The following is a 57,671-nucleotide window of genomic DNA, read 5'->3' on the forward strand; positions in this document are numbered from 1 at the left end:
GCACAGCATCTTTCTTAAACTTTTTGACGGTACGCCGGTTTTGAATGGCACTTCTTACATCATTGACTGTATCAATATTTGTAGATTTGGTCACTGAACTTACCTCCCTATGGAAAATTGCGCTGCTAACGGACTTTTATAATAAATAAAATGCAATACGGTTGGTTACATTCTTGATTATACAACGAACCGTTCTTCAGATTCAAAGAACGCCCATGGAATCAGTATTGGTTATGTTTCACACAAAAAAAGTGTTTCTAAAATTTGAATTCACGAGAGAATCCATTCTTTTAGAAACACCATGTTTAACTGATTCAATTTTATTAATTCAGAACGCATTTTCAACGTGCTCAACAGTTACAATCTGACCTGCCGGATCAAGCATCACAGCAACCACATCAAAACGAATTTGTAATTCTTTCCCTCTTGATTGTTGAAGGTATACGGCTGCCGTGGAACGAACCTGCTGCATCTTACGAAGATCTACCGATTCCTGCGGTGTACCATACTTCCCTGCTCCACTACGGCTTCGTACCTCAACAAAGACAAGCAAATCACCATTTGAAGCGATAATATCAATCTCACCACGGCGGCAACGCCAGTTTTGTTCAATAATATGAAAATCTTGCTCACGCAGCCACCTGCAAGCCGCCTCTTCACCCAACTTGCCTTTTTGCTGACGCGTAAGCTTGGGGGTAGAGTTATGCCCAGGTCCGGTTAAATGGCTCACCATGTATCCTCTCCCTCATGTCCGGAAGCCAGCCGGTCTGCTCGGTAAATATAGGTTAACACTTCAGCGACCAGTTGATAGAGCTCTGCCGGAATTTGCTCGTCCAAGTCAAGCTTGGACAAAACTTCCACCAGTGCAGCATCCTCCTGAACAGGAACCCCGTTTTCCTTTGCTTTGTCCAGAATTGCCTCTGCCACTTTACCGCGGCCTTTGGCCACGACGACCGGTGCTTCACTTTCGCCGGGTACATATTTTAAGGCAACAGCCTTTTTGGAAAGAATATCTGGCTGCGGCTCATCTTTCATACTCGCATATCCACCCCTTTGTAGCGATCAGGGCTATAATCGGATGCACTGATTTTCCGCTCGGCGCCCGGCTCCTGGCCGACTGGCCAAGGCTCAGTCTTGAAGGTCAATAATTGGTATCCCAGCTTATCCAGTGCCTCTTGGATAACTTCCCGTCCACTATCCAAAAGCGGACCCATGCCTTCCCGATCGTTGAGAACCCGAAGGCTGACAATATTGTTGACGACATGCACATCTACCAGTGTTGGTCCGAGACTTTTCATATCCAGATCAAACCACAACCTGCAATTCGATGCATCCAGTTCACCGCGCTGACCACGCCGGGATTGGATCTGTACCGAAGCCGTTTCTTCTCCATTGGGTCCCGTAATCGGGATGAACCAGTGCATCTGGGCAAAGGTAGAACCCCGGTCCGTTGTCAGCAGCAACTGCTGACCCGTCAGATATTGCACAGCCTGCCCGGCAGCTTCCTTCAGGGCCGCCGGGGCACTATCGCTGCTGGCAAGCTGCAGCAGCAAGCCCTTCAGCGAGTCCGCGGTGCCCGGACTCGCCGCTTCACCCACGCGCGCCTGCGCAGCCGCGCCGTGCACTGCCTGCTGCTCGTGCTCTGCACCGAGCAGCTTCAGCACGCGCCCTACCCACGGGTCCCCCTCGTGGGTGACAGGCGCGTGCTGTGCGGCAGCTCCCGCAGGTGCTGCCGCACCAGGCTGTGCCGGTGCGGCAGTGAACGCGCTGCGCAGCGCGTCCAGCAGGGCCAGCAGCTTCGGCGCCAGTTGCGCCGCCGTTGGTGCTGCTGCCCCGGTCTGCGCTGCAGCGGGCGAAGCACTCGCAGCTGCGGGCGTCTCTGTGCGGCCATCTGGTCGCCCAGCCGCGCTTCCTTCCTGCTGGCCGGCAGTCCCTCGTCCAGCTGCCATATCCGCTGCCGCCCCAGGTATACCCGGGCGGCCCGCTTCCGTGGCACGCTGGCTCTCTCCAGGGATTCCCGTCCCTGCCTGAATGCCTTGCCCAGCTTTTCCGGCCGTTTCCGCTTGTCCGTTTCCAGATTTTGTCCCAGCCTCAGGCAGCCCTGGGCCTGAGCTGGTTTGCACACCACCGCGCACATCTGCCGCTGCGCCGCTGTTTGACATTGGAACTGGTCCTGTTCCGGCTCCTACCGGCGTTGTTGTAGCACCCTGAGGCAATGGTGCCGTTTGGCCAGAGGTTCCCGCCTGACGTCCTCCAGCAGGCAACGTTTCGAGAGCATCTGTCTGCTGCCCGCCGACTACCGTTATAGGCAAACCACCCGATGCTGGCAGCTTGGATGCACCTGCCTGTTCACCCGTCAGCGCGTTTTTGCCTGCATTCTGAGTAAGAAACGTTTCCAGCTGCTCTGTTAACCCATTTAGCAGCTGATGAAGGGGTGGACCAAATACCGTCTGATGTAATCCTTTTACCGTTTCCGCCGTAATCGGCAGACCACGCTGAAAAGCAATACCCGTTGCCTGCACCCACTCTTCCACAGGTACCTGAGCGGGTCTAACAGTCATCATACTTTGAACCATGGCCACATTATCCTTCGTAAGCGGTAACCCGCTACGCTGCATGGCAAGCAGTAGTTCCCGATTTCCCTTTGTATCCGGCAAACCTACCTCTTGAAGCAGATTGTTCAAGGATGCTTGCGGCAATTCAGACAGCGTGCCAGCCAGCGGCTTCATAACGGTCACGCCATTCTCTCCAGGCGGCTGCACTTGAAGCAGTGTGGTTTCCCCTGGGCGAAGTGGTGTCTCAAGCTTGGCACGTACCTGTACGCCCTGAATTTGCAGAACAGCCTCTCCACCATCCTCTGAGACACTTACGACAGATCCACGTACAACCTGACCCTCCTTAAGCTCAAGCGGCTTGGCATTCCCCGGCTTGCTGTCTCCCAGGAGACCACGAATCATGGAGCTAATATTCACGGTTCTCTCCCTCCTTCCTTTACGTTTTGGTTAAAATAAAGTATGCTGCTCGCCGAGCAGATTGCCGAGAAAACTCCGCCTGTGCATCGGCGTGGCTCCAAGAGCCATGATCTGTTCGCGATGAAACTTTGTTGCATATCCCTTATGTATCGACAGACCATACTCTGGATATAACGTCTCCCATTCCTCCTTGCAGAGCCGATCGCGGGTTACCTTCGCAATGATGGATGCTGCTGCGATGGACTGGCTGTTGGCATCGCCTTTGATGATGGAGATCTGAGGTACATTTACGTCCACTTTTTCGGCATCAACCAATAGATAGTCAGGTACACCATCCAGGGCCTCCACGGCACGCTTCATTGCAAGTCTGGTGGCCTGTTTAATATTGAGACGATCAATTGTTTCTGCATCCGCAAAACCAACACCTACGGACAAAGCCTTTTCCATAATAACGTCATACAGAGCTTCACGCTTCTTCTCTGTTAGTTTTTTGGAATCATTAACACCTTCCAGTATCAGATCACGAGGCAATATGACAGCAGCAGCCACTACATCTCCGAATAGACATCCCCTGCCCACCTCATCAATTCCTGCAATTCGCTCAAAACCACTCTCCCAATACTCCCTCTCATGAATCAGCAGATCACGAGGTTCAATCTCTGCTTTTTTCTTCTTAGATTCAGAAGGTTCCATTGGTATCAGTTCATTCATTTCATTATGTTCAGTCATTGCTTTCATCTCCTCTACCCACGCAAGCTTTAACATGTTTCTCTCTATAAGTCATCAATGTCTCTATTCCCTGAGCACGGTTGGGGAAGCCCTACATTTTTTTCACACCCTAATATGTTAGTCCAAGTAAATCACTTACTCTCTTGATCACACCCTGAACTTGGTACTCTGTTATAGACGCAGATCCTAGCTCTTTGTTTTTCAGATTAGCAAAAAATTACTTCGTCTTCATTAGCACCCTGATATGCACATATGATAATAAGAGTTGGTTTCTTCATTTATCGGTATCTGAAGATTTAAATTGAAGATATCCTGTGGTCAACCAGGCCAATTGCCTGAACTCTCATCATAGCACGATTTTTATACCTCAGATATATACACAAGACAATCTCATCCTTTCCTATTTGTGGTCATCTTTCATTCCTGTTTTATATTCGCTGCTCTATCATAAGCTCCTTATTTTTTTCTAAAATGAAAAAGCGACCGCTCCCGGTAATCCGGTAACGGCCGCTTCTTTCGGCTCACTATTGCAATATGCAAATCCGTTTTAATATGGAGCTTCCATAGAGAAGCGTCCCATCTTGCCTGCACGCAATTCACGCAGAAAAGCACGCGATGCTTTTTCCAGGTCCACACGTCCACCACTAACAATACAGCCCCGTTTACGGCCAACCTGTTCCATGATGGCTATAACGCTATCCGAATCATCTGCATCCTTGGAGAACTCCTGAAGCTCATAGCGTTCCTCCAGAGCATCCCAGTAGTAGCGCATCAGGTAGCTAATTGCAAAGAAGGCGATATCCTCTGCATTGAGGATCTCTTCCTTGATGGCTCCTGTGACCGCAAGCCGATAACCTACATTCTGGTCCTCGAATTTGGGCCACAAAATACCTGGCGTATCGAGCAGTTCCATCTCTTTGCCTACTTTAATCCATTGTTGACCCTTCGTTACACCAGGTCGATCTCCCGTCGCAGCAATATTTCGCCCAGCAAGCCGGTTAATCAATGTGGATTTCCCAACGTTGGGAATACCAACAATAAGTGCACGAACGGCACGCGGGTTAATACCCTTTGCCAGCTGACGGTCAATTTTCTCTTTGAGCAGCAACCGGGCCTGTGCCGGAATATCTTTTACGTTAGTACCTGTGGATGCATCCACAGGAAACGCAGTAATTCCTTCATTTTTGAAATGGGCAATCCATTCCTGTGTCACCTTGGCATCCGCAAGATCAGACTTGTTTAACAAAATCATGCGAGGCTTACCCTGTAAAATTTCATCAATCATCGGATTTCGGCTGGAGACAGGCAGACGGGCATCCAGCAGTTCGATGACCACGTCAATCAGCTTTAACTTATCCTGAATCTGGCGTCTGGCCCGGGTCATGTGACCTGGAAACCATTGTATCGTCACCTTGTCTTCACCTCATTATTTAATGATATATAAGCTAAAGCTACAATTCACTTGGTCCCTTCATTGGCAAAACACGTTTCCGGTCACGGGTATCCCCGTTCTTATTTTGCCCTCTCTGGTATGGAGTAAACGATATATTTAGCTTATATATCCTGAACTTGATTAGTGGTTAATCCACTTGATATCACCGATCGGCCAGAAAATAACATCTGCACGTCCTACGATATCTTCTAGAGACACGTATCCAATCATTCGGCTATCCGTACTGTTCGGACGATTGTCGCCCATTACAAACACATGGCCTTCCGGTACCTTGCCATCCGGGAATTGCTCATTCGGGAAGTCCTTCACATTATAGGTTCCGCCATTCGCTTCGGCTGCGTCAATCGCTCCCTGAATGTAGGTCTCATTCACTTTCTCCCCGTTTACCATAACCGTATCCCCACTCACCTGCACAGTATCACCCGCTACAGCAATGACACGTTTGATGAAATCACGTCCCTCAGAAGGAACATGGAATACGATAACCTCTCCGCGCTGTGGTTCCCGGATATCGTACAGGATTTCATTCACGATGACACGTTCACCTGTATGGAAATTCGGCTGCATGGAAGGTCCGTCCACGACAAACGGTTTGAATAATAACCATCGAATTAAAATAACGAGCACCAATGCAATCACAATCGCTTTGAGCCATTCGACAATCTCATTTTTGGCTTTTTTGGATCGACTGCCCTTGTCTTCGGCAGAATTGTCCTGGTGTTGAACTTCCTGTTCCATTATTGATCTTCCTCTCTTCACGGTACATGTTATAGCAGTTTACACATCCAGCTTTTCACATCATTCATTTCATTGAATTCATGCAAAATTCTCATATCAGTTATGTACTTCTACACGAGCATTTCATTTTAGTACAAATGATCCGCATATTACATATGCTCTAACTGATTACACAAGCCTCCCGGACTCTCACGCGTGTGCCGCCATACCATTTTACTCGGAAGTGTACCTCCGGTTCAACTTTTCCCGGACAAAAACGAAAAGGGCTTGTCTCCAAGCCCTCTCCGGTATCCGTTATATTAACGAATTTCTTTAATTCTCGCTGCTTTACCGCGTAGTTCACGAAGATAATAAAGCTTCGCACGACGCACTTTACCACGGCGAGCCACATCGATTTTATCGATTTTAGGGGAATGAAGCGGGAAAGTTCTTTCCACACCTACACCGTAAGAAATTTTACGAACTGTAAAAGTCTCACTGATTCCACCACCACGGCGCTTGATCACAACACCTTCGAACAATTGGATACGCTCACGAGTTCCCTCGATAACCTTAACGTGCACTTTCAAAGTGTCACCAGGACGAAAACTCGGAATATCTTTGCGAAGTTGTTCTTGAGTAATCGCTTGAACGATATTCATCTATGACTCCCTCCTTCCGTACAGGCGTTCATACTTCTTCCGGAGAACACCCTGTCTCCTTCATTATCCATAGAGGACCGCCGTATTCCACACAACAGAATTATTGTACCATGCCATATATCAAAACACAAGGAGAAATAAACATAATATCACAAACAAATCTTCCAACCGAAGTCAACCACATTACGGAAAAAATAATGTAACTTTCTGTCAAGAATGTTCGTCTATATATAGCTTGGTAGATTACTGAATACCTGTCTGAATTGCACTAAGAAATGAAATTATATAAGGAGAAACAACCGAACTATGAAACATTGGAAAAGATTTACCCTTGCCTCACTAGCTGTAGTCACTTGCATCATTACGCTATATGCCTATGCTGTTAATCATCCGACAAATGCACTATCACACAAAGCATGCACTTCCTGGGACATGGTCAAGCGTAAAGCGTTCCTGATGTCACACACGGACTACTCTAGCAAGACCGGTCTGAATCTGGCTACCTTTCAAGTTGCGCCTGGTACAGCTACGGAAGTTCCTGTACTCATGTATCATTACATACAGCCCAAAGTGAATAATCACGAAACAGGAAACAAGTCCATTATTAATCTTGAGGATTTCGAAGATAATATGAAGTACTTGCATGACGAAGGGTACCATACGATTACATTGGAGCAGCTGGAAGACTATGTGAATGGTCTGATCTCACTACCCAAGAAGTCTATTGTCATCACTTTTGATGACGGATATCAGAACAATTATACACTTGCCTATCCCGTGCTCAAAAAATATAATTTTCATGCTTCTCTCTTTGTCATCGGCAGCAAGATTCAGGATCAGCCAGCTGATTTTGATCCCGCCAAAAAAACGTTTATCTCCGAACCGGAGATGAAGGCTGCAGCAGATGTATTTGAGTTTAACAGCCACACCTATAACTTGCATCACAAGGGGTTTATGCGCTGCGGTGAGAGCGTGCCTGTAGGACTTGATACAAGCCTGCTGAGCGATGATATCAGGATGATGAAGGAAAAGGGAATCGACACGCCATATTTGGCATATCCTTTCGGTTACACCAGCACGCAGATGATTTATCAGCTGCAGCAAAATGGGTATCGCATGGCGTTCTCGGTTCGCTCGGGTTTTGTTCGTCCGGGAGATAACCCGATGAAGCTCCCAAGACTAACGGTGACGACCGGAACGGATTTAGCCAAATTGCTTAACCCAGAGGCAGATCAGCCGGATATACTCCCTTTGGTCGACATTAGTCAGTAGAAGTTAAATCAACACTTCTCCGCCAGGATATAGAGTCGAGCTGTACAGTCTTTTGGACTGCGGCTCGGCTTTTTTGGATGTCCATGGGGTCAGTTCAATCTTGGAGCTGGAATACAGGACAGCTTCAGTCGTGTCGTAGATGATGATCTGTTCCTTCCCGGTCTGACAGAGATCCGCATGTACGGCATATCCTTCTTTTCCGAATACTGCAATCGTTTGCATCTGTCCATCGACCAAAGAAGGCAGTACCCCTCCGCCTCTGCGATAAGCCAATATATAATCCAGTCCACTGTCATCCCAGTCCCCTACAGGTTCTATAATCGTTAGCCAGCCACGTGTAGTGCGATCTTCTTTCCAGAGTTCTTTACCCTCGCAATCCAGCAAAAACATTCCGTCTTTACCATGCTCATCACCGCGGATGATACGATCAAGACCAGCGATCTGCAAACCGGGCAGCCCGTCGCAAAACTCCCCTAAGGCGATGTGCTGCGATTCAATAGAATCGGCATAGCGCCATATCTCATGGCCGTAACGGTCCATCATTACCGTTACACTGCCGCCGATAACTATTTCAATCTGACCATCTCCGTTCACATCTCCAAACCAGATACAATCGGCATGATCGTCCAGATCAGTGCAAGACCATAGCAAGGTCCCGTCATGATCAAGCATGTCATAGCCTGCCATAACCTCATCCTTCCCATCTTCATCGATATCGTATACCCATGGGAAATGTCCTACATTGCCTTCGTGCTTCCATAGAAGATTGAAATCATGATCAAGGGCCCATAAGGTTTTATACCGATCTTTGAGTAGGACATCCAGCTTCTGTTCATCTCCGGTCAGATTTGCAAGAATAATGCAGTCATGTGCCTCGTCACCTGGTAAAGAATGTGTGCTTTTAATATCTCCGGTTTTCCCGTCCAAAATCAAAAACTGCTTACCCATAATACAAATAACTTCTTTGTTCCCGTCTCCATCCCAATCCGCAATTTGAGCGGGGTAATCCGATCCAGGACCACCAGCATCCGGATCAGGTTTTCCCACTTGCCAGAGGAGCTCTCCATCCAGATCATATGCCGTCAGACAGGATACCTGATGCGGAACATAACGGTCATCGATTCCGCCGTCAGCTTGAACCAGCAGCATCTCTAATCGTCCATCTCCATTCAGATCCCCAAGAAGCATTTTGCATCGTTCCCCGGCTTTACTTATATCTATTCTGCCGATCTCGTAAGGCTGATGATACATCATCTTCCTCCTCCGTTTAATCGTTATAGATTGCTCACCCTAAATTTAACACAAAGATCTCATCTATTTTTGATAGCTCTTGTTCTGAATTCCTAAAAAATAAACATTCACATTATATAACCGTGCTGTTATGAACGCTGCCTGTTCTTATTTAATCCATTCCAAAAACTCGAGCCTATTGCCAAAAGGATCGTGAACATAGAAGCGTTTTACTCCTTCATCCGTTCTCGCTTCATCATCTATGATATGAACCTGTTTGCCGCTTAAATGTTCCTTAAGTAAGTCTAGGTTCTGAACGTGAAATGCTGGATGAGCTTTGGTAGCGGGCACAAAATCTTTTTGTACTCCAATATGAACCTGATGAGTTCCACATAGAAACCATACGCCACCACGTTTTTTTAAAGCTTCAGGTTTCGGAATTTCGTTCCATCCCATAAGGTTATGAAAAAATCTCCGTGCTTCCGCTTCGCATCCTTCTGGTGCCGCAAGTTGGACATGATCAAGACCATAAAAGTTATAATTCATTTCAGTACCCCCTCTTCGTTTCATTTAATGAAACAACGTTTCATAATTACATTTTATAATAGTTTGCTTATTTAATCCATCTTTTTACATTTTCAATCATTAAAAAGTTCCAGCATACCTTTCCACAACAACAAAAAAAGACCAACCTCGTTACCTAAAGGGTGGCCTGTATGTTTTGTAATCATCACTTCGCTACTTACCATGCAATCATAAAATATTTGCCGCTACTCGGAAGTCCGTTCCATCTCAGATCGAAGTTTATCGAGCCATATCCGTTCTTTTTCGGTCAATTCAGCAGTATCCAGCATATCCGGTCTGCGCTCCAACGTACGAATCAGAGATTGTTCTCTGCGCCATGCATCAATATTCAGATGATGTCCAGATAACAGCACGTCTGGTACCTTCATGCCTCTGAATTCAGGCGGTCGTGTATAATGCGGATATTCGAGGAGCCCTGTGCTGAACGAATCCGTCACAGCACTCGTCTCGTTTCCGAGTACACCCGGGATCAAACGAGCAACACTGTCAATGGCAACCATTGCAGGCAGCTCACCTCCGGTTAATACATAATCCCCAATGGATAATTCATCGGTGACGAGAAATTCGCGAATACGCTCATCATATCCTTCATAATGTCCACAGATAAAAATCAGATGATCTTCTTGTACCAGTTCTTCTGCTTTTTTCTGTGTAAACGTCTCACCTTGCGGACACATTAGAATGATGCGAGGAGGTTTGCTCGATGCTGCTGCTGACTCTTTACTGCGTTTATCAAGGACATCCTCCACAGCAGCAAAGATCGGATCAGGCTTTAATACCATCCCTCCGCCTCCACCATAAGGTGTATCATCAACCGTATTATGTTTATTCGTAGCATAGTTACGGAAGTTTACTGCATTCAGTGACACGAGCCCCTTCGTCTGAGCTTTGCCAAGGATGCTTGTCCCGAATACACCTTCGAACATTTCTGGAAATAACGTTAGTACATCTACTCTCATATTAGAGCAATCCTTCCATCAGATGAACCTTAACCATTTTCTCATTCACATCGACATCAAGCACAACATCATCAATAACGGGTAACAGAATTTCCTTGCCTGCCGCCGTTTTAACAACCCATACATCGTTGGCTCCAGGCGTCAGAATCTCGGAGATTGTTCCAAGGTTCTCACCTTCTTCTGTCACAACAGTACATCCAACGATTTGGTGGAAGTAATACTCATTTTCCTCCAGCTCAGCCAAGTTCTCTTTGGAGACTTTGGCTATGCCGCCTTTGAACTTTTCCACTTCATTAATATTTCCGTATTCCTTCAATCGAACGATATACATATTTTTATGCAATCGTGCCGATTCAACATGAACCAGCACAGGGTGGTTATCGGGTGTAAACAAATACAGCTCCGCATTTTTCGCAAAACGCACTTCCGGGAAATCGGTTAAAGGCATGATTTTCAACTCACCACGAATTCCGTGTGTATTGACGATTTTACCTACATTCATAAACTCTGCCATACGTTCCTCCTGCATTTCATTCAATATTGTTCATAGTCATGATTTTCTTACGATCGTTCCGGTTATAGATCGTTATTCGATCGCTGTTATCCTCTAAATATAAATTTCATTATTCAAAGGTCAAAATTCAGTGATTAAGGCAAGCGCGAGCGCTATTGATATTTGACGAGCTAGTCAATCATAGTATTTAAGTTTCAGCATGCACGAAAAGGGGCTAGGACATGCATCCTAACCCCCTTTCGTATATCTTTAAGATATGATATCGACGGTAACCCGTTTATCCATCTTAACTGCTGCTGATGTGACGACCGTACGAAGAGATTTTGCGATTCGCCCTTGCTTACCAATAACCTTCCCGACATCGTCAGGATGAACAGTTAACTCGTAAACGACAAGCCGGTCTTTCTCAACCGTCCGAACCGCCACATCTTCCGGATGATCGACCAAAGCCTTAGCAATTATGCTTACTAATTCTTCCATAGATGACCCTCCGAATCAGCACCTTATTTTGCTTGTTTAGACTCGTGGAACTTCTTCATCACGCCCGCTTTGCTCAGCAAGTTGCGGACAGTGTCGGATGCTTGCGCACCGTTTTGAAGCCATTGCAATGCTTTATCTTCATCGATCTTAACAACAGCCGGTTGTTCAACCGGGTTGTAGTAACCGATCTCCTCGATAAAACGACCGTCACGTGGGGAACGGGAATCCGATACCACTACGCGGTAGAAAGGAGCTTTGTGAGCACCCATACGTTTCAGACGAATACGAACTGCCATTTGAAAATTCACCTCCTTCAATGAAATCTGTATATTCCTCAGCAACCCTTGCAATCAACGGAAAGGAAACTTCATTCCTTTGCCAAGACCCTTCAGCTGCTTCATTGCCTTGTTTTTGCCGCCTTTAGGTCCCATCATATCCGAGAACTGTTTCATCATGCGACGCATTTCATCAAACTGCTTGATAAGACGGTTAACCTCAGCCAGAGATGTACCGCTACCTGTAGCAATCCGTTTCCGACGGCTATGGTTGATCATATCCGGGTTGCGCTTCTCCTCTGTGGTCATGGAGTACACAATCGCCTCGATCCGGCCCATCTGCTTGTCATCCACTTTCAAGTCCTTGGCTTGCTTCATCTTGCCCATGCCGGGAATCATATCCATAATCTGATCGATTGGGCCCAGCTTCTTCACCTGATCCATTTGCTCCAGGAAATCCTCAAACGTAAATTCTGCATTACGCATTTTACGTTCCATTTCCTTGGCTTTTTCGGTATCAATGTTGGATTGTGCCTTCTCAATCAGGGAAAGCATATCCCCCATGCCGAGGATCCGTGAAGCCATTCGTTCCGGATGGAAAGGCTCAAGAGCATCAAGCTTCTCGCCAAGTGACGCAAACTTGATTGGGCAGCCGGTCACTGCTTTTACCGAAAGGGCAGCACCACCGCGTGTATCCCCATCCAGTTTGGTCAAAACAACTCCGGTCAAGTCAAGCTGCTGGTTAAAGTGTTCTGCCACATTAACGGCATCCTGACCGGTCATGCTGTCGACCACAAGCAGGACTTCGTCCGGATTCACTACGCTGTGAATCTGGCGTAGCTCTTCCATCAGTTCCTCATCTACATGCAAACGTCCCGCGGTATCGATAATGACATAGTCATTGCCGTTATCCTTAGCATGCTGCAGACCCTGACGTGCGATCTCCACCGGGCTTGTCTGATCTCCCAATGTAAACACTGGAGCTTTGATCTGCTCACCCAGTACTTGCAATTGCTTAATGGCTGCCGGACGATAAATATCACCCGCGACCAGCAATGGTCGGCTGTTTTGCTTCTGCAGCATTTTAGCCAGCTTACCGGATGTCGTGGTTTTACCAGCACCCTGCAAACCTACCATCATCAGCACCGTAGGCGGCTTGTTTGCTTTAGCCAGTTTCGACTGGCTTCCACCCATCAAGTCCGTCAGTTCCTTGTTAACGATGTCGATGATTACCATGCCTGGCGTGAAGCTTTCCATAACTTCCTTGCCGACAGCTTTCTCTTTCACCTTGGCGATGAATTCCTTGACCACTTTGAAGTTTACATCCGCTTCGAGCAATGCCAGACGTACCTCACGCATAGCTTCGGCAACATCTTCATCCGATACCTTGCCTTTGCCGCGCAGCTTGCTGAACACATTCTGCAATCGGGTCGTTAATCCTTCAAATGCCATGATCCCACCTCCTTAAGCTGTAATACTGTTTTTAGAACCGATACGTTCCGTCCCATTTCCTCATTCCCGGAGCTGGTGAACAATATCGTTTATTTGTTTGTTGTTATGAATGGAGACGCCTGCGCGTTCCAGTGCATTTTGCAATTCTTCAAGATTGCGGCTGCGTCGTTCGTGCTTCTCCAGCAAGCCAAGCTTGCTTTCGTAATTTTCCAGCACCTGCTCAGCACGCTTGATATGCTCATATACCGCCTGGCGGCTGATCTCAAACTCGGCTGCAATTTCACCAAGCGAGAAATCATCATGAAAGTAATATTTCAGAAATGTTTGCTGTTTCTCAGTAAGCAAACGCTCATAGAAAGCAAACAGCAAGTTAATCCGGTTTGTCTTCTCAAGCCGGTTTTCTTGACTCATATCGGGGCACTCCCTTCGTCAAGGAAAAACACTTTACACTCTTGCAACGTTCCTAATAATACCGAAAACAAATCAGGATGTCAAGCAAAAATACTTGTCACGAAAAAAACATGTAGTTGAAGCATCCAAAACATTAATTTGCGGCTGTTTTTCTTCCAATCAAGCACCCCCAAAACTAACAAAAAACGAATACGTCTTCGTTAAGAAGTCGATTCGTTTTTACGTTCCTATCTAAGAGGCGTAAGGTACAACAGAACGGCAAAGAAATGAAGAACACTGCCTGCGAGCACAAATACATGCCAGATCGCATGATGGTATGGAAAGCCGCGCCATACATAAAATAGTGTCCCAAGTGTATACATCAGACCACCTGCAACCAAGAGGACTATTCCTCCTGAAGGGATTGCCGCAACGAGCGGCTGCCAGGCAATGACGATAAGCCAGCCCATGGCAATGTAGAAGATCGTGGACATAAACAGGAACTTTTTCGTAAAGAAGGCTTTGAAAATCACTCCTGCGATTGCAATGCCCCAGATAACTCCGAACAGACTCCATCCGAGCGTGCCGCGAACAGCTACAAACAAGAACGGGGTGTACGTACCTGCAATAAACAAATAGATCGAGGAATGGTCAAAAAACTCGAACAGATCCTTGACCTTGCCTTCTTTCAATGCATGGACCATTGTCGAATTCGTATAAAGAAGCAGCATCGTGATCCCATAGATCGTGAAACTGACGACATGCCAGACTGTACCTTTCATACTCGAAAAAACAATCAACAGCACCAGTGCAGCTACACTGAGCACAGCGCCGATTCCATGAGTCACTGCATTAGCGACTTCTTCACGGCGGGAATAGGTATAGGTATTGGCCATATCAACCGTCCTTTCTAACCCTATTAAGATATCTACATTCTTCCATTATACATCTATTGCCGGTGACTTAACATGTATGTACACGCTCATCAACGGCAATAGGGCTTATCATTTTATCAATTTTTAGGTATTCGCTTCTTCTTCCTCTGTCCCTTGAGCTGGCTGCTCCTGAATTAATCCAGCAAACAAGGCATGTACAAATTGCTCGGAATCGAATGGCTGCAGATCGTCAATTTTCTCACCAAGACCTACCATCTTCACTGGCAGATCCAGTTCCTGACGAATGGCAACGACAATACCACCTTTCGCCGTACCATCCAGCTTCGTCAGTACGAGTCCAGTCACGCCGCTTTTCTCCCCAAACAGTTTGGCCTGATTCAATGCATTTTGTCCAGTTGTCGCGTCGAGAACCATCAATACTTCATGTGGAGCTTCCGGGATTTCACGCTGAATAACACGATAGATCTTGTTAAGCTCCTCCATGAGATTGGATTTGTTCTGCAGACGACCTGCCGTATCGCAAAGCAAAACATCTGCTCCACGCTGTTTCGCTGCTTGCACAGCATCATACATAACCGCAGCGGGATCTGATCCCGCCTGCTGCTTGATGACTTCAACGCCGGCACGCTGTCCCCATACCTCAAGCTGCTCAATTGCACCGGCACGGAAGGTATCACCAGCAGCCATAATGACTTTTTTGCCCTGCTGTTTGAAACGATGTGCCAGCTTGCCGATCGTTGTTGTTTTACCTACGCCGTTGACACCGACAAACAGAATAACGGTAATGCCATCCGGGTTCATCTTCAATTCGTTATTTTGTTCACCGCGCAGGAGATCTGTCAATTTCTCAGACAATACAGGCTGCAATTCAGCCGCGTCTTCGATTTTGCGTTTTTTGACCTCAACACGCAGGTCTTCAATCAGGTTCATGACGGTATTGACCCCAACGTCCGCTCCAATCAGGATCTCTTCCAGTTCCTCATAGAATTCCTCATCGATCTTTTTTCGGCGAATAACGAGATCGGATACTTTCTCCACAAGCCCTTTACGAGTCTTCTCCAGTCCATCCTTGAACTGTTTTGTTACCGACTCCGTTTTGCTTGCAATGCTGTCTCTCAGCTTCTTAAAGAAACTCATAAAGCCCCTCCATCGTGTACATAATCTTAGTGCTGTTTATTTAATTAACAAGTTCCTGATGCATGATTGAATTCTTTAAGCACTGGCTATTTCGGCTTCCTCATCTTCCAGTCTAACCGAAACGAGCTTCGATACTCCGCCCTCTTCCATGGTGACACCGTATAATACATCTGCTTCTTCCATTGTGCCCTTCCGGTGAGTAACAACGATAAACTGTGTCTGTTCGGAGAATTCCCGCAAATACTGGGCGAAACGTACCACGTTGGCCTCATCCAGCGCTGCTTCGACTTCATCCAGCACACAGAACGGTACTGGCTTCACGTGCAGGATGGCGAATAGCAGCGCCATTGCCGTTAATGCGCGTTCTCCGCCAGATAAGAGCTGCAGGTTTTGCAGTTTCTTGCCTGGTGGCTGGGCAACGATATCAATTCCGGTTTCCAGAAGCCGTTCCGGGTCCATTAGAACCAGATCCGCACGCCCACCGCCAAATAACTTGGTAAATACCGTACCGAACTCACGGCGGATTGCATCAAACGTTGTCTTGAAACGTTTAGCCATCTCATCTTCCATCTCACGGATGACTTGATACAACGTCGTTTTAGCTTCCACCAGATCATTTTTCTGCTCATTCAGGAACTCGTAACGTTCATTAACCCGCTGGAATTCCTCAATCGCCCCAAGATTGACTTCTCCCAGAGCTGAGATGCTGCGCTTAAGCTTCTGCACTTCAGCCTGAGTGCTCTCTACATCTTCAGGTACTGGGTATCGCTCTTTCGCAAGCTCATAACCAAGTTCATAGTCGTCCATCAGTTTACGCAGTATGTTTTCGAGTTCAACATCAAGTCTGTTTACGGAAATTTCCGTCTGACGCATCTGTTCTTCTACCGCTTTTAACTGTGTACGCTGTTCCTTCGTTTCACTCTCAGCAAGTTCAAGCTTCTTCGACAGCTCACTTCGTGCAGCACGCTTAAAATCCAGCTGCTCAGAAGCTTCCGTTTTCTTCAGCTTGAACTGGTTCAGATCTTCAATTTGTTTAACGCTCTCCACCTGCGTTTTCTTCAGGTCTGCTTCCATCGAAGCCAGCAGTGTCCGGTTTTGACGTAAATCTTTGACCAGCGACTCCACTTCACGCTCCAATCGGCGCAGCTGCTCCTCATTCGAGAACCGTTCCTGATCCAGCTTACCCTCTCTGACTTTCAGTTCCGTCAACTGGCTCTGCAGCTCTTCCTTCGCCGACTCATTCGCTTTGCGGGCAAACTCTGCAGCATGAATGGCTCGGTGAGTTGCCTTCTCTTCCTCTTCAAGCTGCTCCAGCTTCTGCACAGCTGCTTCTCGTGCCGTATCCATCTCTTTGATTTCTTCGGTGAATCCGCTTTTCTCCTGGCCGGCTACCGCAACTTGTTCCAATACGTGACGCAGCTCGTGCTCGACCTGTTTCATTTCCATCGATGCCTGCTGTTCGGCATTTCGTGTATCATCACCCGATTGACGCAGCTCATCCAGCTTGTCCTGGCATTGTTCCAACTGGGTTTTCACATCATCAACACTGCGGTGCAGCTTCACAATCTGGTTTTCGGTATCCAAAATATCCTGATCCAGTTGATCCAACTGCCGTTTCCGGCTGAGTAGACTTACATTTTTCTTGTGCTGGCTTCCCCCTGTCATGGAACCGCCCGCATTGACGACATCACCTTCAAGGGTCACGACGCGGAAACGGTACTGACAGCGTGCCGCAATTTTATTGGCGTATTCCAGCGTTTCAGCAATGATGACATTGCCGAGCAGGCTTCCAATGATATTCGCATAACGGGAATCGAAATGCACGAGATCAGCACCAATCCCCACGAAACCATCCATGCCTTCAATCATGGAACGCTCACTGGAACCAACCGTACGTGGACGAATGACATCAAGCGGCAGGAATGTAGCCCTACCGAGCTGACGCTGCTTCAGGAATGCAATGGCCTGTCTGGAGACCGACTCGTTTTCCATAACGACATGCTGAAGTGCAGCACCCATTGCCGTTTCCACAGCCAATTCGATTTTTTCAGGAACTTTAACGAGTTCCGCCACGGCTCCATGTACACCACTAAGAGTACCTTTGCGAGAAGCTTTGAGGACTTCTTTGACCCCAAGCATAAATCCGTCAAAATCATCCTGCATCTCTTTCATCGTATCCCGGCGGGATACCTGTGCTTCGCGCTTCTGTTCCCATTTTCGAACCGTGCTGCGGCTCTCTTCCAGCAGCTTTTGCAAAGATTGCAGTCGTTCACTTTCAGTTATATATCCGCCTCGCAAATCACTGATCTCTTTACCCAAGCGGACTACTTTTTTCTCAATCTCGGCTTTTCGCGCTTCGAGCATTTCCTTCTGCTCTTCCCACTTGCCGGATTCCTCGGATGCACGGTTCATACGACGTTCAAGCGACTCTTTCTGCTGATCGGCGTACCGGATCTCGTTGCGCGTCTGAGCCATCTGGTTCATCAGTTCCAGCAAATTACCCTTAAGGCTTTCTTCCTGCTGCTGACTGATTCCGCCTGTAACGCCAATGAGCTTCGCCTCTTCTTCAGACAAACGGTTTCGCACATCACCCAGTTCCTGCTCCAGCTTGCCAAACTTCTCGCGTAATGCAAGGAGCTCGGCCTCACGTTCCCGATGTCGATCTTCACTCGCAGCAAGTGTAACCGTGAGCTGCTCATGATTGGTTTGCAGATGACGAGAACGTTCTTTGAGCAATTCTCCAAGACCTTCACTTTTCTCCGTCGCTTCACTGAACTGCAGCAAGGCAGATTGCAGCTCTTCCGTCTCCGATTCCAGAATTCGCAGTGCATTCCGGTCGCTCTCCAGCTTGGCATCATGGGTGGAAACAATGGCGGCAAGACCAACTTCTTCTTCTTTTAGCGACTGTAACCGTTCATTCGCCTTGCTCCAGGACGCATGAATCTGTTCGATCTGGTAGACATACATGGAGATTTCCTTTGATTTGAGCTGTCCACGCAATTCCTTGTAGTGAATCGCTTTTTCCGACTGCTCTCTCAGCGGGCCAATCTGGTCCTCCAGCTCTGTAACCAAATCGTGAATACGCAGCAAGTTCTGCTCCGTCTCGTCCAGCTTGCGTGTGGCATCCCGTTTACGGGATTTATACTTTACAATACCGGATGCCTCTTCAAAGATACCCCTGCGATCTTCAGAACGAGTACTCAAAATCTCCTCGATACGACCCTGTCCGATAATGGAGTAAGCTTCCTTACCGATCCCGGTATCCATAAACAATTCCGTTATATCTTTTAGCCGACAGGACTGCTTGTTAATAAAATATTCACTGTCCCCGCTGCGATGTACACGACGTGTCACTGTCACTTCACCAAAATCAAGGGCAAGCGCGTGATCTTCGTTATCCAGCGTTAACGACACTTCACCGTAATTGACGGCTTTTCTTGCATCGCTGCCGGCAAAAATGATGTCTTCCATTTTGCCGCCCCGCAGTGATTTGGCACTTTGTTCCCCAAGCACCCAGCGAATCCCGTCTGAAATATTACTCTTGCCACTTCCGTTTGGACCTACTACAGCCGTAATGCCGCGAACGAATTCCATCTCTGTTTTGTCGGCGAATGACTTGAATCCACCCAGTTCAATTCGTTTCAGAAACATAGGGTATCCCGTCACCTCCTCTTGCTTATTTCATGTGCTCCTTCAGCGCTGATCTTGGATTAGGAATGAATCTTTTTTCCCCATCCTCTCTTTACAAAAAAAAGAGCAAAAAGCAGTCCGGCCGATAATTTCCGCCGGGGCGGACCCGAGGGGCTGCTCTTTGCTCTTCGTTTGTCTATGCGCTACCCGGTATAGCTCAGGCTTCCGGAAGCTTCAATCGATCAAGCGCTGCGGATGCAGCCTGCTGCTCGGCTTCCTTTTTGGAACGTCCTGTACCTCTGCCAAGCCGTTCTTGACCCATATGGACCTCCGAGACAAACTCACGTTCATGGGCAGGGCCCCGTTCTTCGACGATCCGATACTCAAGAGCTCCCATATTGTGATGCTGAGTGAGTTCCTGTAGTTCCGTCTTGTAATCGCTCATCTGAAGCTTGCCGCCCAGTACGATCAACGGAAAAACATGCTGGTCCAGAAACGTTCTGACTGGCTCCAGTCCCTGATCCAGATACAATGCACCGATGAAAGATTCAAACACATCAGCCAGCAAAGCCGGCCGTGTTCGTCCTCCCGTCAGTTCCTCACCTTTACCAAGAAGTACATACTGACCAAAACCAAGTGCTTCTGCAAATTTGACGAGGGAAGGCTCGCAGACAATAGATGCCCGCAGCTTCGTTAGTTCACCTTCCGGACGGTTAGGATACAAATGATACAAGTATTCCGATACAGTCAACTCAAGCACGGCATCGCCCAAGAACTCCAGACGTTCGTTATCCTGGTGCTGACTGAATCGGTGTTCGTTTACATAGGAAGCATGGGTAAACGCTTGTTTTAGAAGCTGCCTGTTGTCAAATTTGATTTGAAGTTTGTGTTGTAACTGCTTCAGATCTTCACTCAAACGAACTAGCCCCTTATGCTTCAAATTTTTTGAGGATAATGGTAGCATTGTGACCGCCGAATCCAAACGAGTTGGACATGACTACGTTCACGTTGGTTTCACGCGGAACATTCGGAACATAATCCAGATCACATTCCGGATCCTGATTTTCCAAATTGATCGTAGGTGCGAGTGTCTGATGAGTCAGAGACAATCCGCAGATTACGGCTTCCACGCCACCAGCTGCACCCAGCATGTGACCTGTCATGGATTTAGTTGAACTTACTGCAAGCTTGTACGCGTGATCACCAAACGCCTTTTTGATCGCCAGCGTTTCGGATCGGTCACCCACAGGAGTTGATGTACCGTGTGCGTTGATGTAGTCCACTTCTTCCGGTTCAATTCCGGCATTGCGTAGAGCCATCTTCATGCAGCGTGCTGCTCCATCCGGATCTGGCTCAGTCATATGATGCGCATCGCCAGTCAGACCGTAACCAATCACTTCACCATAGATACGTGCACCACGTTTTTGAGCATGTTCCAAGGATTCCAGAATCAGAATACCTGCTCCTTCACCCATAACGAATCCGTCACGTCCTGTATCGAAAGGACGGCTTGCCTTAGCCGGCTCGTCATTGCGTGTAGACATCGCGCGCATTGCACAGAAACCAGCCAGACCCGTTGGTCTGATTGTCGCTTCCGCACCACCGCAGATCATCGCGTCTGCATCACCATTTGCAATCATCTTGAAAGAGTCCCCGATGGAATGCGTTCCTGTAGCGCAGGCTGTTACTACGTTGGTGTTCGGACCTTTAGCTCCGAGAGAAATCGACATTTGGCCAGAAGCCATGTTAGAGATCATCATAGGGATAAAGAATGGGCTAACCCGTTTTGGACCTTTTTGCAGCAATGCATTATGCTGGTCCTCCCAAGTTCCCAGTCCGCCAATACCTGAACCGATAGATACGCCAAAGCGCTCGGCTTCGATGTTCTCATTAATTTTCAAACCACTGTCTTCAACAGCTTTGAAACCAGCTGCTACAGCAAATTGAACAAAACGGTCCATTTTGCGAGCATCCTTGCGATCCATATATTCATCCGGGTTGAAATCCTTAATTTCGGCAGCAATTTGTGTCGTGTATTCACTCACATCAAAGGCCTCAATCTGAGAGATTCCGGACTTGCCTGCCATTAAACTTCCCCAGAACGTTTCCAAATCTTTTCCGAGCGATGTCATTACGCCCATTCCGGTAATTACTACTCTTTGTTTCAAACCGACTCACCTCTATATCGACTGCTTGCGCAATTATTTTGTGGGAATATCCGCAAGCGGATGCTCACCCATCCCGATCCAAAAATCAAGCTGAATGAGCATCGCTGCGGAATGAGAAAAACCAATGAATGATGAGAAGTCCCGCCTGTTCGAAAACAGGTGCGGGACTGAATTGACTTTAGGTATGAGATTGTATGTAGTTTACAACTTCACCTACGGTCGTGATTTTTTCTGCATCTTCATCAGAGATTTCCAAATCGAATTCATCTTCCAATTCCATGACCAATTCTACTACATCCAAAGAATCAGCACCCAAATCTTCTTTGAAAGATGCTTCAAGTGTAACTTCAGCTTCGTCTGCGCCCAAGCGGTCGACGACGATGCGTTTTACACGCTCCAATACATCGGACATCCGGTTCACCTCCTCCTTGGTATTATACGAGAATCGCAGGCAAAATGCCATAGAAGACATATGCGGCTCCCGGCCGGGGAATCCGGCCTTTTTCCGGCATTTCGGATCGTCCAGCGCCTGTTCCCCGACTATTGATTTAAGTCCGGGAAGTTTTACATGTACATGCCGCCATCGACGTGCAATGTCTGCCCTGTCATATACGATGAAGCTCCCGATGCCAGGAATGTAACAACTCCGGCAATTTCATCCGGCTGACCCAGTCGGGACAGCGGAATGCCACTCAGCATACCATCTACGAGTTCCTGTGACAATTCCTTAGTCATATCCGTCTCAATGAACCCAGGTGCTACACAGTTGACCGTTATACCACGGGAAGCCAATTCACGAGCCGACGCCTTGGTCAGACCGATGACCCCCGCTTTGGCAGCAACATAGTTGGCTTGTCCAGCATTACCCAGAACACCAACCACAGAAGAAATATTGATAATTCTGCCCGAGCGTTGTTTCATCATTGGACGAGTAACGGCTTTAAGGCAGTTAAATACCCCTTTGAGATTGGTCTCAATAACCTGATCAAACTCTTCCTCTTTCATGCGCATGATCAGATTATCACGTGTAATCCCTGCATTGTTAATCAGAATGTCAACATTGCCCCAGGCTTCAAGAGTAGCCTTGACCATTTGTTCAGCTTCATCCATTACTCCAACATTCGCCTGAATGGTAATGGCCTGAACTCCCTTAGCACGAATCTCTTCCGCCACTTCTTCAGCAGCAGCCTGACTGCCTGCATAGTTTACGGCTACATTGGCACCAGCTTCAGCCAGAGCAAGTGCAATGCTGCGGCCAATCCCGCGAGATGCCCCTGTAACCAGTGCGTTTTTACCTTCTAACGGTTTAGACAACCTAATTCCTCCTTTCCCCAAATAACCTGTCATTTAATCACTTTAATGCAGCTGCAGTCGCTTCAAGCGTTTCAAGACTGTTCACATTGTACAATTTTACGGATTTATCTGTTTTTTTAATCAATCCGGTCAATACACTTCCAGAACCAATCTCAATGAAGGTATCTACACCTTGCTCAATAAGCCATGTCACACTGTCTTCCCATAAAACCGGAGAATAGACCTGTTCCGTCAACAATTGTTGAACCTGTCCATTTTCCACAGGTCTTGCTGTCACGTTAGCGACTACAGGAACCTTGGCTGGCGAAAATGTTACAGTCTCCAGTTTCTCTGCCAGTTTCCCAGCAGCTTCCTTCATCAATGAGGAATGAAAAGGACCGCTAACTTCCAATGGAATAGCACGCTTGCCGCCAGCTTCCTTCACCCGTTCCGCTACAGCAGCCACACCTTCCTTAACACCGGAAATAACAATTTGACCCGGACAGTTCATATTAGCCAGTTCAACCGCGTGACCCGTTTCGGATACGTCCCGGCAAAGCACCCCCAGCGCTTCCCGATCCGCACCCAGAACAGCAGCCATTGCTCCCTGCCCGCCTGGTACTGCTTGTTCCATATACTGACCACGTGCCCGTACAATGCTCACAGCGTCAGCAAATGACAGAACGCCCGCTGCAACGAGAGCACTGTATTCACCCAGACTGTGTCCAGCCGTATAGTCGGGCTCAATCCCTTTTTCTTTAAAAGCCTCAAGCAGTGCAATACTCGCAGTGAGTAGAGCCGGTTGCGTATTTGATGTCTGTTTCAACTCGGTCTCTGGTCCTTCAAACACGAGATTGCTCAGCGAGAAGCCCAGCACATCATCGGCTGTACGGAAAATTTCTGCTGCTGCAGGCACAGACTCATACGCGTCCTTGGCCATGCCTACAGCCTGTGATCCCTGTCCGGGAAATACAAATGCAATTTTGCTCATTAGATTTATCTCTCCCAGCTATCTGATTTACCAAACGAGTACAGAGGCACCCCAAGTCAGTCCGCCACCGAAACCAACCATCAAGATGGTGTCGCCGGCTTTCATGCGGCCTTCTTCAGCCGCCTCCACCAATGCAAGCGGAATGGATGCTGCCGAAGTATTGGCGTATTTGTCTACGTTGACAACCACCTTTTCTTCCGGAAGCTCAAGTCGCTGCATGGCGGATTGAATAATACGAATATTAGCCTGATGAGGAACAAACAGATCCACGTCCGTCCGCTCCAAGCTTGCTTTACGCAGAACTTCATCCGTTGCTGTACCCATTACACGCACGGCAAATTTGAACACTTCACGGCCATTCATGTAAATGTAGTGTTTTTTATTCTCAACCGTCTCTGCGGACGCAGGCAGACGGGAACCGCCGCCCTCCAGTTGAAGCAGGCCGCCACCAGCACCTTCCGCTCCAAGATCAAACGATTTGAATCCACGACCTTCAGGAACTTCGCCAATAACCACTGCGCCCGCTCCGTCACCGAACAATACACATGTGTTACGGTCTGTATAGTCCGTGATCCGGGATAGACAATCCGCGCCAATAACAAGCGCATTGTTATACATGCCGCTTTGGATAAAGCTGGTTGCTGTTGCCAGACCATATACAAATCCTGAACATGCAGCGGACAAATCAAACGCCGCAGCGCCTTTGGCACCGAGCTTATCCTGCAAAATGCAAGCCGTAGACGGAAATGCCGAGTCCGGCGTAATTGTGGCTACGATGATCAGATCCAGATCACTGCCTGTCATTCCAGCAGACTCAAGCGCCTTGATCGCTGCTTCGTATGCCAGGTCCGAAGTCGCCTGATCGGGAGCTGCGATATGACGTTCCTTGATTCCAGTGCGGCTAACGATCCACTCGTCATTGGTATCTACCATTTTCTCAAGGTCACTGTTGGTCAAAATTTTCTCCGGTACATATTTACCTGTACCGATAACCCCTACAGGGCGCAAATTATTCATGTCGTCACTCACTTCCCGCTAATTTCCTTAGATATGCTTTCCACCAATTGGTTCTGTACTGCAATTCTAGCTTGGCGAACAGCGTTTTTGATCGCATTGCCATCCGCTGATCCATGGCTTTTCACTACCAGTCTGCTCAACCCGAGAAGCGGCGCACCGCCATGCTCGGTATAATCCAGTTTCCGTTTCAGCCCGCGCAGCTCAGGCATCAGCACCGCTGCAGCCAGTTTGCTTTTGAGCGAAGATGAGAACTGTTCCTTCAGCAATGCAAAGATGGCACCTGCTGTGCCTTCCAGTGATTTCAGCAATATGTTACCAGCAAATCCGTCACAGACAAGCACGTCACATGCACCTGTAAGGACATCGCGAGCTTCCACATTACCGACAAATCGAATCGGAAGCTGCTCCAGTAGCGGATATGCGTGCTTCGTCAGTTCGTTCCCTTTGCCCGGCTCCGTTCCGACATTGAGCAATCCCACTCGGGGTGAGTCGACTCCTTGTACTTTCTGCCGATATAAGCTACCCATAAGACCATATTGTGCCAAATGTTCGGGCTTGGCATCCATGTTGGCACCCAGGTCAAGCGCAAGCACGCCAACATCATCTATTGTTGGAATCATCGGTGCAAGTGCCGGTCGTTCAATACCTTCCATGCGGCCCACCACAAGCAGGCCGGTTGTCATAAGCGCTCCGGTATTACCTGCAGAGATCATGGCATCTGCTTCGCCTTCCTTGAGCATGCGGCCAGCGACCACCATGGAAGCATCCTTTTTGCGACGAACGGCTTTAACAGGTTCGTCATCCGAACCGATCACTTCCGAAGCATGACGGACTGACAGGTTAGCCGGCTTGATCGTTGATTGATTCAAAAGCGGTGCCAGCTTGGCTTCATCGCCAACAAGCACGATCTGTGTATCTGCCCATTCCGTGGCGGCAGCAATTGCACCTTCTACCGTTGCCTGGGGTGCATGATCGCCTCCCATGGCATCTATGACGATTTTCATTCCAGATGACCTCCCTCTAGGCTGTCGTCTCCACCCGAACGGTAGATGACAAAGTTGCCTTGAAACACCATTTCCTCACCTACATAGGTGAACACTTCAACCTTTGCTTTCCCCTTTTGACCCGAGATCGATCTCACATATGCTTTCGCAATACATTTCTCGGCCAGATGAACCGAACGAACAAATCGAATATCGGCCGAAGCCGTCAATGCAATCTCGTCATTAATGACAGCGACTGCCAGGGAGTTAGCCTGGGCAAATACATAGTGACCACGAGCAATTCCCGTCCTCGAAAATACATGCTCTTCCTTGATCTCAAACAAGGAGATCCCACTTTTGTCCAGCTGCAAATCTACAATATCACCGATAATCTCATGCAGAGGCAGCGAGCGTACCTGGTCATACGAACGCTCTGCCATCAGTTTCATTCGTTCACGAAGCTCGGGAATCCCCAGCTCCAGACGGTCGAGGCGAATCGTTTGAATACTCACCTTCAATTGGCGCGTCAGTTCCTGATCTGTCACAAACGGATTGTCTTCGATCATTTTGGTCAATTGCTGCTGCCTCTGTCTCTTCGGTACACGTTCGATGCCTGACACCCCCCGCTGTATCGTATAAGAAAGCGTCCCATGCAGGTCCGTTCTATCATTTCACTTCGTTCTCTATAATTGAGCCTCTGATTTTTAGAGGTTATTCAACACACGAATTTATGGTTCTTCTCTATGTAACCCCAAATCTTAGAACCTGGTACTAAAGCATAGTATATCTCATCCTGTGTCAAAAAGAAAGACTGGGCGGGCAAAAACCACTCTCTGCTAAACAGCCGCTCTCCTGCATTCTACGAATCTTTCTTCTTGAAACAATCAACCGAAGTCAGTCCAGCCCTTAACACGAACATGAATTTAAACATTCAAAAAAAGTAGTACCTCATCGAAATGAAGTACTACTTGATGTCTAACTATTATTGAGAGATGATCTCTCTTGCTTTGTACGTTCCGCACACTTTGCACACGTGGTGAGCAAGCTTCAATTCGCCGCATTGTTCACATTTCACCATGCCCGGTACAGCCAATTTAAAGTGAGTGCGACGTTTGTCGCGACGCGTCTTGGACGTTCTCCGTTGAGGTACTGCCATTATTCCCACCTCCTTATCAAAATCAACCTTTGCAGGTAGTTGTAACACTAGATTTTCATTTGCTCATTTAAAAAAATCCTTGAGCCCTGCAAGCCGCGGGTCGATAACTTCGTTATCGCAACCGCAGTCACCCTCGTTCAGCTCATGGCCACACTTTGGACATAGCCCTTTGCATGTATCGCTGCATAGCGGTATAAACGGTAGGTGCAGCAGAAAAGCTTCCTCGGCATATAGCTTCAGATCGATGTCCTCTCCATCCACATAGACAGTATCATCTTCTTCAGGCAAGTCCTCCGGCTGTTCTCCCTGCTTGAATTGCTCATGAAAATCAATATGAAGATGTTCACTAATCGGCTTGAGACAACGTGAGCACAACATGTCCACTCCTGCTGACACTTTGCCATGAACATCCACCACGCCCCCCGTTGCTTGTTCTGCAGATAAATCCGCAGTCAGCGGGGTAACGGCTGTGATATCTTGTCGGTTAGAAATCAGTTCCTTAATGTCCCACTGTTCATTGAACTGCAGGGGTCGGTCACTGATAGCCACTTTGCGAAATGGCAATAACATTTCCCATCACTCCAAACGAAACCAATTTCATAATTCATGTTAAATGCTTGACGGCAGTTATACAGATCAAGTCTGATCGTTGTGCACTTCATATCTTGACTGTATGTATTCTGACGATTCATCGTTAAAAGTATTATGAAATTGACTTAACAAACAAAAATCATTATACCGATTTTCCAAGACGTTTGTCAACACTTTTAACTTTACACCCTTTTGGAAAAGAAAGATACCCGGACGATAAAAACACTCTTCCGCATTATAAACTTTCTCTCCACCATACTACAAGCTAATCCTTTTACTAGTATGACGGACACATTTCTTTAATTATTCGTGTGATGTAGATCACACGTCCCCCTTTAGACCCTATCTATACTTGCTATATGCCACGCATAATAGATAAATGGCGCAAGGTTATCCATTTAATTTGTCAATCCATTTATAGGAGGAAAAATCCATGTTAAGCGAAAATACAATTCGAGTGATTAAATCCACCGTACCTGTACTTGAAGTTCATGGCGAGGCCATTACCAGCCATTTCTATAAAACAATGTTTGCACATCATCCCGAACTGCTGAATATTTTCAATCACGCTAACCAAAAACAGGGACGACAGCAGGCCGCCCTTGCCAATATGGTATACGCTGCTGCCCTTCATATTGATAATCTCGCCGCAGTCCTGCCAGCCGTACGTCAGGTTGCGCACAAACACCGCAGTCTCGGCATCGCCCCGGAACAATACGAAATCGTGGGCACCTATTTGCTGAAAGCGATCAAGGATGTGCTGGGTGATGCTGCGACCGAGGAGATTATTGCTGCGTGGGCGGACGCCTACAATGTCATTGCGGGTATCTTTATCGATTTAGAAAAGGATCTGTACACAGCCAGCGAAAACCAAAGTGGTGGCTGGGAAGGTTTCAGGTCATTTCGGGTAGCCAAAAAGGTAAAAGAAAGTGACCTGATTACTTCCTTTTATCTAGTGCCAACGGACGGCAATCCAATAGCCACGTACCAACCTGGACAGTATATCAGTATCCGGATGAAACCTGAGGGAAATGCGTATGCCCAAATTAGACAGTACAGCCTTTCGGAAGCTCCAGGAAAACCGTATTATCGCATTTCCGTCAAACGTGAGAGTGCTCGGATGGAACGACCAGATGGTGTAATCTCGACCTATCTGCATGACCATATCACTGAAGGAGACTTGGTCGAATTGTCTGCTCCTGCAGGCGATTTCACACTGAACACGGAGGATTCACGCGATGTCGTATTATTGAGCGGTGGCGTTGGCCTCACTCCGATGATCAGCATGTTGAACACGCTGGTTAACAGTAATGTCCAGCGTTCTATCACTTTTGTCCATGCTGCCCTAAATGGCGAAGTTCATGCTTTCCGGGATCATGTAAATACATTGGCAGAACAGCATGAGAACATACAGGCATTGTATTGTTATGCACAGCCGACAGCAGATGACCGCGAGCAATCGCGTTTTCACAGAGAGGGTTATATTGATGCAGCCTGGCTGTCACAGATGATTCGCGAGCCCCTGGAATCCGATTATTATTTGACCGGTTCTGTCTCCTTTATGCAGACGATGTATGCCGCACTGGGCGAGATTGGCGTTTCACCTGAGAATATTCATTATGAGTTCTTTGGTCCCAAAACAAACCTGATTCCTGCACCGGAAGCCATTTAATTTATCTCCAGAAGTAATAATAAAGGATCATCCATGACTCCCCTGAAAGCACGGGCCGTATTCATCTGAATGCGACAACGTGCTTTTTTTGGCGTTTTCTTAACGCTTTTATTTGAATAACGATGCTCGTATCCCCTATTATTAAGCAAGACGTTTCTGCTCGGCGAAGCAGCAATGGCCTTAATCGACCAATAAGAACAAAATACCAGTCAGGTATTGAAGATATATAACATTGTTATTAAAAGGAGTGCCCACTGATGAAAGCTGTAGGTGTGATTGTGGAATATAATCCGCTGCATAACGGACATGTCTATCACTTAAATGAGGCCAGACGGCTAAGTGGAGCAGATGCCCTTGTGGCCGTCATGAGCGGCCCTTTTCTCCAGCGCGGGGAACCCGCCATTGTGGGCAAAAGGGCTCGTACGGAGATGGCGCTGCACGCAGGAGCCGATCTGGTGATTGAGCTGCCGGTTGCTTATGCGGTACAACCGGCAGAATGGTTTGCCTTCGGTGCGGTCTCGTTGCTGCACCGCACCGGGGTCGTGGACTCGCTATGCTTCGGCAGCGAGTCCGGCGACCTGGACAGCCTGCAGCGCATTGCGCGCGTGCTGGCTGTGGAGCCCGCAGGGCTGCGCGAGGACATCGCGCGCCGCCTGCGGGAAGGCGCCAGCTACCCCGCCGCGTACGCAGGCGCGGCGGCAGCGCTGGCGCCCGGCGGCGTGAGCGAAGCTACCGCCGCCGCACTGCTCGGGCAGCCCAACAATTCGCTTGGGCTGCACTACATGATCGCGCTGGAACGACTCGGCAGCGCGATCCAGCCCTTGACGACGGCCCGCACCGGTGCCGCGTATCATGAGGCGACGCCCGGACCGGGGGCGATCGCCAGTGCAACAGCCGTCCGCCGCCTGCTGATGGCGGACGGGCCCCAGGCCGCCGCGCCGTATGTGCCGGCGGCAACACTTGCCATTCTGCAGCGCGAATGGCAAGCGGGACGCGCTCCCGTGCACTGGGAGCGCTTCGCCCAGCCGCTGCTGCACACCGCGGCGACCCGCCGTGCCTCCGAGCTGGCAAATATCGCCGAAGTCACGGAAGGATTGGAGCACAGGCTGCTCCGCACACTGGCTCAGCTTCCGGAGCCATCGGTCGAATCGCTGCTGGATGCACTCAAAACCAGGCGGTACACGCGCACCAAGCTGCAGCGAATGTTGACCCATATTCTGTTGAATCATGCCAAGGCTGAATTCACCCCGGACAAGCTAGCCGAAGGACCGGGTTATCTTCGTGTCCTTGGATTTAATTCACTGGGCCAAAATCTCTTGAAACAGATGAAAACGGCCTCGTCCCTGCCTGTTGTGCTGAAACCGTCTACCTTCACTCACAACCAGCTGGAGCTTGATGTGCAGGCACAAGCAGCGTATGCCCTCTCTTATGAGCAGACGGACACACGGGCCATGTACAGCGACTATTATGAGCCGCCAGTTCGATGCTAAACGTTATATTACAAATAAATTGTTCATTAATGTTCTTATCAAAAAAATCCCCTATGTCATGTCGTTTATTCAAACGATCGCATAGGGGATTTCCATTTGTCTGCTCTTACTTTTCCTTGATAATGCGCTTGTTCCAAATCACATTATCCATTTCAAGCTTTTATGATTTCGCAGACAGTGTTTTCAGATAAGCCAGGGCATCATCTACCGTATTCACAGGAACCAGCTTCATTTTAGTGCCAATCTGTTCCGCTTTGGCTTCGGCTTCCTGATAATTTTGTTTCGGAACGAAGAAAATCTCCGCCTCTTTTCGATCCGCAGCAACGATTTTATGCACCACGCCACCAATGGGACCGACTACGCCTTCCTTGGTGATCGTTCCCGTGCCGGCAATTCGGTGACCTTGGGTAAGGTCCCCGGGAGTAAGCTGATTATAAATTTCCAGGGTAAACATCAATCCGGCCGAAGGACCCCCAACCTGAGTATCCGTAAACGTAATTTGTTTATTCGAATCCTCGGGTTTTACTTTCTGTACGGTTCCGATCATTACACCCAGCCCAGGCCGGGTAGCACCCGTTTTGCTGTCTTTTACTTCAATCAGCTTCACATCACGGCTAATCGTCTCGCCTTCGCGTTCCAATTGCATTTCTACCGTATCTCCCACTTTTTTATCCTTCAACTGGGCAGATAATACCGTGTTATCCGGTGTAGCTGTGCCATTCACACCCAGGATAATGTCACCAGGAGCAATATCTCCCTGTGGTTTCGGATCCTCCGACAAACCAAACACGAAGATATGTTCAGGAACAATGGAATACTTAACCCCCGCCTGCTCATAAGCCGCTTCCATGGCGGAAGATTGGGAATCGCTCATGAACCATACCTGTTCGGCCGAGTACTCCGCTTCCGTTTTTCCTTGCAGGCGGTCTTCCTTTTTGTCAATTTGCATATTTCGGTTAAACAAAGACGTACCCAGCAAAAACACATTGGCATACGTTGCCGACACCGTCGTCATCATGAATACACCACGTTCTTCCTGGTCCCCATCCTTCACCGTAACCATCGGTTTTACTTCATCCGCGCTGCCAGGCATATAGATGATATATGGCGTTGGCATATACACTGCAACATAGACAACCAGAGCTACCACGATCACAAAGATCGAAGCTCTGAAGCCGCCAGATTTTCGAATCCGATTCATCGCATGAGCCCCCGTTCTTTGCGTTTCTTCCATAATTATAAGTCTAACATCCTCATTCTCACGCATACAATGGTACAGGCCGGATAGGCCGCAGTATTCTGTCGCTTGTCCGGTCAAGGCCGAACCGTCCTCTGGACGTCATTCGGCCGTCCAATCCGATTACTGCAGCCGAATGAATCGGCGCTAATTCATATGAGGTGAAACGATGACAATGCAGACCGAGGTTACAGGATCCAACCCGATCAGGTCGGTACTACTTAGTACCGGCGCTTTGTTACTGGTCGTCGCTGTAGTTGTATCTCCGAAAGATGCCTTCGATGCCTCCATTCAAGGATTGGACATCTGGTGGAAAATTATCTTCCCGGCAATGCTCCCATTTTTGATGCTGTCGCAAATGCTCACTGCATTTGGTTTTACAGACGCTCTCGGCGTCTTGCTGGGACCACTGATGCAGCGTTGGTTTCGCCTCCCCGGCGAAGCTGGACTAGCCCTTGCGGTCGGCATGTGCGGAGGATTTCCTGCTGGGGCGGACACAGCGTCCCGTTTGGTTCGGGATCAACAAATAACCGGCAAACAGGCCATTATTCTGGTCGCTGCAGCTCATTTCACCAATCCGATGATGATCATTTTGGTCATAGGTGCCGCTTTTCTTCACCAGCCTGCTGCCGGATACTTTCTGCTTATAATTCATTGGCTCAGTGGATGGATTGCTGCAATGATTGCCATTCGTTTCAATCGCAGTCATCAAAAACAGTCCACTACAGTCAGTCCCCCCAAGCGAAGCCAGCACCAGGGGCTTTGGTTTCAAATGATGAACGCAGCCCGTGAAGCCCAGGCCCGAGATGGCCGCGGGTTCGGTAAACTGCTAGGTGACACCGTATCTCATGCGGTACAGACGCTAATGATGACTGGTGGTTACATCATCGGTTTTGCCGTGTTCATACGACTTCTGGGCCTATACATCACACCCGGCAGTTCGGCTGCCCTCTGGCCTTCTGTATTGGAAGTGCATTTGGGCACATACCATTTAAGTCAAACGCCATGGGCTCCCTTGCTTACGATTTCCCTAATTGCTGCGGTTCTTGGTTGGGGTGGACTGTGCTCCCATTTACAAGTCTCAGCTGTGATGAAATCCGCCGGAATGGCAGGCAAATGCATGATCTATTTTGCTGCTGTACGTTTGATTCATGCATTGACTGCCTTTTCATTAAGTGTTTTCCTCTGGATACCCTTCAGCCGCTATAGTGCAGAGGTATGGGCTCCGTTCTGGCCTTCTGCAAGCGCGGATGAGACGACTATGCTGCCGATGCAACCCCAGCTTGAAGTCAACAACGCTGCGGCAGAGGTTTTATGGAGCAGCTTCCCCGCAGTCTGTATCGGACTTGCGATCATTCTTGCCGTTATGATCAGCCTGTCGGGCTTGACCCACTGGTTTAACCGCCGTTTTTCTCGCTGATTTTCCGGCGAAGTGCCGTTTCCACTTCCGGGGACACCAGATCGGTTACATCTCCATGGTAATGAGCAATTTCCTTGACGATACTGGAGCTCAAATACGAATATTTCGGATTGGTCATCATAAAGATGGTTTCCGCATCCGGGTTCAGCTTGCTGTTGGTGGAAGCAAGCTGCAGCTCGTATTCAAAATCAGTCACGGATCGTATACCACGTACGATGACCTGAGCTTCCTTTTGCCGAACATAATTGGCTGTCAGATCACGGAAGCTATCCACTTCCACATTGGGCAGATGCCCAGTAACTTCTGTAATGAGCGCTTTACGCTCTTCCACCGTGAACAGTGGATTTTTGCTCATATTATTCAGTACAGCCACGATGACGCGGTCAAATTGCTTGGACGCCCTGGCGATAATGTCCAGATGGCCCATCGTTACAGGATCAAAACTCCCGGGATATACGGCAATCCGTTCCTGCCTGTGTATCATTTCAGTCATGAGGAGCCTCCTCTTCTGCTATGCTGTTTTCTCCATCATTCGATGCCTCAGGTGCATAATCATAGATGGACACAGCTGTCTCCCCATACACAGCCTTGCGCGTTTGTTCAAACGGGCCGAATTGCTCAGGGTAACTATATTTGGATTCATATTCAAGCACGATCGTCGCTTCCGGTTTAAGCAGTTCAAGTTCATGCATCGTAAGCATCAGCTCATCCCCGTTTTTCATCCGGTAAGGTGGATCGAGAAACACCAGATCAAATTTTGTCGTTCGCTTGGCAAGCGCCTTTAACGCACGACCTGCATCATTACGGTATATAGCTGCCTGATCCTCCAGCTTGGTTGCCTTCAGATTGGCTCGGATCACTTCAATACTTTTGGATTCCAAATCAACAAAAACAGCCTTGTCCATGCCGCGGCTCAGCGCCTCAATTCCGAGACCCCCACTACCCGCAAACAAATCCAATGCTGTACCGCCCTCAAAATAAGGGCCAATCATGCTAAACAGCGCTTCCTTCACCTTGTCGGTGGTCGGACGTGTTCCATTGCCAGGAACAGCCTTCAGCGGTCTGCCTTTCGCACTCCCGGATACCACTCTCACTGATGAGTCACCTTTTCTCTCTATGTAAGTTTATTGATACAGCTATCGTACCACACTCGGGTTCAGTTTGAAAAATAGTCTGTCTCCATTCATTTCAAAAAATTGTTGACCCGTTGTTGACGCATATGTATAAAAAGGAAACCTTTCGGCCATTCTATAATTATCGACATCACAAGTGTCGTAGACAACCGCGGAGAAGACTTACGTTTCCCCATAAGCTCTTCGTCCGGTTTCTCCTCTCCCATGAAAAATAGGCCCTCGAAAGAGGGCCTGTTTTTATTTGCTTTCAAATATGTATGGAAATCATTAGTTAAGACGGTATGCCATGATGCTCCGGCTATTCATAGTTCTCTATCTCCCGGTATTTCCGATTGGAGCGCCGCAAGTTAACCATAGAGACCAGCAGAAGAACTACCGGTAAAAATAAATTCCAATACTGCTTGATGATCATCACAATACTGAAGAACACAATCGCGAGCCAAACCAGTATTTCAATAGTCTCAACCTTGGTTAGCGTATGCTTAAATGCTTTTTTGGAGATGAGACGTACGAGGTAATACACAAGCACAGCATAGAACACAGCCATACCCAAGATCGCAACTAGAGCAATTAACATTTCCATGAACATGCCCCTCTCACCTCCAAATATGTTTGCTTCAAGTTTCTTATTTTACCATATAAGCAAAAGTGTGTCTTAACTTTGACTACCAAGAAATATTCTTTCTTCCCATGTTATTTCTCTTCCGTAATAACCGTTGCGTTGTAGATCACAACACGCTTTCCATTCAGATCAAATAGAACTTTATTGCCATATTCCGTATCCTGCACATCGATTTTCCCTTCGTAGGTCTGAATCAACTCACCGGAGTCACTGTACACCTTAACAATCCGCTCCAGACCCCCGGAGTTGTTGGATCTCATCGTTTTCAGCGCCCGTTCACCTGAAGCCGTATTGAAATACCAGATGAAACACCCCACAATGATACCGAGTACAGCCAGGACGGTAACCCACACACCTGCTTTTGCCTTTCTGCTCATAATGAAGCCCCTCCCTTTGTTCCATGTCCCGTATAGTACGAAATAGCTTCGATAGCGGTTTCACGCAATTACTCTTGCGCGAGCATTTCTCCATAGCAAAACAGAGGTCATCCGATACACGGCGACCCCTGTTCTTCGTTTAATTAGGATACGACTCTTACAGTGAACGAATGACAAATTCAAATTCCAGTTCGCCGTCCGAGGCAATGCGATATTCCGGATGAACCGGCGCACCCCAGCTATCATCACCGCCAACACCCATCTGTTTGCCTGCTACCGTAACCACCGTGTAATGTACTGGTGGCAGCTCGTATGCATGCTGTGCGTTCTCCAGTTCGAATGCCGTATAAGGCGATACGTTCAGCTCAACTGGAGCTGCAGAAGCTTCAATTTTGAAGCCACGTCCTGCATCATCGGTCAGTTTTGCCCAGCGTACCCCTGTGCGGTTACCCGATTCCTGTGGTACCAGGTATGGCGCAACCGTATCCGCCACTTTACTGCCATGAATGCCCAAGCGTGCTCCAAATGCACGATCCGCATAGTTTTCTTCCGGACCCATGGCCAGCCATTCCACGTTGTCATATTCCGGTGACGTTTTGAAAGACAAGGCATGAATCGGAAGGTCAGGCAAGCCTGCTGTACCTTTGTAGGCGTTATGAACATGTACGCTTCCATCTGCACGCACAGTATAAGTCACTTTTACCTGCACATCTGCAGAAATGTTGAGCTTGTACGTGAATTCAATGCGATATTGATCCGGTTTCTGTTCTGCCTTCCACTCCACACATCTTGGCAGCAGACTAGCGGCATACCACGCACCAAGTTCGAAGCCCATGGCAGTTCCTTTATCATTATCCGTCGTTGCCCGCCAGAACAATGGCGCAGGAGGCTGAGCGATCGTCTCACGGCCGGACAGTTTGAGGGATACCAAAGTTCCGAAGGCTTTGGAGAACAGCACGTGAGTTTGGCCTACACGGACACCAATGTTCACATCCCCTTCAACCACCTGAATATCATGTGTCAGATTCAGATCCTCTGCAGCTGTTACAGCTAAATCTTGTGTGAAGATAAATTGGCCAAACGCGACTTCGTCCCCTTTGTCCGCCCAGAGGGTAGCCGCTTTGAGAACAAACGCAGCATTAACCGCATATTCGCCACCCGCCAGAGTATCTGTATCCAGCGGAAGACTTACTATTTTCTCGCTTTGTGCAGGTACATTGACCTCCAACGTTCCGCGCAGCACTTCATGTCCCTCACGCTCCAGGCTGTACACCAGTTCCAATGCTGATGTATCTGCGAACAGGTTTCCATTAATGATCTTGACCCCTTCACGATCCGGGAACAACTTGATATTTTGATACAGGAACTTCACTTCCTGCATTTTTGCTGTTACTTTGCGATCCGCATGCACGATGCCGTTCCCACAGAACGAGTAGTCCGAAGGACGATCGCCGAAATCGCCGCCGTATGCGAGGTATTCCTTGCCGTAACGGTCTTTCTTGTAAATGGATTGATCAATGTAATCCCAGATAAATCCACCCTGATACATCGGGTATTTGTCTTCCAATTCCGTATATTTGTGCATGCCACCGATGGAGTTACCCATGGCGTGCATGTACTCACAGCTGATGTAAGGCTTGGTCGGATTCGCATTCAGGAATTCCTCAATGTCTGCTGGCTTGGCATACATGCGACTCTCCATATCACTTGTCTCATCAAATCGACGATCATGGAAAACTCCCTCATAATGCACAAGACGTGTTGGGTCAGCTGATTTGAAGTATTGGGATACTTTATAGATAACTTCACCGCCATGTGACTCGTTTCCACATGACCAGATCAGAATGGACGGGTGGTTTTTGTCACGCTCCACCATGGATACAGCCCGGTCCATGACAATGTCATGCCACTCTGGTTTATCTCCAGGTATGACCCAGGAAGGCTCAACGGCGCCAAGCTTTTGCCAGGAACCATGTGTCTCCAGGTTCATCTCATCAATAACATACAATCCGTATTCGTCACACAATTCGTACCACAGGCTTTGATTCGGATAATGTGATGTACGAACCGCATTCATATTGTTCTGTTTAATGGTACGCACATCCCAGAGCATGTCCTCTTTGGTAATGGCACGGCCACGGCGCGGGTTAAACTCGTGACGGTTAACTCCTTTGAATACAATGCGTTTACCATTGATATGCATCACTTTATCGATCATTTCAAATTTGCGGAAACCAACGGACTGAGGTACCACTTCAACCAGCTGACCTGCAGCATCATATACACGGATGTATAAACGATACAAATACGGTATTTCCGCACTCCACAGGTTTACCTTACCGAACTCTTCTCGAAGACTAACCAGACCATTCGTAACTTCCACACCACCAAATGTTCTCAAAGCGTTCCCTTCAGCATCGTGCAGTTCAGCTTCAACTCGTGCTCCCGCAGCAGCTTTACCTTCCAGCTTCAGATCGAGGTTCAGCGTACCGTTGGTATAAGATTGGTCCAGGTCCGTTACCACACGAAGGTCCCGAATATGTGCTGCCGGTACCGTATAGAGATATACGTCTCTGAAAATGCCGGAGAAGCGCCAGAAATCCTGGTCTTCCAGCCAGCTGCCCGTGCTGCGTTGATATACTTCCACAGCCAGTTTGTTCTCTCCATCCTGAAGGAACGGCGTCAGATCGAAATCCGAAGGGGTGAAGCTATCTTCTCCGTAACCCACGAACTGACCATTAAGCCACACATAGAATGCGGATTCCACTCCCTGAAAGGAAATAAATACCGGATTGTTCTGCCATCCTGATGGCAGGTGGAACGTCCGAATGTAGCTTCCGACTGCATTTTTGTCCTGTGGCAGTGCTGGCGGACGCAGTTCGTTCAATCCATCCCAAGGATATTGCGTATTCACATATTGAATTTGGCCATATCCTTGAAGCTGAATGTGACCAGGCACTTCGATGTCATCCCAGCCTTCACTCGAGTAATTCGATTGGTAGAATAGCTCCGGCCGACAATCCGGACGAATCGCATAATTGAATTTCCAGGTTCCGTTCAGGTCATAACGCATCTTCATGGTTTCTGAAGCCTCTGCTTCCTCCATGGTTCTGTAATAACGATGATCCGAGTAAGCGTTTAGACGGTTGACCTCAAAAACGCTTACATTCCCCAGCCAGTTGATATCTGCTTGTGTTGCTTTCATCGGCTCTCTCTCCCTCTAGTGCGAAATGTATAGTATGAATTATTCAAGATTCAAACCTGTATTTCCTCTTCCAATAACAAAAACAGAAAGAAAGAGGTACACCATTGCTGGTGTCCTCTGCGTTTTTTTCTACATCAGTCTTTTCAGATGACATCCACTATTCCATTATTTCACAGAACCAACCATACCAGCGACAAAGTGTTTCTGCATAATGAAGAACACTAATGCTGTAGGCAGCGTGGCGATTACGATTGCTGTCATGATCACCCCATAATCCGGCGAGTAGCTGGAGCCGAGATTGGAGATCAGCAATGGTATCGTTTGTTGATCAGGTGTCTGCAGCACAACGAGTGGCCACAGGTAGTTATTCCAACTGCTCATGAATGTAATGATCGCAGCTGCCGCATATGTTGTTTTCATTGTAGGCATATAGATCTTCAGGAAGATACCCAGTTCGCTAAGACCGTCAATCCGGCCTGCTTCGAGCATCTCTTTCGGGAACATTTTGGTGTTCTGACGGAAGAAGAAGATCAGGAACGCTGTTGTGATGGTTGGCAGAATCACTGCAGCCATCGTATTAATACCCATAAATGGTGCAATTCCCGAGATGGTTGCAAACATCCGATAGAGTGGTACCATCAAGGCTGCGAACGGAATCATCATGGAAAGCAGCAGGATGTTGAAGACAATGTCACGTGATTTTGTCCGGTACACTTCAAAGCCGTAACCAGCCATGGAACCAATCAACAGCGCAAGCACTGTGGAAATAACGGATACAATGGCCGAGTTGCCCAGTGCCTGTACCAGATTGGTCGTATCCAGCAGCTTCGTAAAGTTATCCAGGAAAGCCGAGCCGGGTAACAATCTGCCTCTGGTGACATCTACCGAAGCATTCGTGGAGCTGACGAGCATCCAGAAAAATGGGAAGATCGATATGAAGGCCACAAGGGACAAGAATACATAGGTGAAAATGCGTTTCACTTTGTTCTTAGCCATTTTTATCACCTGCCACTTTAAACTGGATGATGGACAATACAATAATCATCAGCACGATGGAATACGAAACGGTTGCCGCGTATCCGAAGTCCGGTGAATATTTGAACGAAAGGTTATAGATGTATTGCGAGATGGACATCGTTGCATTACCCGGTCCACCCTTGGTGATGTTCATGATCTCATCAAAGATTTGCAAGGTACCAATCGTTGATGTAATGGACGTGAACAGAATAATCGGTTTGAGCAATGGTACTGTAATTTTGAAAAATTGGGTAAATGCATTTGCACCATCAATCCGTGCTGCTTCATAGATCGATTGATCGATATTTTGCAGGGAAGACAGATAGAAAATCATGTTATATCCGGTCCAACGCCAAGTAACGGCGATTATGATCGTAATTTTAGCCCAGAACGGGTCGGTGATCCATTGAATCGGTTCAGCAATGACATGCAGATTCATCAGGAATTGATTGACCATTCCATCTGCAGAGAACAAATACTTGAATACAACAGAGTAGGCAACCAGTGAGGTTACACAAGGCAAAAAGATTGCAGTACGGAAAAAGCTGCGGAAGCGCAGTGTGCTGTCATTCAACAGAACGGAAATGAACAATCCGAGAATGATCATGACAGGGACTTGAATGATCAGATACAAAAATGTATTCGATACGGCGGTACGGAATGTTGTATCAATAAACAATCTTTTATAGTTATCGAGCCCCGTAAATTCAAGATTGGCACCCACGCCAGACTTGAAAGATAAGAGCAGTGCCTGCAGCATCGGATAGAAGTAGAATGCAACGATCCCGATGACAGCGAGCGAAATAAAAGCCCATCCAGTCAGATTATTTTTCTTTTGGAGACTGTCTCCTGTATTCATGGCTTTCACAGTATGGCTCCTCTCTCTCCATGCAACATGGATAGAACCCATGGAGCCTTCCACCATGTCCGGTCGGCAGTGTGCTTCGCCAGACGGTGGAACGGCTCCGATGCTTCCTTGGGTTCTATAAGTTACCGTGGATCATCTTAGTTTAATTGAGCTTCAGCTTGTTTTTGTGCATCAGCCAGAACGTCGTCGATCGCTTTGCCGTTCAGGAAGTTTTGCATTTCAACAACCAGAATGTCCTCGATTGCATATGTGTTAATACCGTAATTTACGCTAGGGATTTCTTCAGTCCATTTTGCGAAGTCTGCAAAGATTTTTTGTCCACCGAAGAACTCATCTGCTTTATCAAATGCTTCACCTTCAGTGGCCGGTTTGTAAGTTCCGATTGCGCCGATACCGTTAAGCAGGTCTTGATACAATTGTTTGTCAGAACCAAACGTGCTGCCCAAGAAGTCTGCTGCTTGATCTGCACCAGGAACATTGTTCATGACATACCAGGAGCTACCTCCAAGGTTGGATGCATGTACAGAGTTTGGTTGACCAGCCATTTTAGGAAGCGGAGCTACAGCCCATTGACCAGATTGGGATGCTTCTTGACGAACGGATGGTGTAATCCAGTTACCTGTTGGGATCGTGGCTACGTCACCATTGTTGAATGCTGCTACGAACTGGCTCCAGTCGGAGTTCAGTTTAACCACATTGGCATCCATCATTGCTTTGTAAGTAACAAATGCTTCTTTCAGTGCTTCATTTCCAGCCAGGTTCGGTGTTTTGCCATCCTCTTTGGAGTACCATGAACCTGCGGATTGAATCATCATACGAATCAGACCCAGGTCATTCGGATCAAGAGTGATCAGATCTTTACCTGTTTTTGCTTTTACATCTTTACCGATTTGGATGTAGTCATCCCACGTGATGTCTTGCAGATCTTCAGCTTTGTAACCAGCTTGCTCCAGCAGGTCTGTTCTGTAGTAGAGACCCGTTACACCGGAGTCAAATGGAACACCGTATTGTTTGCCGTCATAAGCTGTCGGTCCCAATTTGTAATCGGCGAAGTCAGAAGCCGTGAAGTTGGAAGACAGATCCTTGAAGGCATCCGGGTAAGCATTCAGGAAGCTTTGTGCACGGTAGTCTTCAATCAGTACGATGTTTGGAAGACCGTTGCTTGTTCCCGAGTTCAAACCTGTGTTGAGTTTTTGGATAATATCATTTTGTGCGTATTCAACAACGTTGATTTTTACATCAGGATGATCTTTAGCGTAAGCTTCTTTTGCTGTATTCAATGCAGCAATGTTGAACGATGGGTCCCAAGCCCAGATCGTAATCTCATTGGATGCTTTCTCACCCTCGCCAGCCGTGTTTCCTCCTCCACCGGAAGAACATGCGGACAACAGCAGGACAGTAACGAGCATCAATACCCACATTTTTTTCAAATCATTCAACTCCCCTTCAACCTCTTTGTGTGTAATTTGTTTGCGTTTTCTGAAAGCGGTTGCTTTCGATGTATTCATCTTATCATTCCCAAATCGGCATTCGTTAGTAATAATTTTGTACGGATTTGTCATCTTATTGCCACAATGAAAACCTTTACAGAAACCGTTTGCATTAAATTTGTTTTTTGGTAATTCCTTTTGATTTTGGAGCAGATCGAGCCAAAAATTTTACCATTAAAGCAAAACACCGCTTTCATTTATCAAAATAAAAAAAGACTTTCGTGTGGAGACCACTCCACAGAAAGACTTTTGATCCATGTTCGTTTGTAAGCTCATATGGCATCTGTGCCATTTCTTCAGCTTGTAATCAGTGGGAGTGTCACCGTCACTCTTGTCCCCTCGCCTGGGGTACTCATAATCGTCACACCATAAGGGGCACCATACAGCAGTTCAATCCGGTCATGCACATTACGAATGCCAATGCCGCTAAACAGCTGCCGATTATTTTTGGGATTAGGCAATGATTCGCCCATTGAGAACCCTTCAATACCATCTCCGTTATCCATGATCTCGCAGATGAGCGTTTCCCCTGCCCGAGAGACAAGAACATGAATGGTGCCGGTCTCTTTGCGGTTAAAGGCGTGGAAGAAGGCATTTTCAATAAACGGTTGGATGACAAGTTTGGGTACATGGTAGTGATTACAGTCGGGTGCTACATAGAAGGCCGCTTTGATTCGTCCACCATAACGGACATGATTGATGAAGACATAGTTCCTCAGGTTCTCCACTTCCTGCTCTACCGTTACCGTCTCGCTTACATCACTGATCGTATTTTGCAGTAAGGCAATCAATGCATTAATCGTCTCTGCTGCCCGATCCTTGTTCCCCTGCTGCACGAGTACCTTCACCGAAGCCAGAGTATTATACAGAAAATGAGGATTGATCTGGCTTTGTAATGCCGCAAGTTCTGCATTGCGCTGTTCCCGCTGGGTCAATACGAGCTGATCCACATAGTCATGAAGCTCATCAAGCATGTAATTGTACGCATGACCAAGCTGCCTGCTCTCATAACTTCCACTAACCGGAATGTAGTTATCGAGATCGCTTTTTGTAATATTGGACATTTGCTTCACGAGCCTGCGCAGCGACTTTGTAATCTGATTGGTGATTAGAAACACCAGTACAAGGGCCCCAGCCACAATGGCGGCACAAATCAAGGCAATGGTTTTGAGATCAAGCAATTGTCCCACAGCCTGATCCTTATCAACCACATTAATAATATAGAAACGGTAAAACGGCAGATATTCGGACAGAACCACGCTGTCCTGCTCCATTACCTTTGCGTTTATACCATTATTATCGCTCTTTGTGGCCATTTGTCTGGCGTAAGATAGAAGATCCAGCTGCTTCGTACCAATCCATTCTTCCCGGTTGGAGGACACAATTTCCCCGTTTTCATTGAGAATGACCACATCGTTGCCTCTGCTCGTGAAACTGCTGTAGAACTGACGGAACACACTCTCTTTGATGGTTACATAAAGCGTTCCGTAAATCCGGCTCTGGGTCCGATCCGCCAATGCTTTGGTAGCTGAGATCATCTGCTGCGTGCCAACGTCGGTGTCCGTTTGGTAATCGTCAAACATCAACCGATTCGGTGTCTTCACAGCGTCGATCGTAATCGGCAGTTCTCTCAATTCCTCCAGCGACATCCTCAGGTGGGACCGATCCGTAGAATAGGTGCGCCCATTAATTCCGCTGATCGTAATGCCGACCTCATAGGATTCCATAATGGACTGGATACGGTCCATCGATTCCCTCATATTATAATAGGACTTGGCCATCGTGAGAGAGTCCCCCTCTCCCTCCGACAGATAGCCGCGAATTGCCCCGCTTTGGCTTACGTTGTTGGAGACGGCCGCAATCGCATCATTAAAGGATTCGAAGGTGGTTTTAATCTGACTAAGCACCTTGGAGTTGGTGATGCTAAATGTCTCGGTAAACAGCTTCGTCGACATATGGACGGTAGTCCATAAAATAAGTACGGAAACGAGAACGATGCTTATCACCATGACGAGAAAAAGCTTGGGAAACAATCCGAGACGTGATAATCCGTTCATCCATTTCTTCATGATTTTTTCCTTCTGACTTTATGCCCAGAATTTCCGACGATATCGGCTTGGTGACAGTCCGGTAAATTTTTTGAACACTTTGCAGAAATAGCTGTGATCCGAATAGCCTACCATGCTGCTGATTTCGGAAATGGTAACATCATCCGATCGCAAGAGTTCTTCTGCCTTCTCAATGCGAATTTTGTTCAGATATTCGTTGAATCCTTCTTTTTTATGTGACGAAAAATAACTGGATAGATACGATGGATTAAAATGAAAATGCTTCGCAACTTCAGCGAGACCGAGCGGCTGATCGAAATGCTCATGCATATATTCAAGCAGCATCTTCATATTCGGGTCACTACGTTTTCCTCCATCACCAGCCGTGCATTCCTGCACTTCAAGCATGAACTGATCAAGCACCTGCATGGCTTCATTCAGACTTGAAGCTCCGTCCACATTTTTGAAATAAGTATACTTGCTCTCTTCCAGTGCCGAAGATTGTACGTCCATATCCGCAAGGGTAATCGTTACGTTGAAAATCAGATTGCCCAAAAAGGATTTGATCTCGAACACATCCGCAATGTAGTCACGTCCCAGGGTAAGGGCATGCTCTTTCAGATACTCCCTGGCTGACTCGGTACGATTCCGCTTCACGTGCTGCAAAAACATATTCACATTAAACTGGTAACCTGCCGTATGCAGTGGTGGAAGTTCGCTGAAGACAAGAATTGAACGGTCCTCATAATAAAAACGATATTCCATGAGTTTAATGAGTTGATTACGGTACACTTCACCCATCTGGTCAAAAGATGTAAAGCTGTCACTTAAGACCCAGCTGGGTCCTTTAATGCCCGCTCCATTTTCAATGGCCATCTCTTGGATCCGCCCGACCATCCAATCCTCTTTGGCAGGGTCTACATTCAGAAGGAATATAGGCATTTCACTCTCCACCGGTACCATGGCACATTCCACATCGGCAAGATAATTCAGCAGCTTGCTTTCGGTATCCTTCTGACCCAAGTGCGAATGCTTTCCGGAAACAAGGAGGCGAAAACAATGATGTGGAAACGTGTCCCTGACCATAGCCATATCTTTTTCGTCTTCCAATGCAAAACCGGATAGCATCTTCTCCATGAACTGTCCCAGCTTCCACCCTTCATTTGAGGGCTCATACTGCAGTTCGGGAATTTTTCCGGCCGTTCGCTGAAGTACCTGCAGCAGCTCGTCGGTGTCCAGCTTTGGTTTCAAAATGTAATCTGCAGCTCCATGCTGAAGCGTTGAACGCACATACTCGAATTCACTGAAGCTGCTGAGCACAATGACTTCAATCTGTGGCTGGCTCGCTTTAAGCGTTCGTACAAACGCTTCACCGTCCATGATTGGCATCACAATGTCGGTTATGACGATGTCCGGCTTGAGCAAACGTACCTGTTCCAGGCCTTCTTCGCCATTGGACGCTTCTCCGACAATCTGGAATCCTTCCGATTCCCAATTCATATGATGTTTGATCCCCTGGCGTACCAGAAACTCATCGTCAACAATCAGCACCTTGCACAACCGGTTCATGATCGCGACCCCCTTGTCTAATCTTTCCTCTATGTCTCTACAGGTTATACCTTTTTTATATCGGATATAACGGGTCCCCCGTGTTAGCGGTTACAACAATTTTAAAGTTTTGGTTCTCTCTTTATATCCCATAATCGTTGTTAAATCAATGGAAATTGAAAGCCAGACGTATTCCTGAACGAAAATCCACTTATTCATTTTACACTATATTTCGACAAAAAAAGAAGCCTTGGTTCACCTACAGACGGCCGGTGTTCCAGGACTTCTTATCATATCTTACGATCTAATTAAAGTTCAATGATTACTTGAACAAACCAAAACGCTTCATCGTACATTGAATTCCTGCTGTGATTTAATCGGCCTGATGTACACGGCCATAAGCATGGGTCTTCTGCCCTTTAACACCGGGCCTAATCACAAAGACAGAACCGGCATCGGGCGTCTCCACCAAACGTTCCTCACTAATGCCTATTCGCGCGGTTGTGATATAGAGATCCTCCAAGTTAGGCCCGCCAAAACAACAGGAGGTTACCTGGTCTGCAGGCACTTCAATCTGCTCCAGTAATTCTCCGTTATTCGGGTTCCACCGTGTCACTCTTGCGCCGCCCCAATGAGCAACCCACAGCATGCCCTCGCTATCCACCGTCATTCCGTCTGGAAAACCAAAGTCCTCCGGTACCGAAATAACACTCGTCCGATTCGTAATTTCACCTGCTGCGAGATCAAAATCAAATCGGTCAATGGAACGTGTAGGGGTATCGATATAGTACATCACTTGATCATCTGGGCTCCAGCCAAGTCCATTGGAGGTAGACACATCTCGGACCATGGTTCGAACCGGTTTGCCTTCCTCGAGACAATACAATGAGCCTGCTTTACTTTCATCATGCAAACTCATAGTACCCGCCCAGAACCGACCAAGGGAATCACACTTCCCATCATTGAATCGATTGGTGGCTTTGTCGCTCTCGGGATCCTCGATTGCCTTCAATTCTCCCGTGCTCAGATGGTAGGTATGGAACCCGCTTCGGAGTGCCACAACAACCTCATCGCCGCGATAGGGAACAACAGCACCCACATGTTCACCTACGTCGTAAGCCTGATCCTGGCCTGTTTGAGGATCATAGACATGTACCTTGTAACTTTCGATATCCACCCATAATAAACGATTGTGTTCTGCATCCCAGCTTGGACCTTCCCCCAGCCGTGCCGGGGTATGTACTGCAATGTTGAGCTTGCTCAAGCAATCACATCCTTTTATGATTTGGCGCCGCCTGACCATTCAAAACCGATGGCATCCAAAAATGCTTTGGACAAAATCATGTGGCCTGTTGCATCTGGATGAACACGGTCATAGGTCAGAACTGACGTATAGAAATGATCCCAGAACGGGACAAAAGCTGCCTGTGTATCCACCAAAATGGCATCAAACTCATTTGCTACCCTACGCACAGCTTCGCCATAGATATCCATCGTCGCGCGCATAGGATCTTCTGGATTGGCCTCAAGGTAATATGGAGTCATCAAGACAAGTCCTTTTAGATTGGGGCGAACAGAAGCCACAAGTTCTCTCAAAGTGGACTCATACTCTTCCAAAAACACACGCGAATCTGCGGAAAGTGGACGGTCGAACTGACGCCATACATCGTTGATGCCAATCATGATCGTCAACCAATCGGGCTTCAGATCAATAACATCACGGTCCCAGCGCTGCTTCAGATCGCGAATGGTATTCCCACTATTACCCACATTCTGAATACGCAGCATCAATTCCGGATAAATGGAACGCAAAAGTGCGTATACCTGTGCAACGTAACCATGTCCGAGTCCTGAACTGTCTTCACCTACAGGATGTTCACGACCACAGTCCGTGATGGAATCGCCGATAAAGAGCAGCTTGTCATTCTTTTGCAATTTCATAGTCGTATCTCCTTCGCCCTATAGCGCATTAAATGAGGGGTAAATGGTTACCATCCTTGATTTTTGAGCCAAGTCAGCAACAGATCCGACCACGCCCGAACAGCATGATCATCTTCAGCAAGGCCCAGACCATGCGATCCTTTTTCAAATACATGCAGATCATAAGGAATACCTTGGGCACCCAATGCAAGGGCATAACGCAAACTGTTCTCGACCGGCACGGCCTCGTCGTCACTTGTATGCCAGATAAATGCTTCAGGTGCGTCGGCTTTAACTTGCTGCTCTGCGCTAAATGCTCTAATCTGTTCAGGCGAGGCATTCGGGCCCAGCAGATTTTCGCGCGAACCAGCATGTCCATACGACTCCATCGTGATAACCGGATAACAGAGAATAACCCGATCCGGACGTGAGCTTTCACGCTCAATCGGATCTTCATGATTCGGCTGTCCCTTATCATACAGGGTACCCAGTGTAGCTGTAAGATGGCCGCCTGCAGAGAAACCGAGTACAGCAATTTTGGAAGGATTGATCCCAAATTCCTGGGCATGGGCGCGTACATATCGGATAGCACGCTGACCATCGGATAGTGGTGCCGGATGCTGGTGTGGCGCTACGCGGTATTTCAGCACAAATGCACTAATACCAGCGCGGTTGAGCAATTCGGCGATTGGGGCTCCTTCGTGATCTGCGAGAAACCCGTAACCGCCGCCGGGACAGACAATGACAGCGCTCTCGGAACCAGGCTGAATAAAAGGGATAAGATGGGGCATTTCTTCTTCATGCCCTTTAGCCGCATGAGGTGCTGCGTGATCCCATAATGGAATGGTTGTTGTTGTCAACTTCTATCATCCTCTCTTAGTAGAACGGATACGATCATCCGCTTTCGTTTTCCAATTGAAGGAATCGATATCATCATACGGCAACTGCCCCCGTGCATCAATACCTTCCTGGCATGACTTTTGTTCATAGGCTCATCGCGGGGAAGAAACAAGGGTCAGATATCGTAATCAAGAGCCGTACTCCTCCCTACTTCGCTATAAATATAACGTTCGAAACTGCTCAGGTGTTACACCTTCAATTCGCCGAAATGTCGCTACAAAATGGCTCGCATCGCGAAACCCGACACGCGCAGCCGTCTCCTTCACAGTCAATTTGCTGTTCCCTGTCATCCATTCCTTGGATTTGCGAATCCGCAGAAGAATAAAATAGCTGTAGGCCGTCATGCCGAATGATTGTTTAAACAACGTATTCAAATGCCTTGGTGTAATTCCTGGCACGGCAGCCATCTGTTCCAGGCCAATATCGGGATCTGCATAATGCTGGTCCATGAATGCAATGAGCGGTGCTAGCCGTTCCACGGCATGCGAGATGGATGATCGGCTGCCGGTCTTGCCGTGTTTCTTGAGCAGGATCAAAAAGCGGTACATATCGGCGGAAGCTTCCAGACCGGACAAGTCCTGGTCGCTACTGATGGAATCCAGCACCTTCCTGCCGTAGTTCTCCAGCGGGCTTCCAGCATCCCATTGATGAAGTGCCGCCTCTCCAAGTCCAAGTGCCTCGGCAATGGCTGGACACTGGGATCCGCCAAACGTAATATAGAGCGTTTCCCACTCCCCTAATGAAGGTACATATTCATGCGGCTCATTCGGAGGCAGGAGAATTCCGGAGCCTTCACCGAGGACTACAGTTGAACCGGCAAAATGAAACTCCCCAGCTCCCTTCACCGTCTGAAGCCAGTGATAACAAGGATAGCCTGCAGGCCTACGTACATTCTCCTGATTGCCGTTATAACCAATGCTTTCGATATACAGCGGGAGCGGCTCTTCGCGCGGCGTCATGAAATATCTTCGATGGGTTGGTGAGATTAACATGGTGTTCTCCTCTCGATGGTAAGCGTCCAGCCAATACAAAGCTGCTTCTCTCATTTCCATATTCTTATATGAATCATTACTTTTCTTATATTTTAAAAGCTATTTGAATCATATAATATACAATTATTCTTATACAAGAGGTGAATATATTGATTAGCAGTAAATTACCCAAAATGTTCTATGGCGGTGACTACAACCCTGAACAATGGGATCACGAGACCCATCTTGAAGACCTGCGCATGTTTAAACTGGCAGGGATTGATATTGCCACAATTAACGTTTTCTCCTGGGCTCTGATTCAGCCTGATGAGGTAACCTATAGATTTGAAGAATTGGATCAATTAATTAACAGTCTCTATGAAAACGGTGTCTATGTTTGTCTGGCTACCAGCACGGCTGCTCATCCAGCGTGGATGGCCAAAAAATATCCGGATGTACTGCGTGTGGATGCAGATGGACGCAAACGCAAATTTGGCGGACGCCATAATTCCTGTCCAAACAGCCCAACCTATCGCAAATATTCGGAGAAAATTGCCGATAAACTGGCGGAACGCTACAAAGACCATCCGGCTGTTCTGGTATGGCACATTTCCAACGAATACGGTGGAGACTGCTATTGCGACAACTGTGAGAAAGCCTTCCGTGTGTATCTGAAAGAGCGTTACAAGACTCTCGATCAGCTCAATCAAGCATGGAACACCAACTTCTGGGGTCACACCTTCTATGACTGGGACGAAATCGTTCTGCCAAGCAATCTGAGTGAGCACTGGGGTAACAACAACTCGACGTTCCAGGGCATCTCCCTTGATTACTCCCGCTTCAACTCCGACAGCATGCTTGACTGTTACCGTTTGGAATATGATGCGATCAAGAAGCATGTCCCTGATTCCGTCGTAACCACGAACCTGATGGGATTCTTCAAGCAGCTCGATTATTTCAAATGGGCCAAATATATGGATATCATCTCCTGGGACAGCTATCCGGGCCTTGCCACGCCATTCAGCTTCACCGCCATGGCACATGATCTGATGCGCGGGCTGAAAGATGGTCAGCCATTCATGCTTATGGAACAGACACCAAGCCAGCAAAACTGGCAGCCGTACAACTCGCTGAAGCGTCCTGGGGTAATGCGACTGTGGAGCTATCAGACGATTGCACATGGCGCAGACACCATTATGTTCTTCCAGCTTCGCCGCTCCATCGGTGCATGCGAGAAGTATCATGGTGCGGTCATCGAGCACGTCGGACACGAGAATACACGTGTATTCCGCGAAGTTGCCCAGCTTGGCAAGGAGCTGCAATTGCTCGGTGACAAAACACTAGATGCTACGGTGGAATCCAAAGTGGCGATTGTGTTTGACTGGGATAACTGGTGGGCCATCGAGAAATCCAGCGGTCCTACCGTTGCCCTGAATTATGTGGATCAAATTCACAAATATTACGCTGCCTTTTTCCGCCGCAATATCCAAGTGGATATTGTCAGCGTGGATACCGATCTTAGCAAGTATGATATTGTTCTTGCTCCGGTACTTTATATGGTCAAACCAGGATTTGCCGCCAAACTGGAGAAGTTTGTTGAAGCCGGGGGAACGTTCCTGACCACATTCTTCAGCGGCATTGTCAATGAGAGTGACCTCGTCACTACAGGTGGTTATCCAGGTGAACTTCGTAAGCTGCTTGGAATCTGGGTCGAAGAGATCGACGCTCTGCTCCCTGAGCAGAAAAACAGTATCGTGCTGAAAGACACGTATGGTGATCTTCAAGGCAAATATGAATGCGGCATGCTGTGTGACCTGCTGCACAGTGAAGGTGCTGAAGTTATCGCCGAGTATGGGGATGATTTCTATCAAGGTATGCCTGTCGTAACCCGCAACACGTTCGGTCAGGGGGAAGCATGGTATGTGGCTTCCGATCCGGAAGAACGCTTCCTGGATGGCCTGCTGGGACAGCTTGCGGCAGCCAAAAACATCCACCCTTTGCTCGAAACGCCAGATGGTGTGGAAGTAAGCGCACGTACAAAAGACGGCAAGCAGTACCTCTTCGTCATGAACCACAATGCGACCACTCAGTCGTATGAACTTGGAAATGATAAGGCACAGGACCTCTTAACGGATCGCGAACTTTCGGGTAGTGTGGAGATTGAGGGCCGCGGTGTTCAACTGCTTGAGATGAAGTGAGTTCGAGATGCAGTGATCCTATCTGTGTTGAAAAAGATAAAAAACAGAACGATTGGTAACCACTCGATACAACCTGTTACGAATTAATCTTAACACTCATGCTTTTTCTTAAAAATTACGTAAATCTCAATCGATTAAGCTAGATATAAGCTTCTTTTCATCATACTAGCTGCTACTAACCGTATCCGTATAACCGGATACGGTTTTTTTGCCAATTTCGTGGAGTTTTGGTGAGAAGGAAATATTACTCCATAGGGCGAATTTGGACGAGACACATATTATAAGGGCCCCTGCCGGAAAAGAGCTCCCTCATTCACCATTACTCAGCAAAATTAAAGGCATACATATGATTGGTGACACCCAAGATGTCACTAATTGGCTGCTACAATGGCTTTAGCACTCCGGCAACCTTTCCGGCGGCCTAACTCTCGAAACGGAGTGGCTGACATGAACAAAATAAATCGGCTTGCTGCCATCGTCATGGCATTACAGCACGGACTGGAAACAGCACATTCACTGGCAGACAAGTTTGAAGTGTCCCGTCGTACCATTTTGCGAGATATCCAGTCCCTCTCCGAGATGAACGTGCCGATTATTGCAATTTCCGGCCCTGGAGGTGGCTTTCGGCTTATGGAGGGTTATGTGCTGCCTCCACTGCAGCTGGATCCGGTGGAAGCAGCAACGCTCATATTCGCTCTTGAGGGAATTAGCCATTATGCAGATACACCTTTTCAAGAGAAACGCTGGACGGTTATGGATAAAATCAAAGGTATTATTCCGGATGACGTCATGGCTCGAATCGATCCCATGCTCAAACAGTTGAATCACTGTATCCCGGAGCGCAACTATATTCTTCATCATCTGGAACCGCTCCTTGCATGCATTCCTGAACAGGGTTGGTTGCGTATCCTGTATCGTTCGGCTTCACGCCAGCGCTGGATCCATATCCGTCCGATCCGCATTTATGCTTCTGCAGGATTCTGGTACTGTGATGCATATTCGGAGGAACATGGGGAACAGCGTGTGTTTCGAGTAGACCGGATTCTGGAAGCTGAGTCTATTGACTCCTCCAAAACCGAACAGTTAACGATAGATGCCGAACATGAATTGATCCAGCCTCGCACTTTGGCAAAACCTGCCGTTCGTATCAGAGCACGTTTAAGCTACTGCGCCATGGTTGAGGCAGAACAAGACAGGCACATTGGTGAGAAATTGACAGAGATTGCCCCAGATCTCTGGGAGCTTTCTTTCCTCTGTCCAGCAGACCAATGGGAGTGGGCTGTTCGTTTCTTTTATCGTCTGGGCCGTGAAGCCGAAGTCATTGAACCCGAGGAACTCCGCAGCGAGATCAGGCAGCATGCCGAGGACGTGTGCCGACTGTATGTGTGTGCTAACCCTAATTCCTGTACAACTACATAAAAGGAGATGCCTAACCATGATTACCGAGCCGATTGTAACCTATGAGGAAGCTGTCCAGCGTATACAGACTGCGGGATTGCTTCCACTCGCACCGTTATTTCCTGACTTTCCTTCTCTATCTTCGTTAACGCCATCGGAAAATTGGCATACTGATTCTCCTCTCGATCCCTGGCTGTGGCGTTCACGCCTGGCTGAAGAAGGCGCTGCTGCATACGGCAAATTTGTCAAAAAGAAAGCCATCCTCATCTCCCGCGAATGTTTCCCTTGGGTGCACCGGTTGCTATCTGACAGCAGAACCATTCAGGAGCAATATGATGCCGGCCTGCTCTCCCGTGACGCATTCAAGCTCTATGAGCGAATCGAAGATCAGGAAGGCATTGATGGACGGGCATTACGTGCACAGGCTGGTTTCGGCGCCAAGGAAGATAAGAAGGCATTTGACCAAGGGCTACTGGATCTTCAAGGCAGTACAGACGTTGTCATTAGCGGAACCAAGGAAAAGGAAGGTCTTGCAGAAGGCAAGGTGGCCTGGAACAGTTCTTCCTATGAGACGGCAGGTCACTGGATGAGCCGTCAGGGTATCGAACCTTTTAAAGGCAGCATCGCAGAAGCACGTGACCTTTTACTGGACAAGCTCGTTGAACACACGACTGAGGCTGGACTGATAAAAATCAAAAAGGCGTTTGGCATCGTATAGACCGACGTCTTGCACTTAAGGTACACTCCGCCAATAGAAACAGGGCATTTGAGATTTCGAATATGCATACCTATACACAACGAAAATCCCGGAGGCCACATCACCAATGCCTACCGGGATTTTGAATGAGTTAATAAAGATATGCTATGCCAAGGAATCAAGGAATGGAATGTATATTCTATAGGATTACACCATCTTTGAATATGGCAATTTCCCTGAACCCATGCTGCTCACTAAGTGTCTGAGCACGTCCTGAGGCAATGTCAATCAACTGGCTGAAGAGCTGAACTTTCACGTCATCCATCGTCCGGCCTTCGAGCAGTTGACCTGCGTTGAAGTCGATCCAATGTTTTTTTCGATTCGCCAGATCCGATTGCGTTGCAATCTTGACCGTAGGAACCGGACCTCCGAATGGGGTCCCCCTTCCTGTAGTAAACAGTACAATGTGAGCACCTGCAGCTGACAATGCCGTGACGGACACCAAGTCATTGCCAGGCGCCTCTACAATGTTCAAGCCGGTTTGGGTTACACGTTTTCCATAACGAAGCACATCAACGACCGAAGAACGACCGCCTTTTTGAGTACAGCCCAATGATTTCTCTTCAAGTGTCGTTATGCCACCGGCTTTGTTACCAGGGGAAGGATTCTCATATATGTTCTGCCCATGGTTTACAAAGTATTGCTTGAATCCGTTAATCAAATCCACCAAATCACCGAAAACCTGTTCATTTGCAGCCCGATTCATCAAAATGGTCTCTGCCCCGAACATCTCTGGCACTTCGGTCAGAATGGCCGTCCCTCCTGCAGCAACCAGCATATCGGCAACCGAGCCCACTAGCGGATTGGCAGTGATGCCGGATAAACCATCTGAACCGCCACACTTCAATCCGATTTTGAGCTTGCTAAGTGGCAGCGGCTGGCGCTGTTCCAGCTCGGCAATCTCCACCAGCTCTTCCATCAGACGCAAACCCTCTTCAAGTTCATCATCTGCTTCCTGTGCCTTGAGAAAACGGACCTTCCCCTGATATTCAGGTGCGATGCATTCGCGGAACTGGTCGACCTGATTATTTTCACAGCCCAATCCAATAACCAATACACCGCCTGCATTTGGATGTTCGACGAGGGAAGCCAGCAGCTGCTGGGTATACTTCAGATCATCGCCAAGCTGCGAGCAGCCGAATGGATGAGGGAAATGGTACACGCCGTCCACCCTGCTGCCGAACTGTGATTGCCCCATACGTGCCAATGCCTCGCATACCTTGTTGATGCATCCTACCGTATTAACGATCCATATTTCATTGCGTATACCTGCCTCCCCATTAGGGCGCAAATAACCTTCAAATGTCCGTAAATGTTCCGGGGGCATATCGGCTTGAACGGATGCACCAGGCTGATACTCATATTCCAGTAATCCATGCAGCCCTGTTTTCAGATTATGGCTATGAATCCAGTTCCCCTGTTCAATCCGTTCCTTGGCAATACCGATGGAGAAGCCATATTTCAGGACATCATCACCTGGTTCGATTCCATGTATAGCGATTTTATGTCCTTTGGGCACATCATCAAGCAGTGTAAATGAAACCCCGTCAGGGAGGTTGACCGTTTCTCCCTTTGTGTAATCACGAAGAGCTATGATCACATCATCCTGCGGCTGTATGGCAATCCAGTCATGCGTTGTACTTGTTGTATTCATTTCGTCTCACCTTCCAGTAAAACGATCTCATCAAGAAGCGCTTCGCGCAGTCCTCTTCGCTCATTCAGATTCTCTCCCCAAATGGTTGAATCCGACAATACGGCAGCAAGCCTGTCGTTCAACTGCTGACGGTCCCTTCGGAGTGAATCATAGTTCTCCCAGTGTGCAGTTAGGGCTGCAAGAACATCCGGGTCGTCCCTCAGCACAACGGATTCACCGTTGAAGCGATGGCCGTGGTATCCGTCTAACGTATTCACCGGGCGGTACAATAACAACAGTCCGGCAAACCCACGAACCAGGCGTGTCGGCCAGCTGTTCTGAGTTTGTTCATAAGATAATAAGGTAGGCAGAACACGCACCTTGAATTTGCCAATGGTATTTAACGCAATATCTTGAAGCTTATGATTGATATAGGGATTGAGGAATCGTTCGAATACCTCTTCAGCGTACTGGTCAAGTTGATGATCCGGCATATCCAGCGCAGGCACAATTTCCTGATGCACGGCTTCCCTGATCCATGGTCCAAATTCGGGATCCTCCATCGTTTCCCTCACATACTGCTTGCCTTGAAGAATGCCAAGAGAGGACATCAAGGTATGTGCGCCATTCAAAATACGAACTTTTCGCACCTGATAAGGCTTGAGATCTTTGACCCAGTGAACATTGAGTCCAGCCTGCTTCAGCGGCAATCTCTTGTCCAGTCCCTCATCAGCCTGGATGGCCCAGAAATGATAAGGCTCTGCCGTGTTAATCAGTTGATCCTCATAACCCCAGCGCCCTGCCAAAGTGTCGGCTTCTTCCTGAGCTGGCGCACCCGTCACGATTCGGTCAACCAAATTGTTCAGGAACAGGTTATGGTCTTTAATCCAATTACGGAATGCATCGGAATAGCCGAAGTCCTCACTGTGACGCAATACGCAGCTGCGCAGAACATCACCATTCCCTTCGAGCAATTCACATGGCAGATGAATCAATCCTCTCGAAGGATCACCCTCAAACCGTATATAACGCTGATGGAGAAACACGGTCAGCTTGCCTGGAAATGAAGAAATAGGCTCTCCTTCCACGTAATCCGACTGAATATATTTTAATCCCGACTCCGTCGTATTGGAGATAACAAACTCCAGTGAAGGAAGCTCGGCCAGTTCCAAAAATGCCTGCCATTCTTCATAAGGATTCATGCACTGGGAAAAGATCGAAATCATCTCGGTGCGCTCCACGGCTTTACCTTGAGAAAGACCTCGGGTAATCATGGTATACAGTCCATCCTGATCCCGGATCTGCTCCAGCTTCGCCTTGCCCCCTGGCCTTGGCTGGGTAACCACCACACTGCCATGGAATTTGCCTTGTCTAGCACTCTCATGAAGCATCCAGTCCACAAATCCCCGCAAAAAGTTACCTTCTCCAATCTGCAGTACCTTAACGGGACGATCCATGATTTCCTTGCACTTTCGCTGTCCGTCGTTTCCCAACAGATTCAGCTTGAGTCTTGGTCGTTTGGTGCTCGCCGACATGCACACTCACCTCATCATTTATTTGTGATCATCCGAATCCGATTTCATCTGTTATATTCATTAATTGAAAACGCTTTAAATTCATTGTATCATCAAAAAAAGGAAATTAAATTGCTTATATTGCGTTAAATATACTCTTTCATGACCAGGCGTGATCTACCGTGTATTAATTAGCTTTAGAAAGGAGTCCTTATGGCACGCTCGCCCGTTCGCACAACCATCCAGTCAGATTCAGGCATTCCCTTTCGACTGGTCTATGCAGATACGAAAGCTCCCCAGAATGAACTGCCGGATCATCTGCATGATTGGCATGAAATCATTTACGTATATCGCGGTCAAGGGACCATTTTTATTGATACGGGTCTTGAAGACATGCAGACAGGGGATTTATTCATCATTCCTGGCAGTACAGTGCACCGGGCTTTGCCGGACGAGATTAATCCTGTAACCTCTTCAGCTCTGTTTTTCAGTCCCGGATTACTGACTGCAGCTGCAGGAGGCAGTGCTTCAGTCCTGCTCTCCCTGTTTGAGCGATGCCGCAGACGCAGGGTTTATAAAAGACACCTGACCCCGGAGGAACAAGCCAAAGTGACTGCGTTTATTGAAGAAATCCATGCCGAATTCCAGATGGAGAATCAGCTAAGCGCCCATGCAGCCCTGCTTCGGCTTCAACTGCTGCT

General features: G+C 47.8%; 54 protein-coding genes (2 of these 54 only partly in view). 8 read left to right on the top strand and 46 right to left on the bottom strand.

Annotated features, from left to right (window positions below; translation table 11 throughout):
- The 8 genes from AC3WQ3_RS12720 to rplS form a co-directional block, all read right to left on the bottom strand.
- A protein-coding gene (locus tag AC3WQ3_RS12720; protein ID WP_154893597.1) for a nitroreductase family protein crosses the window boundary here: on the bottom strand, positions 1-94 show its 5' end (the start). 464 nt of this gene lie to the left of the window's left edge; 94 of the gene's 558 nt are visible here — the first part of the coding sequence; its start codon is at positions 92-94; its stop codon lies off the left edge, out of view.
- Positions 95-328: 234 nt separating this feature from the next.
- A complete protein-coding gene (locus AC3WQ3_RS12725; protein WP_492472436.1) occupies positions 329-733 on the bottom strand; it encodes a YraN family protein in 405 nt (134 codons plus the stop codon).
- Complete coding sequence (locus tag AC3WQ3_RS12730; protein WP_492472437.1) at positions 727-1,035, bottom strand: EscU/YscU/HrcU family type III secretion system export apparatus switch protein; 309 nt, start codon at positions 1,033-1,035, stop codon at positions 727-729. Before AC3WQ3_RS12730 ends, AC3WQ3_RS12725 begins: the two co-directional genes overlap by 7 nt.
- Entirely contained in the window at positions 1,032-2,972 is a 1,941-nt protein-coding gene (locus AC3WQ3_RS12735; protein WP_492472438.1) for a TP0910 N-terminal domain-containing protein, read from the bottom strand. Before AC3WQ3_RS12735 ends, AC3WQ3_RS12730 begins: the two co-directional genes overlap by 4 nt.
- A gap of 30 nt (positions 2,973-3,002) precedes the next feature.
- Positions 3,003-3,701, bottom strand: a complete 699-nt coding sequence (rnhB, locus tag AC3WQ3_RS12740; protein WP_221806619.1) for a ribonuclease HII — start codon at positions 3,699-3,701, stop codon at positions 3,003-3,005.
- A gap of 547 nt (positions 3,702-4,248) precedes the next feature.
- Positions 4,249-5,112: a ribosome biogenesis GTPase YlqF gene (ylqF, locus tag AC3WQ3_RS12745; protein WP_095287850.1), complete on the bottom strand. Its 864-nt coding sequence runs from the start codon at positions 5,110-5,112 to the stop codon at positions 4,249-4,251.
- Positions 5,113-5,274: 162 nt separating this feature from the next.
- Positions 5,275-5,892 (bottom strand): signal peptidase I, encoded by a 618-nt coding sequence (gene lepB, locus AC3WQ3_RS12750; protein ID WP_336779616.1) that lies wholly within the window; start codon positions 5,890-5,892, stop codon positions 5,275-5,277.
- 299 nt (positions 5,893-6,191) lie between these two features.
- Positions 6,192-6,533: a 50S ribosomal protein L19 gene (gene rplS, locus AC3WQ3_RS12755; RefSeq protein WP_018883527.1), complete on the bottom strand. Its 342-nt coding sequence runs from the start codon at positions 6,531-6,533 to the stop codon at positions 6,192-6,194.
- A gap of 306 nt (positions 6,534-6,839) precedes the next feature.
- On the opposite strand from rplS, the gene AC3WQ3_RS12760 reads away from it, so the two are divergent.
- The gene (locus AC3WQ3_RS12760; protein WP_492472439.1) at positions 6,840-7,805 is read left to right on the top strand and encodes a polysaccharide deacetylase family protein; all 966 of its coding nucleotides are present in this window, start codon (positions 6,840-6,842) and stop codon (positions 7,803-7,805) included.
- A gap of 3 nt (positions 7,806-7,808) precedes the next feature.
- Here AC3WQ3_RS12760 and AC3WQ3_RS12765 read toward each other — a convergent pair whose 3' ends face one another.
- From AC3WQ3_RS12765 to AC3WQ3_RS12865, 21 genes are all read right to left on the bottom strand, one after another.
- Positions 7,809-9,056: a hypothetical protein gene (locus AC3WQ3_RS12765; protein WP_336780222.1), complete on the bottom strand. Its 1,248-nt coding sequence runs from the start codon at positions 9,054-9,056 to the stop codon at positions 7,809-7,811.
- Positions 9,057-9,203: 147 nt separating this feature from the next.
- Positions 9,204-9,581 (bottom strand): VOC family protein, encoded by a 378-nt coding sequence (locus tag AC3WQ3_RS12770; protein ID WP_336779614.1) that lies wholly within the window; start codon positions 9,579-9,581, stop codon positions 9,204-9,206.
- A gap of 224 nt (positions 9,582-9,805) precedes the next feature.
- The gene (gene trmD, locus AC3WQ3_RS12775; RefSeq protein WP_336779613.1) at positions 9,806-10,579 is read right to left on the bottom strand and encodes a tRNA (guanosine(37)-N1)-methyltransferase TrmD; all 774 of its coding nucleotides are present in this window, start codon (positions 10,577-10,579) and stop codon (positions 9,806-9,808) included.
- A gap of 1 nt (position 10,580) precedes the next feature.
- Complete coding sequence (rimM, locus tag AC3WQ3_RS12780) at positions 10,581-11,093, bottom strand: ribosome maturation factor RimM (protein ID WP_336779612.1); 513 nt, start codon at positions 11,091-11,093, stop codon at positions 10,581-10,583.
- A gap of 249 nt (positions 11,094-11,342) precedes the next feature.
- Positions 11,343-11,573, bottom strand: a complete 231-nt coding sequence (locus AC3WQ3_RS12785) for a KH domain-containing protein (RefSeq protein WP_024630185.1) — start codon at positions 11,571-11,573, stop codon at positions 11,343-11,345.
- A 23-nt stretch (positions 11,574-11,596) separates the two neighbouring features.
- A complete protein-coding gene (gene rpsP / locus AC3WQ3_RS12790; RefSeq protein WP_175396091.1) occupies positions 11,597-11,869 on the bottom strand; it encodes a 30S ribosomal protein S16 in 273 nt (90 codons plus the stop codon).
- A gap of 54 nt (positions 11,870-11,923) precedes the next feature.
- Positions 11,924-13,300, bottom strand: coding sequence for a signal recognition particle protein (ffh, locus tag AC3WQ3_RS12795; protein WP_024630183.1), 1,377 nt, complete (start codon positions 13,298-13,300; stop codon positions 11,924-11,926).
- Positions 13,301-13,360: 60 nt separating this feature from the next.
- Positions 13,361-13,711, bottom strand: a complete 351-nt coding sequence (locus tag AC3WQ3_RS12800) for a putative DNA-binding protein (RefSeq protein WP_127536283.1) — start codon at positions 13,709-13,711, stop codon at positions 13,361-13,363.
- Positions 13,712-13,938: 227 nt separating this feature from the next.
- Complete coding sequence (gene trhA / locus AC3WQ3_RS12805; protein ID WP_336779611.1) at positions 13,939-14,586, bottom strand: PAQR family membrane homeostasis protein TrhA; 648 nt, start codon at positions 14,584-14,586, stop codon at positions 13,939-13,941.
- 123 nt (positions 14,587-14,709) lie between these two features.
- Positions 14,710-15,723, bottom strand: a complete 1,014-nt coding sequence (gene ftsY, locus AC3WQ3_RS12810; RefSeq protein WP_336779610.1) for a signal recognition particle-docking protein FtsY — start codon at positions 15,721-15,723, stop codon at positions 14,710-14,712.
- Between the two features lie 75 nt (positions 15,724-15,798).
- On the bottom strand, positions 15,799-19,374 hold the full coding sequence (gene smc, locus AC3WQ3_RS12815) for a chromosome segregation protein SMC (RefSeq protein WP_336779609.1): 3,576 nt from the start codon (positions 19,372-19,374) through the stop codon (positions 15,799-15,801).
- A gap of 196 nt (positions 19,375-19,570) precedes the next feature.
- On the bottom strand, positions 19,571-20,269 hold the full coding sequence (rnc, locus tag AC3WQ3_RS12820; RefSeq protein WP_095287860.1) for a ribonuclease III: 699 nt from the start codon (positions 20,267-20,269) through the stop codon (positions 19,571-19,573).
- Positions 20,270-20,282: 13 nt separating this feature from the next.
- Positions 20,283-21,521 (bottom strand): beta-ketoacyl-ACP synthase II, encoded by a 1,239-nt coding sequence (fabF, locus tag AC3WQ3_RS12825; protein ID WP_095287861.1) that lies wholly within the window; start codon positions 21,519-21,521, stop codon positions 20,283-20,285.
- Between the two features lie 178 nt (positions 21,522-21,699).
- Complete coding sequence (gene acpP, locus AC3WQ3_RS12830) at positions 21,700-21,933, bottom strand: acyl carrier protein (protein ID WP_024630176.1); 234 nt, start codon at positions 21,931-21,933, stop codon at positions 21,700-21,702.
- 152 nt (positions 21,934-22,085) lie between these two features.
- Positions 22,086-22,835, bottom strand: a complete 750-nt coding sequence (gene fabG / locus AC3WQ3_RS12835; protein WP_095358716.1) for a 3-oxoacyl-[acyl-carrier-protein] reductase — start codon at positions 22,833-22,835, stop codon at positions 22,086-22,088.
- A 37-nt stretch (positions 22,836-22,872) separates the two neighbouring features.
- Positions 22,873-23,805, bottom strand: a complete 933-nt coding sequence (fabD, locus tag AC3WQ3_RS12840) for an ACP S-malonyltransferase (RefSeq protein WP_127536286.1) — start codon at positions 23,803-23,805, stop codon at positions 22,873-22,875.
- Positions 23,806-23,832: 27 nt separating this feature from the next.
- Positions 23,833-24,822, bottom strand: coding sequence for a beta-ketoacyl-ACP synthase III (locus AC3WQ3_RS12845; protein WP_492472440.1), 990 nt, complete (start codon positions 24,820-24,822; stop codon positions 23,833-23,835).
- 8 nt (positions 24,823-24,830) lie between these two features.
- Entirely contained in the window at positions 24,831-25,826 is a 996-nt protein-coding gene (gene plsX / locus AC3WQ3_RS12850; protein WP_336779607.1) for a phosphate acyltransferase PlsX, read from the bottom strand.
- Complete coding sequence (gene fapR / locus AC3WQ3_RS12855; RefSeq protein ID WP_221192561.1) at positions 25,823-26,371, bottom strand: transcription factor FapR; 549 nt, start codon at positions 26,369-26,371, stop codon at positions 25,823-25,825. Before fapR ends, plsX begins: the two co-directional genes overlap by 4 nt.
- A 416-nt stretch (positions 26,372-26,787) precedes the next feature.
- A complete protein-coding gene (gene rpmF / locus AC3WQ3_RS12860) occupies positions 26,788-26,961 on the bottom strand; it encodes a 50S ribosomal protein L32 (RefSeq protein WP_090923906.1) in 174 nt (57 codons plus the stop codon).
- A gap of 63 nt (positions 26,962-27,024) precedes the next feature.
- Entirely contained in the window at positions 27,025-27,531 is a 507-nt protein-coding gene (locus tag AC3WQ3_RS12865; RefSeq protein ID WP_127536290.1) for a YceD family protein, read from the bottom strand.
- Between the two features lie 454 nt (positions 27,532-27,985).
- Between AC3WQ3_RS12865 and hmpA the strand changes: the two genes are divergently transcribed.
- The gene (gene hmpA / locus AC3WQ3_RS12870; RefSeq protein WP_492472441.1) at positions 27,986-29,224 is read left to right on the top strand and encodes an NO-inducible flavohemoprotein; all 1,239 of its coding nucleotides are present in this window, start codon (positions 27,986-27,988) and stop codon (positions 29,222-29,224) included.
- Between the two features lie 257 nt (positions 29,225-29,481).
- A complete protein-coding gene (locus tag AC3WQ3_RS12875) occupies positions 29,482-30,714 on the top strand; it encodes a nucleotidyltransferase (protein ID WP_492472442.1) in 1,233 nt (410 codons plus the stop codon).
- Positions 30,715-30,874: 160 nt separating this feature from the next.
- Here the strand turns inward: AC3WQ3_RS12875 and AC3WQ3_RS12880 are convergent, their stop codons facing one another.
- On the bottom strand, positions 30,875-31,915 hold the full coding sequence (locus AC3WQ3_RS12880; protein ID WP_095358723.1) for a SepM family pheromone-processing serine protease: 1,041 nt from the start codon (positions 31,913-31,915) through the stop codon (positions 30,875-30,877).
- Between the two features lie 205 nt (positions 31,916-32,120).
- Here AC3WQ3_RS12880 and AC3WQ3_RS12885 point away from each other — a divergent pair, with 205 nt between their 5' ends.
- A complete protein-coding gene (locus AC3WQ3_RS12885; RefSeq protein WP_336779603.1) occupies positions 32,121-33,371 on the top strand; it encodes a nucleoside recognition domain-containing protein in 1,251 nt (416 codons plus the stop codon).
- Here AC3WQ3_RS12885 and coaD read toward each other — a convergent pair.
- The 14 genes from coaD to AC3WQ3_RS12955 all read right to left on the bottom strand — a co-directional run bounded on the left by coaD (position 33,349) and on the right by AC3WQ3_RS12955 (position 49,545).
- Positions 33,349-33,855: a pantetheine-phosphate adenylyltransferase gene (coaD, locus tag AC3WQ3_RS12890; RefSeq protein ID WP_110822714.1), complete on the bottom strand. Its 507-nt coding sequence runs from the start codon at positions 33,853-33,855 to the stop codon at positions 33,349-33,351. The two genes, AC3WQ3_RS12885 and coaD, sit on opposite strands and share 23 nt — an antisense overlap.
- Position 33,856: 1 nt before the next feature.
- Positions 33,857-34,465, bottom strand: a complete 609-nt coding sequence (gene rsmD / locus AC3WQ3_RS12895) for a 16S rRNA (guanine(966)-N(2))-methyltransferase RsmD (protein ID WP_492472443.1) — start codon at positions 34,463-34,465, stop codon at positions 33,857-33,859.
- 337 nt (positions 34,466-34,802) lie between these two features.
- Positions 34,803-35,087, bottom strand: coding sequence for a hypothetical protein (locus AC3WQ3_RS12900; protein ID WP_492472444.1), 285 nt, complete (start codon positions 35,085-35,087; stop codon positions 34,803-34,805).
- Positions 35,088-35,197: 110 nt separating this feature from the next.
- On the bottom strand, positions 35,198-35,503 hold the full coding sequence (locus tag AC3WQ3_RS12905; RefSeq protein ID WP_095287873.1) for a hypothetical protein: 306 nt from the start codon (positions 35,501-35,503) through the stop codon (positions 35,198-35,200).
- Between the two features lie 157 nt (positions 35,504-35,660).
- Complete coding sequence (gene lacZ, locus AC3WQ3_RS12910) at positions 35,661-38,708, bottom strand: beta-galactosidase, LacZ type (RefSeq protein WP_492472445.1); 3,048 nt, start codon at positions 38,706-38,708, stop codon at positions 35,661-35,663.
- Between the two features lie 165 nt (positions 38,709-38,873).
- A complete protein-coding gene (locus tag AC3WQ3_RS12915; protein WP_127536299.1) occupies positions 38,874-39,704 on the bottom strand; it encodes a carbohydrate ABC transporter permease in 831 nt (276 codons plus the stop codon).
- Positions 39,697-40,584: a carbohydrate ABC transporter permease gene (locus AC3WQ3_RS12920; protein WP_095287984.1), complete on the bottom strand. Its 888-nt coding sequence runs from the start codon at positions 40,582-40,584 to the stop codon at positions 39,697-39,699. The genes AC3WQ3_RS12915 and AC3WQ3_RS12920 overlap by 8 nt, the downstream gene beginning before the upstream one ends.
- Positions 40,585-40,730: 146 nt before the next feature.
- Entirely contained in the window at positions 40,731-42,014 is a 1,284-nt protein-coding gene (locus AC3WQ3_RS12925) for an ABC transporter substrate-binding protein (RefSeq protein ID WP_492472464.1), read from the bottom strand.
- A gap of 365 nt (positions 42,015-42,379) precedes the next feature.
- Positions 42,380-44,152, bottom strand: a complete 1,773-nt coding sequence (locus AC3WQ3_RS12930) for a sensor histidine kinase (protein WP_095287876.1) — start codon at positions 44,150-44,152, stop codon at positions 42,380-42,382.
- Positions 44,153-44,170: 18 nt separating this feature from the next.
- Complete coding sequence (locus tag AC3WQ3_RS12935; RefSeq protein WP_336779599.1) at positions 44,171-45,700, bottom strand: response regulator transcription factor; 1,530 nt, start codon at positions 45,698-45,700, stop codon at positions 44,171-44,173.
- Positions 45,701-46,052: 352 nt separating this feature from the next.
- Positions 46,053-46,943 carry an SMP-30/gluconolactonase/LRE family protein gene (locus tag AC3WQ3_RS12940; RefSeq protein ID WP_492472446.1) on the bottom strand — a complete coding sequence of 297 codons (891 nt, stop codon included), beginning with the start codon at positions 46,941-46,943 and terminating at the stop codon, positions 46,053-46,055.
- Between the two features lie 14 nt (positions 46,944-46,957).
- A complete protein-coding gene (locus AC3WQ3_RS12945) occupies positions 46,958-47,620 on the bottom strand; it encodes an SGNH/GDSL hydrolase family protein (RefSeq protein WP_492472447.1) in 663 nt (220 codons plus the stop codon).
- Positions 47,621-47,667: 47 nt separating this feature from the next.
- Positions 47,668-48,459: an alpha/beta hydrolase gene (locus tag AC3WQ3_RS12950; RefSeq protein WP_492472448.1), complete on the bottom strand. Its 792-nt coding sequence runs from the start codon at positions 48,457-48,459 to the stop codon at positions 47,668-47,670.
- A gap of 195 nt (positions 48,460-48,654) precedes the next feature.
- Complete coding sequence (locus AC3WQ3_RS12955; RefSeq protein WP_492472449.1) at positions 48,655-49,545, bottom strand: AraC family transcriptional regulator; 891 nt, start codon at positions 49,543-49,545, stop codon at positions 48,655-48,657.
- Positions 49,546-49,640: 95 nt separating this feature from the next.
- On the opposite strand from AC3WQ3_RS12955, the gene AC3WQ3_RS12960 reads away from it, so the two are divergent.
- The 3 genes from AC3WQ3_RS12960 (at position 49,641) to AC3WQ3_RS12970 (ending at position 53,784) form a co-directional block, all read left to right on the top strand.
- Entirely contained in the window at positions 49,641-51,668 is a 2,028-nt protein-coding gene (locus AC3WQ3_RS12960) for a beta-galactosidase (protein ID WP_336779595.1), read from the top strand.
- A 447-nt stretch (positions 51,669-52,115) separates the two neighbouring features.
- Complete coding sequence (locus AC3WQ3_RS12965) at positions 52,116-53,087, top strand: helix-turn-helix transcriptional regulator (protein WP_336779594.1); 972 nt, start codon at positions 52,116-52,118, stop codon at positions 53,085-53,087.
- Positions 53,088-53,103: 16 nt separating this feature from the next.
- Positions 53,104-53,784 (top strand): AlkZ-related protein, encoded by a 681-nt coding sequence (locus AC3WQ3_RS12970; RefSeq protein ID WP_492472450.1) that lies wholly within the window; start codon positions 53,104-53,106, stop codon positions 53,782-53,784.
- A 178-nt stretch (positions 53,785-53,962) separates the two neighbouring features.
- Here the strand turns inward: AC3WQ3_RS12970 and AC3WQ3_RS12975 are convergent, their stop codons facing one another.
- Together AC3WQ3_RS12975 and AC3WQ3_RS12980 are read right to left on the bottom strand one after the other, a co-directional pair.
- On the bottom strand, positions 53,963-55,477 hold the full coding sequence (locus tag AC3WQ3_RS12975; RefSeq protein WP_492472451.1) for a UxaA family hydrolase: 1,515 nt from the start codon (positions 55,475-55,477) through the stop codon (positions 53,963-53,965).
- Positions 55,474-56,991 (bottom strand): tagaturonate reductase, encoded by a 1,518-nt coding sequence (locus AC3WQ3_RS12980; protein WP_492472452.1) that lies wholly within the window; start codon positions 56,989-56,991, stop codon positions 55,474-55,476. The genes AC3WQ3_RS12975 and AC3WQ3_RS12980 overlap by 4 nt, the downstream gene beginning before the upstream one ends.
- A gap of 192 nt (positions 56,992-57,183) precedes the next feature.
- Here AC3WQ3_RS12980 and AC3WQ3_RS12985 point away from each other — a divergent pair, with 192 nt between their 5' ends.
- On the top strand, positions 57,184-57,671 hold the 5' portion of the coding sequence (locus AC3WQ3_RS12985; RefSeq protein WP_127536314.1) for an AraC family transcriptional regulator. 382 nt of this gene lie beyond the right edge of the window; 488 of the gene's 870 nt are visible here — the first part of the coding sequence; it begins with the start codon at positions 57,184-57,186; its stop codon lies off the right edge, out of view.

The sequence above is a fragment of the Paenibacillus sp. FW104-T2 genome (assembly GCF_058789975.1).

Excerpts from the sequence above, each read along its gene's own strand:
- AC3WQ3_RS12900 (WP_492472444.1), bottom strand. The coding sequence starts at position 35,087 with ATGGAAATGTTAATTGCTCTAGTTGCGATCTTGGGTATGGCTGTGTTC.
- ffh (WP_024630183.1), bottom strand. The coding sequence starts at position 13,300 with ATGGCATTTGAAGGATTAACGACCCGATTGCAGAATGTGTTCAGCAAG.
- AC3WQ3_RS12875 (WP_492472442.1), top strand. The coding sequence starts at position 29,482 with ATGAAAGCTGTAGGTGTGATTGTGGAATATAATCCGCTGCATAACGGA.
- AC3WQ3_RS12935 (WP_336779599.1), bottom strand. The coding sequence starts at position 45,700 with ATGAACCGGTTGTGCAAGGTGCTGATTGTTGACGATGAGTTTCTGGTA.
- AC3WQ3_RS12785 (WP_024630185.1), bottom strand. The coding sequence starts at position 11,573 with ATGGAAGAATTAGTAAGCATAATTGCTAAGGCTTTGGTCGATCATCCG.
- trmD (WP_336779613.1), bottom strand. The coding sequence starts at position 10,579 with ATGAGAGTAGATGTACTAACGTTATTTCCAGAAATGTTCGAAGGTGTA.
- AC3WQ3_RS12725 (WP_492472436.1), bottom strand. The coding sequence starts at position 733 with ATGGTGAGCCATTTAACCGGACCTGGGCATAACTCTACCCCCAAGCTT.
- smc (WP_336779609.1), bottom strand. The coding sequence starts at position 19,374 with ATGTTTCTGAAACGAATTGAACTGGGTGGATTCAAGTCATTCGCCGAC.
- plsX (WP_336779607.1), bottom strand. The coding sequence starts at position 25,826 with ATGAAAATCGTCATAGATGCCATGGGAGGCGATCATGCACCCCAGGCA.
- AC3WQ3_RS12885 (WP_336779603.1), top strand. The coding sequence starts at position 32,121 with ATGACAATGCAGACCGAGGTTACAGGATCCAACCCGATCAGGTCGGTA.
- AC3WQ3_RS12930 (WP_095287876.1), bottom strand. The coding sequence starts at position 44,152 with ATGAAGAAATGGATGAACGGATTATCACGTCTCGGATTGTTTCCCAAG.
- rimM (WP_336779612.1), bottom strand. The coding sequence starts at position 11,093 with ATGGCAGAGTTTATGAATGTAGGTAAAATCGTCAATACACACGGAATT.
- AC3WQ3_RS12760 (WP_492472439.1), top strand. The coding sequence starts at position 6,840 with ATGAAACATTGGAAAAGATTTACCCTTGCCTCACTAGCTGTAGTCACT.
- AC3WQ3_RS12800 (WP_127536283.1), bottom strand. The coding sequence starts at position 13,711 with ATGAGTCAAGAAAACCGGCTTGAGAAGACAAACCGGATTAACTTGCTG.
- AC3WQ3_RS12770 (WP_336779614.1), bottom strand. The coding sequence starts at position 9,581 with ATGAATTATAACTTTTATGGTCTTGATCATGTCCAACTTGCGGCACCA.
- AC3WQ3_RS12945 (WP_492472447.1), bottom strand. The coding sequence starts at position 47,620 with ATGAAATTGCAAAAGAATGACAAGCTGCTCTTTATCGGCGATTCCATC.
- fapR (WP_221192561.1), bottom strand. The coding sequence starts at position 26,371 with ATGATCGAAGACAATCCGTTTGTGACAGATCAGGAACTGACGCGCCAA.
- AC3WQ3_RS12920 (WP_095287984.1), bottom strand. The coding sequence starts at position 40,584 with ATGAATACAGGAGACAGTCTCCAAAAGAAAAATAATCTGACTGGATGG.
- AC3WQ3_RS12925 (WP_492472464.1), bottom strand. The coding sequence starts at position 42,014 with ATGTGGGTATTGATGCTCGTTACTGTCCTGCTGTTGTCCGCATGTTCT.
- rpsP (WP_175396091.1), bottom strand. The coding sequence starts at position 11,869 with ATGGCAGTTCGTATTCGTCTGAAACGTATGGGTGCTCACAAAGCTCCT.
- rnhB (WP_221806619.1), bottom strand. The coding sequence starts at position 3,701 with ATGACTGAACATAATGAAATGAATGAACTGATACCAATGGAACCTTCT.
- fabD (WP_127536286.1), bottom strand. The coding sequence starts at position 23,805 with ATGAGCAAAATTGCATTTGTATTTCCCGGACAGGGATCACAGGCTGTA.
- lepB (WP_336779616.1), bottom strand. The coding sequence starts at position 5,892 with ATGGAACAGGAAGTTCAACACCAGGACAATTCTGCCGAAGACAAGGGC.
- acpP (WP_024630176.1), bottom strand. The coding sequence starts at position 21,933 with ATGTCCGATGTATTGGAGCGTGTAAAACGCATCGTCGTCGACCGCTTG.
- coaD (WP_110822714.1), bottom strand. The coding sequence starts at position 33,855 with ATGATACACAGGCAGGAACGGATTGCCGTATATCCCGGGAGTTTTGAT.
- AC3WQ3_RS12975 (WP_492472451.1), bottom strand. The coding sequence starts at position 55,477 with ATGAATACAACAAGTACAACGCATGACTGGATTGCCATACAGCCGCAG.
- AC3WQ3_RS12965 (WP_336779594.1), top strand. The coding sequence starts at position 52,116 with ATGAACAAAATAAATCGGCTTGCTGCCATCGTCATGGCATTACAGCAC.
- rpmF (WP_090923906.1), bottom strand. The coding sequence starts at position 26,961 with ATGGCAGTACCTCAACGGAGAACGTCCAAGACGCGTCGCGACAAACGT.
- AC3WQ3_RS12955 (WP_492472449.1), bottom strand. The coding sequence starts at position 49,545 with ATGAGAGAAGCAGCTTTGTATTGGCTGGACGCTTACCATCGAGAGGAG.
- AC3WQ3_RS12970 (WP_492472450.1), top strand. The coding sequence starts at position 53,104 with ATGATTACCGAGCCGATTGTAACCTATGAGGAAGCTGTCCAGCGTATA.
- AC3WQ3_RS12915 (WP_127536299.1), bottom strand. The coding sequence starts at position 39,704 with ATGGCTAAGAACAAAGTGAAACGCATTTTCACCTATGTATTCTTGTCC.
- AC3WQ3_RS12765 (WP_336780222.1), bottom strand. The coding sequence starts at position 9,056 with ATGTATCATCAGCCTTACGAGATCGGCAGAATAGATATAAGTAAAGCC.
- AC3WQ3_RS12905 (WP_095287873.1), bottom strand. The coding sequence starts at position 35,503 with ATGAGCAGAAAGGCAAAAGCAGGTGTGTGGGTTACCGTCCTGGCTGTA.
- AC3WQ3_RS12880 (WP_095358723.1), bottom strand. The coding sequence starts at position 31,915 with ATGAATCGGATTCGAAAATCTGGCGGCTTCAGAGCTTCGATCTTTGTG.
- AC3WQ3_RS12730 (WP_492472437.1), bottom strand. The coding sequence starts at position 1,035 with ATGAAAGATGAGCCGCAGCCAGATATTCTTTCCAAAAAGGCTGTTGCC.
- ftsY (WP_336779610.1), bottom strand. The coding sequence starts at position 15,723 with ATGAGTTTCTTTAAGAAGCTGAGAGACAGCATTGCAAGCAAAACGGAG.
- trhA (WP_336779611.1), bottom strand. The coding sequence starts at position 14,586 with ATGGCCAATACCTATACCTATTCCCGCCGTGAAGAAGTCGCTAATGCA.
- hmpA (WP_492472441.1), top strand. The coding sequence starts at position 27,986 with ATGTTAAGCGAAAATACAATTCGAGTGATTAAATCCACCGTACCTGTA.
- AC3WQ3_RS12865 (WP_127536290.1), bottom strand. The coding sequence starts at position 27,531 with ATGTTATTGCCATTTCGCAAAGTGGCTATCAGTGACCGACCCCTGCAG.
- rplS (WP_018883527.1), bottom strand. The coding sequence starts at position 6,533 with ATGAATATCGTTCAAGCGATTACTCAAGAACAACTTCGCAAAGATATT.
- AC3WQ3_RS12980 (WP_492472452.1), bottom strand. The coding sequence starts at position 56,991 with ATGTCGGCGAGCACCAAACGACCAAGACTCAAGCTGAATCTGTTGGGA.
- AC3WQ3_RS12845 (WP_492472440.1), bottom strand. The coding sequence starts at position 24,822 with ATGAATAATTTGCGCCCTGTAGGGGTTATCGGTACAGGTAAATATGTA.
- lacZ (WP_492472445.1), bottom strand. The coding sequence starts at position 38,708 with ATGAAAGCAACACAAGCAGATATCAACTGGCTGGGGAATGTAAGCGTT.